This is a genomic window from Streptomyces sp. Ac-502, assembly GCF_045222935.1.
Taxonomy (GTDB): Bacteria; Actinomycetota; Actinomycetes; order Streptomycetales; family Streptomycetaceae; genus Streptomyces; species Streptomyces monomycini.
The window spans coordinates 228056-284279 of record NZ_JBHFFO010000001.1 but is presented as its reverse complement, the minus strand read 5'-3'; the positions used below and the strand labels follow the sequence as shown (position 1 = coordinate 284279).

54 protein-coding genes and 6 pseudogenes (2 of these 60 cut by a window edge) are annotated in these 56224 nt (G+C 71.3%); 28 read left to right on the top strand and 32 right to left on the bottom strand.

What is annotated here, in order from left to right:
- From ACEXOX_RS01410 to ACEXOX_RS01395, 4 genes are all read right to left on the bottom strand, one after another.
- Nucleotides 1–225: the start of a GNAT family N-acetyltransferase gene (locus ACEXOX_RS01410; RefSeq protein WP_406518587.1), read on the bottom strand. The gene continues 579 nt to the left of window position 1, outside the view; the window shows 225 of its 804 coding nt (coding positions 1–225); its start codon is at nt 223–225; its stop codon lies beyond the left edge, outside the window.
- A 99-nt stretch (nt 226–324) separates the two neighbouring features.
- A complete protein-coding gene (locus ACEXOX_RS01405; protein ID WP_406518586.1) occupies nt 325–1881 on the bottom strand; it encodes an amino acid permease in 1557 nt (518 codons plus the stop codon).
- A 3-nt stretch (nt 1882–1884) separates the two neighbouring features.
- Nucleotides 1885–2313 (bottom strand): hypothetical protein, encoded by a 429-nt coding sequence (locus ACEXOX_RS01400; RefSeq protein ID WP_406518584.1) that lies wholly within the window; start codon nt 2311–2313, stop codon nt 1885–1887.
- A 303-nt stretch (nt 2314–2616) separates the two neighbouring features.
- Complete coding sequence (locus tag ACEXOX_RS01395; RefSeq protein WP_406518583.1) at nt 2617–3447, bottom strand: acetoacetate decarboxylase; 831 nt, start codon at nt 3445–3447, stop codon at nt 2617–2619.
- A 71-nt stretch (nt 3448–3518) separates the two neighbouring features.
- Between ACEXOX_RS01395 and ACEXOX_RS01390 the strand changes: the two genes are divergently transcribed.
- Nucleotides 3519–4562, top strand: a complete 1044-nt coding sequence (locus ACEXOX_RS01390; protein ID WP_406518582.1) for a 3-hydroxyacyl-CoA dehydrogenase family protein — start codon at nt 3519–3521, stop codon at nt 4560–4562.
- Nucleotides 4456–4947 (top strand): annotated as a pseudogene (locus ACEXOX_RS01385) (TetR/AcrR family transcriptional regulator); the annotation flags it as partial. The gene ACEXOX_RS01390 and the pseudogene ACEXOX_RS01385, both read left to right, overlap by 107 nt.
- A gap of 183 nt (nt 4948–5130) precedes the next feature.
- Here ACEXOX_RS01385 and ACEXOX_RS01380 read toward each other — a convergent pair.
- The 3 genes from ACEXOX_RS01380 to ACEXOX_RS01370 all read right to left on the bottom strand — a co-directional run bounded on the left by ACEXOX_RS01380 (nt 5131) and on the right by ACEXOX_RS01370 (nt 6790).
- Nucleotides 5131–5520 (bottom strand): DUF4333 domain-containing protein, encoded by a 390-nt coding sequence (locus ACEXOX_RS01380; protein ID WP_406518581.1) that lies wholly within the window; start codon nt 5518–5520, stop codon nt 5131–5133.
- Between the two features lie 227 nt (nt 5521–5747).
- Entirely contained in the window at nt 5748–6386 is a 639-nt protein-coding gene (locus ACEXOX_RS01375; protein ID WP_406518580.1) for an META domain-containing protein, read from the bottom strand.
- Entirely contained in the window at nt 6350–6790 is a 441-nt protein-coding gene (locus ACEXOX_RS01370; RefSeq protein WP_406518578.1) for a hypothetical protein, read from the bottom strand. The genes ACEXOX_RS01375 and ACEXOX_RS01370 overlap by 37 nt, the downstream gene beginning before the upstream one ends.
- A 260-nt stretch (nt 6791–7050) precedes the next feature.
- On the opposite strand from ACEXOX_RS01370, the gene ACEXOX_RS01365 reads away from it, so the two are divergent.
- From ACEXOX_RS01365 to ACEXOX_RS01335, 7 genes are all read left to right on the top strand, one after another.
- Nucleotides 7051–8031: a GNAT family N-acetyltransferase gene (locus ACEXOX_RS01365; RefSeq protein ID WP_406518577.1), complete on the top strand. Its 981-nt coding sequence runs from the start codon at nt 7051–7053 to the stop codon at nt 8029–8031.
- A gap of 95 nt (nt 8032–8126) precedes the next feature.
- Nucleotides 8127–8462 carry a hypothetical protein gene (locus tag ACEXOX_RS01360; RefSeq protein WP_406518576.1) on the top strand — a complete coding sequence of 112 codons (336 nt, stop codon included), beginning with the start codon at nt 8127–8129 and terminating at the stop codon, nt 8460–8462.
- A gap of 176 nt (nt 8463–8638) precedes the next feature.
- Nucleotides 8639–9649, top strand: a complete 1011-nt coding sequence (locus ACEXOX_RS01355) for a metallophosphoesterase family protein (protein WP_406518575.1) — start codon at nt 8639–8641, stop codon at nt 9647–9649.
- Nucleotides 9650–9727: 78 nt separating this feature from the next.
- A complete protein-coding gene (locus ACEXOX_RS01350) occupies nt 9728–10438 on the top strand; it encodes a DJ-1/PfpI family protein (RefSeq protein ID WP_406518574.1) in 711 nt (236 codons plus the stop codon).
- Between the two features lie 163 nt (nt 10439–10601).
- Nucleotides 10602–11225: a hypothetical protein gene (locus ACEXOX_RS01345; RefSeq protein WP_406518573.1), complete on the top strand. Its 624-nt coding sequence runs from the start codon at nt 10602–10604 to the stop codon at nt 11223–11225.
- 137 nt (nt 11226–11362) lie between these two features.
- Nucleotides 11363–11836, top strand: coding sequence for a MarR family winged helix-turn-helix transcriptional regulator (locus tag ACEXOX_RS01340; RefSeq protein ID WP_406518572.1), 474 nt, complete (start codon nt 11363–11365; stop codon nt 11834–11836).
- A gap of 213 nt (nt 11837–12049) precedes the next feature.
- The gene (locus tag ACEXOX_RS01335; RefSeq protein ID WP_406518571.1) at nt 12050–13696 is read left to right on the top strand and encodes an MFS transporter; all 1647 of its coding nucleotides are present in this window, start codon (nt 12050–12052) and stop codon (nt 13694–13696) included.
- A gap of 94 nt (nt 13697–13790) precedes the next feature.
- Here the strand turns inward: ACEXOX_RS01335 and ACEXOX_RS01330 are convergent, their stop codons facing one another.
- Nucleotides 13791–14996 (bottom strand): erythromycin esterase family protein, encoded by a 1206-nt coding sequence (locus ACEXOX_RS01330; protein WP_406518570.1) that lies wholly within the window; start codon nt 14994–14996, stop codon nt 13791–13793.
- A 58-nt stretch (nt 14997–15054) separates the two neighbouring features.
- Here ACEXOX_RS01330 and ACEXOX_RS01325 point away from each other — a divergent pair.
- Nucleotides 15055–15821: pseudogene (locus ACEXOX_RS01325) on the top strand (TioE family transcriptional regulator).
- A gap of 138 nt (nt 15822–15959) precedes the next feature.
- On the opposite strand, the gene ACEXOX_RS01320 reads toward ACEXOX_RS01325, so the two are convergent.
- Both ACEXOX_RS01320 and ACEXOX_RS01315 read right to left on the bottom strand, forming a co-directional pair.
- On the bottom strand, nt 15960–17171 hold the full coding sequence (locus tag ACEXOX_RS01320; protein WP_406518569.1) for an FAD-dependent oxidoreductase: 1212 nt from the start codon (nt 17169–17171) through the stop codon (nt 15960–15962).
- Nucleotides 17172–17452: 281 nt separating this feature from the next.
- Nucleotides 17453–18391, bottom strand: coding sequence for an RNA polymerase sigma-70 factor (locus ACEXOX_RS01315; RefSeq protein ID WP_406526189.1), 939 nt, complete (start codon nt 18389–18391; stop codon nt 17453–17455).
- Nucleotides 18392–18572: 181 nt separating this feature from the next.
- Between ACEXOX_RS01315 and ACEXOX_RS01310 the strand changes: the two genes are divergently transcribed.
- Complete coding sequence (locus tag ACEXOX_RS01310; RefSeq protein WP_406518568.1) at nt 18573–19061, top strand: carboxymuconolactone decarboxylase family protein; 489 nt, start codon at nt 18573–18575, stop codon at nt 19059–19061.
- Nucleotides 19062–19134: 73 nt separating this feature from the next.
- On the opposite strand, the gene ACEXOX_RS01305 is transcribed toward ACEXOX_RS01310, so the two are convergent.
- Nucleotides 19135–19674, bottom strand: coding sequence for an STAS domain-containing protein (locus ACEXOX_RS01305; protein WP_406518567.1), 540 nt, complete (start codon nt 19672–19674; stop codon nt 19135–19137).
- 428 nt (nt 19675–20102) lie between these two features.
- Nucleotides 20103–20321: an STAS domain-containing protein gene (locus ACEXOX_RS01300; protein ID WP_406526188.1), complete on the bottom strand. Its 219-nt coding sequence runs from the start codon at nt 20319–20321 to the stop codon at nt 20103–20105.
- On the opposite strand from ACEXOX_RS01300, the gene ACEXOX_RS01295 reads away from it, so the two are divergent.
- Nucleotides 20262–20651 (top strand): hypothetical protein, encoded by a 390-nt coding sequence (locus tag ACEXOX_RS01295; protein ID WP_406518566.1) that lies wholly within the window; start codon nt 20262–20264, stop codon nt 20649–20651. The genes ACEXOX_RS01300 and ACEXOX_RS01295 overlap by 60 nt on opposite strands.
- Complete coding sequence (locus ACEXOX_RS01290) at nt 20648–20995, top strand: ArsR family transcriptional regulator (protein ID WP_406518565.1); 348 nt, start codon at nt 20648–20650, stop codon at nt 20993–20995. The genes ACEXOX_RS01295 and ACEXOX_RS01290 overlap by 4 nt, the downstream gene beginning before the upstream one ends.
- An 83-nt stretch (nt 20996–21078) precedes the next feature.
- Here the strand turns inward: ACEXOX_RS01290 and ACEXOX_RS01285 are convergent.
- Nucleotides 21079–21773: pseudogene (locus tag ACEXOX_RS01285) on the bottom strand (SDR family NAD(P)-dependent oxidoreductase).
- Nucleotides 21774–22158: 385 nt separating this feature from the next.
- Here ACEXOX_RS01285 and ACEXOX_RS01280 point away from each other — a divergent pair.
- On the top strand, nt 22159–23016 hold the full coding sequence (locus ACEXOX_RS01280; protein WP_406526187.1) for a LysR family transcriptional regulator: 858 nt from the start codon (nt 22159–22161) through the stop codon (nt 23014–23016).
- A gap of 38 nt (nt 23017–23054) precedes the next feature.
- On the opposite strand, the gene ACEXOX_RS01275 is transcribed toward ACEXOX_RS01280, so the two are convergent.
- The 4 genes from ACEXOX_RS01275 to ACEXOX_RS01260 all read right to left on the bottom strand — a co-directional run bounded on the left by ACEXOX_RS01275 (nt 23055) and on the right by ACEXOX_RS01260 (nt 27125).
- Nucleotides 23055–23609, bottom strand: a complete 555-nt coding sequence (locus ACEXOX_RS01275; protein ID WP_406518563.1) for a TetR/AcrR family transcriptional regulator — start codon at nt 23607–23609, stop codon at nt 23055–23057.
- A complete protein-coding gene (locus tag ACEXOX_RS01270; protein ID WP_406518562.1) occupies nt 23602–24462 on the bottom strand; it encodes an alpha/beta fold hydrolase in 861 nt (286 codons plus the stop codon). Before ACEXOX_RS01270 ends, ACEXOX_RS01275 begins: the two co-directional genes overlap by 8 nt.
- 118 nt (nt 24463–24580) lie before the next feature.
- Nucleotides 24581–25477: an SDR family oxidoreductase gene (locus tag ACEXOX_RS01265; RefSeq protein WP_406518561.1), complete on the bottom strand. Its 897-nt coding sequence runs from the start codon at nt 25475–25477 to the stop codon at nt 24581–24583.
- Nucleotides 25478–25634: 157 nt separating this feature from the next.
- Entirely contained in the window at nt 25635–27125 is a 1491-nt protein-coding gene (locus ACEXOX_RS01260) for an MFS transporter (RefSeq protein WP_406518560.1), read from the bottom strand.
- Nucleotides 27126–27303: 178 nt separating this feature from the next.
- Here ACEXOX_RS01260 and ACEXOX_RS01255 point away from each other — a divergent pair, with 178 nt between their 5' ends.
- Complete coding sequence (locus ACEXOX_RS01255; protein WP_406518559.1) at nt 27304–27882, top strand: TetR/AcrR family transcriptional regulator; 579 nt, start codon at nt 27304–27306, stop codon at nt 27880–27882.
- A 197-nt stretch (nt 27883–28079) separates the two neighbouring features.
- On the opposite strand, the pseudogene ACEXOX_RS01250 reads toward ACEXOX_RS01255, so the two are convergent.
- From ACEXOX_RS01250 to ACEXOX_RS01210, 9 genes and pseudogenes are all read right to left on the bottom strand, one after another.
- A pseudogene (locus tag ACEXOX_RS01250) lies at nt 28080–29341 on the bottom strand (mannosyltransferase family protein).
- Nucleotides 29342–29420: 79 nt separating this feature from the next.
- A complete protein-coding gene (locus ACEXOX_RS01245; RefSeq protein ID WP_406518558.1) occupies nt 29421–29855 on the bottom strand; it encodes a hypothetical protein in 435 nt (144 codons plus the stop codon).
- Complete coding sequence (locus ACEXOX_RS01240) at nt 29848–30372, bottom strand: SigE family RNA polymerase sigma factor (protein WP_406518557.1); 525 nt, start codon at nt 30370–30372, stop codon at nt 29848–29850. Before ACEXOX_RS01240 ends, ACEXOX_RS01245 begins: the two co-directional genes overlap by 8 nt.
- A 363-nt stretch (nt 30373–30735) precedes the next feature.
- Entirely contained in the window at nt 30736–32772 is a 2037-nt protein-coding gene (locus ACEXOX_RS01235; protein ID WP_406526186.1) for a thioester reductase domain-containing protein, read from the bottom strand.
- Between the two features lie 116 nt (nt 32773–32888).
- Nucleotides 32889–33850: pseudogene (locus ACEXOX_RS01230) on the bottom strand (AMP-binding protein); the annotation flags it as partial.
- 99 nt (nt 33851–33949) lie between these two features.
- Nucleotides 33950–34738 carry a zinc-binding dehydrogenase gene (locus tag ACEXOX_RS01225; protein ID WP_406518556.1) on the bottom strand — a complete coding sequence of 263 codons (789 nt, stop codon included), beginning with the start codon at nt 34736–34738 and terminating at the stop codon, nt 33950–33952.
- A 226-nt stretch (nt 34739–34964) separates the two neighbouring features.
- A complete protein-coding gene (locus ACEXOX_RS01220; RefSeq protein ID WP_406518555.1) occupies nt 34965–35765 on the bottom strand; it encodes a HisA/HisF-related TIM barrel protein in 801 nt (266 codons plus the stop codon).
- Complete coding sequence (locus tag ACEXOX_RS01215; protein WP_406518554.1) at nt 35762–37021, bottom strand: FAD-dependent oxidoreductase; 1260 nt, start codon at nt 37019–37021, stop codon at nt 35762–35764. Before ACEXOX_RS01215 ends, ACEXOX_RS01220 begins: the two co-directional genes overlap by 4 nt.
- A 43-nt stretch (nt 37022–37064) precedes the next feature.
- The gene (locus tag ACEXOX_RS01210; RefSeq protein ID WP_406518553.1) at nt 37065–37730 is read right to left on the bottom strand and encodes a hypothetical protein; all 666 of its coding nucleotides are present in this window, start codon (nt 37728–37730) and stop codon (nt 37065–37067) included.
- Nucleotides 37731–38674: 944 nt separating this feature from the next.
- Between ACEXOX_RS01210 and ACEXOX_RS01205 the strand changes: the two genes are divergently transcribed.
- The 5 genes from ACEXOX_RS01205 (at nt 38675) to ACEXOX_RS01185 (ending at nt 45013) form a co-directional block, all read left to right on the top strand.
- Nucleotides 38675–39181: a hypothetical protein gene (locus tag ACEXOX_RS01205; protein WP_406518552.1), complete on the top strand. Its 507-nt coding sequence runs from the start codon at nt 38675–38677 to the stop codon at nt 39179–39181.
- A 136-nt stretch (nt 39182–39317) separates the two neighbouring features.
- Entirely contained in the window at nt 39318–40622 is a 1305-nt protein-coding gene (locus ACEXOX_RS01200) for an aspartate aminotransferase family protein (protein WP_406518551.1), read from the top strand.
- 68 nt (nt 40623–40690) lie between these two features.
- Nucleotides 40691–41299 (top strand): condensation domain-containing protein, encoded by a 609-nt coding sequence (locus ACEXOX_RS01195; RefSeq protein ID WP_406518550.1) that lies wholly within the window; start codon nt 40691–40693, stop codon nt 41297–41299.
- Nucleotides 41300–41432: 133 nt separating this feature from the next.
- The gene (locus ACEXOX_RS01190) at nt 41433–44138 is read left to right on the top strand and encodes an AMP-binding protein (protein WP_406518549.1); all 2706 of its coding nucleotides are present in this window, start codon (nt 41433–41435) and stop codon (nt 44136–44138) included.
- The gene (locus tag ACEXOX_RS01185; RefSeq protein ID WP_406518548.1) at nt 44135–45013 is read left to right on the top strand and encodes a thioesterase II family protein; all 879 of its coding nucleotides are present in this window, start codon (nt 44135–44137) and stop codon (nt 45011–45013) included. The genes ACEXOX_RS01190 and ACEXOX_RS01185 overlap by 4 nt, the downstream gene beginning before the upstream one ends.
- A gap of 4 nt (nt 45014–45017) precedes the next feature.
- Here the strand turns inward: ACEXOX_RS01185 and ACEXOX_RS01180 are convergent, their stop codons facing one another.
- Nucleotides 45018–45434, bottom strand: coding sequence for a nuclear transport factor 2 family protein (locus tag ACEXOX_RS01180; RefSeq protein ID WP_406518547.1), 417 nt, complete (start codon nt 45432–45434; stop codon nt 45018–45020).
- Nucleotides 45435–45738: 304 nt separating this feature from the next.
- Between ACEXOX_RS01180 and ACEXOX_RS01175 the strand changes: the two are divergent.
- The 5 genes and pseudogenes from ACEXOX_RS01175 (at nt 45739) to ACEXOX_RS01155 (ending at nt 49887) form a co-directional block, all read left to right on the top strand.
- Nucleotides 45739–47258, top strand: a pseudogene (locus ACEXOX_RS01175) (chitinase).
- 398 nt (nt 47259–47656) lie between these two features.
- Nucleotides 47657–47959 carry a hypothetical protein gene (locus ACEXOX_RS01170; RefSeq protein WP_406518546.1) on the top strand — a complete coding sequence of 101 codons (303 nt, stop codon included), beginning with the start codon at nt 47657–47659 and terminating at the stop codon, nt 47957–47959.
- A 111-nt stretch (nt 47960–48070) separates the two neighbouring features.
- Nucleotides 48071–48268, top strand: coding sequence for an alpha/beta hydrolase (locus ACEXOX_RS01165; RefSeq protein ID WP_406518545.1), 198 nt, complete (start codon nt 48071–48073; stop codon nt 48266–48268).
- Nucleotides 48269–48463: 195 nt separating this feature from the next.
- Nucleotides 48464–49255 carry an MBL fold metallo-hydrolase gene (locus ACEXOX_RS01160; protein WP_406518544.1) on the top strand — a complete coding sequence of 264 codons (792 nt, stop codon included), beginning with the start codon at nt 48464–48466 and terminating at the stop codon, nt 49253–49255.
- Nucleotides 49256–49452: 197 nt separating this feature from the next.
- Nucleotides 49453–49887, top strand: coding sequence for a TetR family transcriptional regulator C-terminal domain-containing protein (locus ACEXOX_RS01155; RefSeq protein ID WP_406518542.1), 435 nt, complete (start codon nt 49453–49455; stop codon nt 49885–49887).
- Nucleotides 49888–49972: 85 nt separating this feature from the next.
- Here ACEXOX_RS01155 and ACEXOX_RS01150 read toward each other — a convergent pair whose 3' ends face one another.
- A complete protein-coding gene (locus ACEXOX_RS01150) occupies nt 49973–50260 on the bottom strand; it encodes a hypothetical protein (protein WP_406518541.1) in 288 nt (95 codons plus the stop codon).
- 310 nt (nt 50261–50570) lie between these two features.
- Complete coding sequence (locus ACEXOX_RS01145) at nt 50571–51254, bottom strand: TetR family transcriptional regulator (protein ID WP_406518540.1); 684 nt, start codon at nt 51252–51254, stop codon at nt 50571–50573.
- 121 nt (nt 51255–51375) lie between these two features.
- Here ACEXOX_RS01145 and ACEXOX_RS01140 point away from each other — a divergent pair, with 121 nt between their 5' ends.
- Nucleotides 51376–52608, top strand: coding sequence for an MFS transporter (locus tag ACEXOX_RS01140; protein WP_406518539.1), 1233 nt, complete (start codon nt 51376–51378; stop codon nt 52606–52608).
- Here the strand turns inward: ACEXOX_RS01140 and ACEXOX_RS01135 are convergent.
- Complete coding sequence (locus tag ACEXOX_RS01135; RefSeq protein WP_406518538.1) at nt 52598–53203, bottom strand: helix-turn-helix domain-containing protein; 606 nt, start codon at nt 53201–53203, stop codon at nt 52598–52600. The two genes, ACEXOX_RS01140 and ACEXOX_RS01135, sit on opposite strands and share 11 nt — an antisense overlap.
- A gap of 144 nt (nt 53204–53347) precedes the next feature.
- Between ACEXOX_RS01135 and ACEXOX_RS01130 the strand changes: the two genes are divergently transcribed.
- Both ACEXOX_RS01130 and ACEXOX_RS01125 read left to right on the top strand, forming a co-directional pair.
- Nucleotides 53348–54184 carry an EamA family transporter gene (locus ACEXOX_RS01130; protein ID WP_406518537.1) on the top strand — a complete coding sequence of 279 codons (837 nt, stop codon included), beginning with the start codon at nt 53348–53350 and terminating at the stop codon, nt 54182–54184.
- 87 nt (nt 54185–54271) lie between these two features.
- Complete coding sequence (locus ACEXOX_RS01125; protein WP_406518536.1) at nt 54272–54979, top strand: B3/4 domain-containing protein; 708 nt, start codon at nt 54272–54274, stop codon at nt 54977–54979.
- Between the two features lie 60 nt (nt 54980–55039).
- On the opposite strand, the gene ACEXOX_RS01120 is transcribed toward ACEXOX_RS01125, so the two are convergent.
- Nucleotides 55040–55789 (bottom strand): SDR family NAD(P)-dependent oxidoreductase, encoded by a 750-nt coding sequence (locus ACEXOX_RS01120; protein ID WP_406518535.1) that lies wholly within the window; start codon nt 55787–55789, stop codon nt 55040–55042.
- Between the two features lie 102 nt (nt 55790–55891).
- Nucleotides 55892–56224, bottom strand: partial view of a helix-turn-helix transcriptional regulator gene (locus ACEXOX_RS01115; protein ID WP_406518534.1) — the end only. Its footprint extends 468 nt past the window's final position; the window shows 333 of its 801 coding nt (coding positions 469–801); the start codon falls outside the window, past its right edge; the stop codon is at nt 55892–55894.

The following is a 56224-nucleotide window of genomic DNA, read 5'->3' as shown; positions in this document are numbered from 1 at the left end:
GATGTCCGCTGCCTGGCCCAGACGCTGCCCGAGGGTTCCCGCGTCCGCGCCCACCTCGGTCAGGGTGACGCAGTTCCAGAACGCGAACCGGCAGTCCGCCCAGCGGACGGCGATGCCCGGAAGATCACGTACGTCCGCGCCCGCGTCGCGGTCGAGGACCATGGCACGCCAGACCACGGTGAGCTGGCGCGCCGATTCGACGGACTCCGCGAGATTCCCGGTCACCGTACCCCCTGCGTCGTTGTCTTCGTGCCGGCCCCTGAGCAGGTGGTGGACGACTCCGGGTGCCTGTCGGTGAAGGGGGACTCTACTGGCGATGCGATGTCACGGGGGCTCGATGGCGGCAGATGATCGGCCACTGTCCTGAAACTGGTTGTTTCCGGCGGGGGAGTCGGAGCGAGGTACGTGGTAGGACCGGCGCCCGACGCGCCACCACAGGGCGGCCATGCCGAGGGCCACTGCCACGGCGACCGGGGTGTAGTTGAAGCTCGTGCCGGTGACCGGGCTGGTCTGCGGCAGCAGGAACAGCACCGTCACCGCGGCGGCCCACACCACGGCCACCCAGCCGATCGGCCGGCTCCAGCGGCCCAAGTGCCAGGGCCCCGGGGTGAACCGGTCGCGGTGGCGCAGCCGTAGCAGCACCGGAATGGCGTACGCCGGGGTGAAGCCCACGACGGAGATCGCGGTCACCGCCGAGAACGCCGTGGTGGAATACAAGGACGGCAGCGCGAGCACGAAGGCGGCACCGACCGCGAGCCGGACGGCATGGGCCGGGACGGCGGTGCGGCGGCTGACCCGCTGCCAGTACGTCGAACCTGGCAGGGCGCCGTCCCGGGCGAAGGCGTAGATCATGCGGCTGGCGGAGGCGGTCACGGCGTAACCGCACAGGAACTGCGCCACGATGATCACCAACAGCAGCGCCTTGGCCACGGCCACGCCCAGGGCGTCCAGGAAGATCTGGGCGACCGGTACGCCGGTCGGCCCGGCCAGCGTGGTGGCGTAGTCCTGAACGGCGAACAGCAACGCGGCCAGCAGGATGCCGCCGGCGAGCCAGGACACCGCCACCGAACGGACGATCCCGCGGGCCGCGGCGACCGAGGCCCGGCTGGTCTCCTCACTCAGATGGGCCGAGGTGTCGTACCCGGCCAGGGCGAAGGCCGGGAGCAGCATGCCCAGCAGGACCACGTAGACCGGGGAACTCCAGCCGGTGTTGTCGGTGAACTCGGAGAACACGAAGCCGGCGGACCGGTGGTGGGCAGGCAGAACAGTCAGAGCACCGATGATGACCACGGCCCCCACCAGGTGCCACCAGGCGCTCAGGGACGTCAGGACATTCATCAGCCGGGTGCCGAAAAGGTTGAGGATCGCGTGCAGCGCGAGAATGACCGCGTACAGGGCCAGCAGGGAACCCGGGGCGGGCGTGTAACCGAATTGCAGGTTGGCCCAGGCGGCGGTGAAGGTCGCGATGCCGTAGTCCTGGGCGGCGATTCCGCCGAGCAGCCCCAGCAGGTTGAGCCAGCCGGTGTACCAGCTCCACCGCTCGCCGCCGAGCTGGCGCGCCATGTAGTACAGGCCGCCGCTGGTGGGGTAGCGGGAGGTGATCTCCGCCAGGGCCGCCGCCAGGCACAGCACCAGCGGTCCGACGGCGAGCCACCCCCACATGATCACCGCGGGGCCGCCGGAGTTCAGGCCGTAGCCGAACAGCAGCAAGGTCCCCGACATGATCGAAATGACCGACAGCGAGGCGGAAAAATTGCCGAACGCGCCCAGGCGGCGCTGCAACTGCGGGGTGTAGCCCAGCGATTGCAGCGTGCGCGCGTCCGCCCCGCTGTCGTGCGGCGGCCCCGGCCGGCGGCGCCGTGCAGGTACGGAAGCACGCATCGATCAGACCCCCGAGAGCCGACGGGCATGGAACTTGCCGCCTCCGTCGAACAGCGCGGTGGTGCCGCGGCCGTCGACGGAGAGGGAATTCGTGAAGAACGGGAAGGTATGGCGCGCGGGAGGGGGCTTGGAGGGGGCGGGGGCCGCTGACGCGCTGTGTTCCGTCGGCGGCGCGGTGACCAGTTCGGTGGGTCCGGTCCTGCGGTCCCGGACGAAGATGTCGTACAGGCGGTTGGTGTCGCCCGGCACCAGATTGGACGCCATGGGGGCGAAGAGGGCGTACCGGCCGTCCGCGCTCACCCCGCGGGTTTGCGACCAGTTGTCGGGCTGGGCGCCGTCCGGACCGAGGTCCACCTGGACGACGCCGTCCTGTTGAGACGCAGGCGCGGCCTGAGCCGGTGACATCAGCCCTGTCAGCAGGACATCGGCCACGAGCGCGCAGCCCCCGCGCGCCCGCCGCCGTCTTCTCGTGCCGCCGTGCGTCCGTCCCACATGCGTCCGTCCCACATGCGTCCGTCCCACATGCGTCCGTCTCACAGGCATCCGTCCGACGAGCATCGGTCCTCCCCTGGAGTGGGCGTGGCCGGGCCGGTGTCTCCCTGAGCCCCGCCCGGCCGGTGAGGGTGAGCCAACCGGCGGGAGCCCTGCCCGGTCAACGACACCGGCCGGTCGCGGGTGGGAACGCGCCAACGGCCCGAGGTGAAGTGCCGATGGTCCGCCGTGAGCGGCGGGCGGTCAGGCGGCGAGGTAGTCGTGGACCGGCTCGGCGGGGGCGAGGGTGAGGTCGGTCAGGATGTGGCTGGCGCCGACGACCTCGCGTACGGGCAGGTCGGCCAGGGGTGCCATGACGTGCTCGAAGAGCTGGAGGCGGGCCGGGCCGTGCCAGGCCTCCTTCACGGTGATGTCGGTGATCCGCATACGGACCAGGTCGCAGACGCGGGGCCGGAAGTCGTAGCCGGGGACCGTTTTGACGGCGAAGGTGGGCACGGTGATCTGGCCGCGGGCCTCCTCCGGGTCGAGCGGCTGCCACTTGTAGGCCATGGTGGCGGTGGCGACGCGCTCGCTGCCGTAGTCGAGGGTGCCGACGAGGGCGCCGCGCTCGTGGCGCAGTGCGGGCTCGCCCGCGACCTTCGGATAGGCGCTCAGTTCGCGGCCTGCGGCGGTGGCGCCGAAGGAGTCCAGGTACATGGCGTGCAGGTACTCGCCCTGCTCCGCTCCGTGACGTACCGGGATGACCTGACCGCACTCCGTGTACGGGCCGTAGCCGTCCACCTCGCCCATGCGCATGACCTCGAAGCGGACCAGCGGCTCGGTGATCTCCAGCGGTTCCGGGACCACGGCGCGCAAGGCCTCCGGGTCGGTGCGGTAGACGACGTTGAAGTACTCGCGGTCGATGAAGCGGGTGGGGCGCGGGGGGTAGAGCGGGACGGTCAGGGGGTGGTCACTGCTGCGGTCACCTGGTCGGAACGCACGGGTTGCTCCTTTGCGAGGGGTGCGACGGGCACCTCTACAGTTGCATACACGGTGTATCGGATACACACTGTATCGAGAAGTTGGGTGATGCATCCAGTGATGCGTCCACCCGCGTTCCGGCCCCCCCGCCTCCCCCGCGGCGGGGCCATGAGACAGGAGCAGTCATGAGCTTCACCCTCCCCGCCCGCCACCAGGACCGGCCGGTCGCCGTCATCGGCGCGGGCACGCTCGGCCGCCGTATCGCCTTGATGTTCGCCACCCGAGGCGGCCTGGTCCGCATCTACGACCCCGCCGCCGAAGCGGGCGAAGCGGCCTGCGCCTACGTGGCCCGCGAGCTGCCCGAAGTGGTGAAGACGATCGACGGCGGCCGCCCCGGCACCGTCGAGGCCGTGACCGATCTGACACCCGCCCTCGCGGACGCCTGGCTGGTCGTCGAGGCCGTACCGGAGCGCCTGGACCTGAAGCGGCGCCTCTTCGCGGACCTGGACGCGCTCGCCGAGCCGGACGCCGTCCTGGCCAGCAATTCCTCGTCCTACGCGACGAGCCACCTCGTCGACAGCGTGCGCACGCCCGAGCGCCTGCTGAACCTGCACTTCTACATGCCGCCCCGGCAGAACGCCGCCGACGTGATGTCCTGCGGCCACACCGACCCCGGCGTCGTCGAACTGCTGCTGAAGGTGCTGCCCGATTACGGCATCCACCCGTTCGAGGCCCGCCGGGAGAGCACCGGCTTCATCTTCAACCGCGTCTGGGCCGCCATGAAGCGGGAAAGCCTCGCCGTGGTCGCCGAAGGCGTCTCCACCCCGGCGGACATCGACCGGATGTGGCAGGTCAACACGGGCGCCTCGGCCGGTCCGTTCCGCCTGATGGACGCCATCGGCCTGGACGTCGTCCTGGACATCGAGAACCACTACGCCGCCGAACGCCCCGGGCTGCCCGAAGGGCCCGCGCGCTGCTGCGGGAGTACGTGGACGCGAACCGTCTCGGCGTCAAGACCGGCGCCGGCTTCTACGACGACTACCAGCGGCAGGGCTGACGGCAGGCCCGGAGCGGGCGGGCACGTACCCTTCGGGAGGAACCATCACCTCCAGGGAGCGGTACGTGCCCAAGTCACCCACCAAACGCCGGCCGGCCACGGTCGCCGCACTCACCGACAGCGCGCTCGCGCTCTTCGCCGAGCGCGGCTTCCACGCCACGTCGATCAGTGACATCGTCCAGCGGGCCGGGCTGACCCGCGGCGCCTTCTACTCGAACTTCCGGGACAAGGAAGAACTCTTCCTGGCCCTGTACGACACGCACACCGACCGGCTCCTGTCCCAACTGCGGGACCAGGTCGAGACGTTCACGGACGACGCCGACCCGGTGGCGCGCGTCTTCGACCTCCTGGCCACGCACGACGCGCAGGAGCGCTCCTGGTTCCTGGTCTCCATGGAATTCACCCTGCACGCGGCGCGCCATCCGGACATCGCGCGCGCCCTGGCCGAACACGAGGAGCGCCTCAACACCGGCCTGGCCGAGATCCTGGACCGCTGTCTCACAGCCTCCGGACACACCGCCGACGTCTCCTCCACCGCCCTCGCCCGCCTGGTCGTGGCGCTCTACGAGGGCCTCACCGCCATGCGCGTCACCCACACGACCACCGACGCCGACCCGGCCCCCTGGCCCGCCGCGCCCTGCCCCACCTCGTCCGGGCGCTCGGGACACCGCGGGAGTGACGGGCGCGGTTCGCCACTCCCGCGGTCCGCGACGAAGGGGGCGTGTCCGACCGGCACCCCGTCACTTGTTCTTCGCCGCTCCGCCCTCGGCCCCCTGGGTGTCGCCCTCCGCGCCCTTGTCCACTATGGCGAAGTCGACCGTCACCTGGTCGTCCCGTACTTCGGTCACCGAGAGCGTCATCGACTTCGGCTGCCCCTTGTAGACCGCGGTGCACCGGACGCTCTCCGCCACCTTCGCCCGCAGCCCGCTCGGGCAGCTCACCGAATCCGGCTCGTCGCCGCGGAAGGGGTGGCCCTTGGCGTTCTCCTCCACGTCCGCGCGCGAGACCACGTGCCCCGCCCCGCCGGCGGTGAGGACCGCCCCGCCGTTGTTCGTGTTCAAGCTCAGGGCGATGCCGCCACCTGCCGCCAGTACGACGATCACGGCCAGGGCGATGATGATGCGCTTCATGCGTCGTTCCTCGAATCTCGTTCCGGCCGGTTCCTCCCGGCTGTCCTTCTTCACCCGTTCACCTTCGCCCGCCCCGTCCTCCCTGCCTCGTGCCGGTGGGGTGCGGGTGCGCGGTGCGGAGTTCACGGGGGCACCGGGTGGCGGCGTGCATCGCGTTCTCCCGTTGCTCTGTTCTCTCGTCGCGCTCCCGGACGAAAGCCAGCTTCGAAGAGCACGTTGGCGTTCCGCTAACGGACGGCTAATGCGGCGTAGCAGCGCACTCCCGCGGTGCATTCGGTTCCGGTCCGCAGGCCGCCGACCGTTGCCCTATCGGCGGGGAGTGCCTGGAAGTCGAATCCGGTCTCCATCGCGGGGAACGCCAGGTCGTCGGTCAAGGACAAATGGGGAATTCCCGGTTCCGCCCAGTAGGTGTATTGGAGCGACTTCCGCAACGTCGCCAGTACGTTCGCTTCCTCCTCCATGATTTTCTCGTCGCAGCTGCGGTGCGAGGAGAGAGTCACGTCGTGGAAGAAGACGTGCAGGCCGGAGAACGTGGCCCGGGCGGTGAAGTCGTTGCAGCCGAGTGCGCCGCTCACCTTGCCGTCCTCATGGAAATCGAAGTACATCCGGTCGCCGGCGGCGAAGGCCGGCCCTTGGCTGTCGTAGGCCGTGGCGTTGCTCAGTTTCCACCTGGTCGTGAAGAAGGCGTCGCTCCTGGCCTGTACGAGTGTGATGTCGTCACCCTGCTGGTTCTTGAGGTGCAGCAGTGTCTCGCCTTGCATGGCGGTACGCTCCGAGGACAGCGAGAGATCGCCGCGGAGGACTTCCTGCACCTTCTTCTCGAAGCGCGTCAGATTGGCCCGGTCGGACGCCCCCGCGGAGCGCATGGTCCGGGCCCGGCCGACGGAGCGGCCGGCGACGCGGCGGGAGCGGGACGGGGAGCCAGCTTCCGGCCCAGGGTGAGCCGGGTGGCCGACACCTCGGCCTTCAGGCGGAACGGCGTACATCCGTAGTCACCCGAGGCGGTGCCGTCGCCGTGCAGCGCGATCCACGCACGTGCCTCGGGCGGCAGGTTCTCCTCCTGGCCGCCGATCCTGACCTCGCGGACCTTCCAGACGCCTTCCGCCAGCCGCCCGCCCGCGCCGGCCGGTCGCCGCTCCGCGGAGATCGCGGGCGCCGACAGGTCTCCCGGCGCGCCGTCACCGTCCGCGCCGGTGCCGCGGCCGGACCCGCCGCCGCACGCGGAGAGGGTGAGGAGCGCTGCCAGTGTGGCGGCAGAGACGAGAGTCAATCTTCGAGGCACCTTCATACATGGCGAGACGCTTGGCCGAGATGCCAGGTTCCGGGCCCTCGGGTGCGCCCGGCTGGCCGGGCCGATCGAAGGGAAGTAACCCTCGATGGCTCCGGGATCGTTGATGACGAGGAGGCCGGCGGTGGGGCGCCTTGGCTCGTTCGTGCGCTTCCTGGCGGAGCTTTCCGCCCTGGCGCGAGCGCCGGGCGCCAACGCGTTAATGCGTGGCGGCCGTTCGCCCGCCGTCGGAGAATCGGCACATGACCTCGCCCCGCACTCCGCCGCCCGGCCTGACCGTACGCCCGGCGACGCTCGACGACGCGGCGGCGGTGTGCGTGCTGCTCAACGAGATCGACCTGCTGGAGATCGGCCGTGCCGACACCGACCTGAGCGAGGTGCAGGCGGACCTCAAGCATCCCGAAGCGGACCTGGAACACGACTCCTGGCTGATGTACGAGGCCGGGCGGCTGATCGCGTACGGCCTGCTGTGGGACGAGTCCGGCGGCGAGCGCATCGACATGGACCACTACGTCCTGCCCGGCAGGCTGCCGGGCGCCCTGCACCTGTACGACCTGATGGAGGCGCGGGCCGTACAGCGAGCGGCCGCCAACGGGGTGACGCGAGCGGTGGTCCACCTGCACCTCAACACCGCGCCCACCATGGACCTCGACGCGCTCCGCCGACGAGGCTGGCGCACGGTGCGCCGCTACAACGTACTGAGCCGGGCCCTGTCCACCGCCACCGACCGGCGGCCCGCCCCGCCGCCCGGCGTGACCTTGCGCCCCTGCCGTACCGAGGCCGACCGCCGTAGCGCCCACGCGCTGCTCCAGGAGACGTTCGCCGGCCACTTCGACTTCCAGCCCCGGACGTACGAACAGTGGCTGGACGACATCGACGCCGACCGCGCGGACTGGTCACTGATATGGATCGCGCACGTCGACCGCCTCGGCGACGCCGCAGTGCTGCGCACCCACGACGCCCGTGCCTCGATGGCCTGGATCCCCCACCTCGGCGTCCTGGAGAGCGCCCGCGGCAAAGGGCTCGGCAGTCATCTCCTCCGGCACGCCTTCGGCCACTACGCGGAGCTGGGCCGAGACCGCATAGGCCTCGGCGTCGACACCGACAACAGCAGCGGTGCGCTCGCCCTCTACGAACGGCACGGCATGGTGCTCGCCTTCGCCGTCGACACCTGGGAGCTGATCCGTCCCGTCCGCACGGGCCCTGTCCGGGCCGACGGCTGAGCTGGGGTACGGGTGAGGAACTGCGCCGAGCTACGGTGCAGGTGAGGAACCGCGATCAAGCGTCTGGCGTCGCCACCAGTATGCGAAGAAGAAGTGTGGATGCCGCCGGAGCGGGCTGCCTGCTGGCCTTTCTGGGGGCCTGCGTGGGATTCGGGGTATGGCTGTCCGGGGCCCGTGCCGGCCTCGGGGGCGGGTTCGAGGGTGAGCGGGAGTGGAGCCTGCTGTATGCCGAGCTGCCGGTGATGGTCCTCGGCGTACCGGCGCTCACGCTCGCGAGCTGGGCGTCTGTCCGGGCCGTCATGGGTGGGCGAGGTGGCCGTCGGGTCCGGTCGGCGGTGTCGGCGGGGACGGCGGTGGTCGCACTCGTGGTGCTGGGGTTGGCCTGCCTGGCCTGGTGGGCGCTCCGTGACGCCGGTCGTACGCCGATCTGACCAGAGGTTGGGGCCGAACCAGGGTGCGGCGTGAGCCTTGCCGCTCAAGAGCGGACACAAGTTCATGCCCCGCACACGTACAGGCCCGATGCCCGTAGGCCGGAGTGCACCCCGCACCGTGATCTTCACCAACGACAGGGGGACACCCCGTACAACTCGCGCATACGGAGCCGCACATGGACCGCAGAGCCCTTCTCGCCGCAGGCGGTGGCACCGCGCTGGCGGCCGCCACCAGCGTGCCTCAGGCCTTCGCCACCCCGCTCACGGGCTCCGGCCTGGGGGCTGCCGTACGGTTCAACGTCATCAGCGACATCCAAGGGGACCTGCGCGACTTCGGCCGGGCCCTGGACGACATGGCGGCCGTCAACCCCCACAGCGTCGGCCTCGCCGTCGCGGGCGACATCACGCCGCGCGGTTACGACGCCGAGTATGCGCAGGTCAGCGCCGAGCTGGCACGCCACTCGCACCCGCGCGAGGTCGCCTGGGCGATCGGCAACCACGAGTTCTACGTACCGAAGTGGCGCGACCCCGGCACCCTCTCCCAGGACACCTGGCCCAACCACACCACCGAGGACTCCCTCTTCCGCAGCTTCCACCGCTTCGCCCGGCGCGGCACGGTCCACGCGGAAACCACCTTCGGCGGCGTTCCCGTGCTGACCCTCGGCACCGAGCGGTACGCGCATTACCACGACCCGAAGCTCTGGGACGAGGTCTGGATCAGCGACGCGCAGTTCACGTGGCTGGAGGACCGTCTGTGGCACTGGTCGCGCCGCCGCAAGCCCGTCATGGTGATCACCCACCACCCCCTGCCCGACACGGTCTCCGGCACCCGCAACAAGCTCTACGCGAGCGACTACCTCCAGGCGGACCGTCTCCTGGGCCTGCTCGGCCGCCATCCGAACGTCTTCCTGTTCAGCGGCCACACCCACTGGGACCTGGAGCTCTCCGACTGGGTGGTGCGCCGGGTCGTGCCCGGTACGGCCAACCTGAGCGGGTTCACGGTGGTCAACACGGGTGCCATCCAGACCGGTTACCGGGACGACGGCAAGGGCGGAGAGGTCTCCGTCGGCGGGACCTTCAACCAGGGACTCCAGGTCGAGGTGCGCCGCGACGCGGTCGTCATCAAGGCCCGTGACTTCGCCCGCCGGGCCTGGCTGAAGGAGATCACGGTGCCGCTGGCACGTTGAGCGGGCGCCGACGCGGCCCGTTCCCAACTTACAGCCGAGCTGTTAGCCTGCCTGTAAGTTCTTCGAGGAGGGTCGGCCATGACATTCGAACGTCGTGCTCTTGAGATCGCCATCCTGGTGTGCCCCGGCTACATGCCGGTCGACATCATCGGGTTCCACACCGCCTTCGGCCTGCGTCCGGACGTGAATCTGCACCTCGTCTGGAAGAACCTGGACGAGGTCGCCGGTATGCCGCACTTCCCCACCCGGGCGACGACCACCTTCGAGGACTGTCCCGCGGACCTCGACGTCCTGTACGCCGGTGCCGTGCCGGCGGAGATCTTCGAGGACGAGGAGGTGCTCGCCTTCCTCGCGGACCGGGGGAGCCGGGCAACCTGGGTGGCCGGAGTGTGCGCCGGGTCGCTGCTGCTGGGTGCGGCGGGCCTGCTGCTCGGGTACCGCGCGACGACCAACTTTCAGCTGCACGACCACCTCGCGCACTACGGTGCCGTACCGGCCCGCGGCAATGTCGTGGAGGACCGCAACCGGATCACCGCCGGCCCGGCGACCGGAAGCTTCGAGATCGGGCTGCGGCTCATACAGGCCTTCTTCGGTGACGACGCCGCGCGGAAGTCCGAACTCATGATGGAGTACGCGCCCCGGCCCCTGTTCGGCGTGGGCACCCCGGAGCAGGCCGGTCCGGAACTGACCGAGCAGCTCCTCGCCACGAGCGCCGACATGGGCGCCGGCTTCGCGCAGGTCGCCGAGCGGGCGGCCCGGCGACTCGGCGTCCACGCCCGAACGGCATAGCTGACGGTACGGCCGGGAGGCGCGGCGTGGCCGAGGGGATTCGGTGCCGCCGCGCTTTCCGGTTGCGCATCGAAGGGTGCAGTCCGTCCGTTTCGCTGCCCCCGGGGCGCCCGGTACGGCAAGGTCGTACCACCATCGCGGCCGTACGGCAGGGCGGGCCGGGATGGACGAGGGCAAGGAGCGCGCGGTGGAAGAGAGCTGGACGGCCGACGAGTACGGGGCGTCGCACGAGGGGACGGTCAAGGCCCTCCTGGAGGACGGCAGCACCGCCGAGCCGGTGTACTTCGACATGGGCTCCGGGGGCTACGTACCGAGCACCAGCCACTGGAGCGTCTACGACGGCCGGAGTGCGAGAACACCACGCGCGTCCGCGTTCCGCGCCGCGTGCGCGTGCGGTTGGACGGGTGCCCGTCACGTCCTCGACTGGGACCAGGCCGGCGACCAGCCGCTGCACGCGGCCGCCGCCGCGGACGCGGACCGGTGCATGACGGACTGGGACCGGCACATCATGGAGGTGGGTGAGGCGACCGTCCCGGTGCCCGAGCGGATCGCCGAGCTGCTGGAGAAGCTGGAGGCGGAGGTCGAGCGGTACACCGAGGAGTCCCCGGCGGGGGCCGTCAAGATCGCCCGCCGTATGGAGATCTCGGCGGCCGGGCTGGGGTACTGGGCGGCCCGCAAGGCCCGTGGCGCGATGTCCCAGGAGGAGGTGGCCGCGGCCCTCGGCCTGAACGCCCGCCAGGCGGCGAGTCTGCTGGCCCGCTTCGGCCGGTGGAGTCCGTACGCCTGACCCTGGGGCGGGCTGCGGGCTGCGGGCTGCGGGCTGCGGGTGCGGCCTGCGGGGGTGTTCGCCGTTCCGTCCGGGTCTTGGAACCGGCACGGGAGTGCGGTTTGACTTAGGTATGAGGCCATACCTAAAGTGTCCGCATGACCGTCTCCCGTGCGTCCGGCCAGGACACCCACCGCATCGCCTCCGGGCTCGCGGCCGTCCTGCCCGCACTGCACCGGGCTCTCGACCGGCGGATCGTCCAGGACCTCCCGTTCCCCAGGCTTCCCGAGAGCCAGATCGCGCTGCTGCGGCACGTCGCCGAACACGACGGCGTCACCGTGCGCGCGGCAGCCGACGCGCTGCTCGTCAAGCCCAACAACGTGAGCGCCCTGGTCACCCAGCTGGCCGCCCAGGGGCTCCTGGAGCGCAGGCAGGACGCGGCCGACAAACGGGTGGCGCACCTGCACCTGACGGCCAAGGCCCGGCGCCAGGTCGCCGAGGTCGACAATCTGGTGGACGGCTACCTCGTCGAGGCGCTGCACGCCCTCACCGACGCGGATCTCGACGCCATCGGGTCCGCTCTCGGCGCTCTCCAGGGACTGGCGCAGCGGATCCATCCTGCTGCGGACTGACGAACCGGACTGACACCCCGGGCCGTCGGTCCGGGCCGATACCCGCAATGCCGACCGGAATTGACGGCCCGTCGGCGGCCGACGGCTGTGCCGTGGCCCCCGCCGTGCCGTGTTCCACACCCCGGCAGCGTCCCGCAGTCACCCGTAGCCGCGCACTCCTGTAGCGCCACGCCCCTCCTCATACATCTCCCTTCGAAGAAGCAAGGCATCGCCATGTCCTCCTCCGTCATGGGCCACTCACCCATGCCCACCCACGCTCCGCCCGCGCCGCCGGAACCGGCCCGGGGGCGCCGCGGTCACCCCTGGCTGACGCTCGTCGCGGTCGCCTTCGGCCTGTTCATGGTCGGTCTGGACGGTTCGGTCGTCTCGATCGCGAATCCGGAGATCGGCCGGGACCTGCACGCCTCCACCGCCGACCTGCAATGGGTCACCAACTCCTACCTGCTGGCCCTGGCCGCCACGTTGATCCTCGGCGGCAAGCTCGGTGACCGGTTCGGCCGGCGTACCTTCTACCTGATCGGTGTCGCCGGTTTCGCCCTGGCGTCCGTCGCCATCGGCCTGTCCGGCTCGATCGAGGGCGTCATCGCCTTCCGCGCGGTGCAGGGCTTCTTCGGCGCGCTGCTGATGCCCAACACACTGGGGCTGCTGCGCGCGGTCTTCCCGCCGAAGAAGTTCGGTATGGCGGTGGGTATCTGGGCGATGGTGTCGTCCGTGTCCACGGCACTCGGCCCGATCGTCGGCGGCCTGCTCGTCGAGCACGTCACCTGGGAGTCCGTCTTCTACATCAACGCCCCCATCGGCGTCGTGGCCCTGGTGTTCAGCGTGCTGGTCCTGCCGCAGAGCAAGAGCCCGGCCGGCCGGCACCGCTTCGACATCCCGGGCGTCATCCTCCTCGCGCTCGGCCTGCTCCTCGTCGTCTTCGGCGTCGTCAAGGGGGAGTCGTGGGGATGGGGCGCCGGTTCGACCCTCGGCGTGCTCGCGGCGGGCATCGTCGTGCTGCTGGCGTTCGGCTGGTACGAGACGCGCCTCGGGCGTCCGTCCCCGGCCTCCCGGACCGGTTCGGCCGCGGAGCAGCGGGGGCACCCCATCCTGCCGATGCGGCTGTTCCGCAGCCCGGCACTGACCATCGGTACGGTCATCACCGCCGTCAACTTCTTCGTCCTGCTCGGCGTGATCTTCTTCGTCATGCTCTACCTGCAGAACGTACGCGGCTTCACGCCCGTCGAAGCCGGTGTACGCACCCTGCCGCTCAGCCTGGCCTCCGTGGTCGCCTCGCCGCTGGGGGCGAAGCTCACCGAGCGGTTCGGCGCCCGGCTGTCCATGCCGCTGGGCATGGCGCTGCAAGCGGGTGCCTCCTTCGGCGTCCTCGGCTGGGGTGTGCACTCCTCGTACGCCGCCATGTGGCCGCCGTTCATCGCGCTCGGCCTCGGCGTGGGCATGGTGATGGCCGCCTCCTCCGACGCGATCGTCGGCAACGCGCCGGTCAGTGACGCGGGAGTGGCCGGCGGGCTGCAGGCCACCGCGCTCCAGGTCGGCGGCGCGCTGGGCACCTCCGTACTGATGTCCCTGATCAGCAGCAGGGTCGGCGCCACCCTGACGGACGAGCTGACCTCGGCCGGTGTTCCCGCCCCCGTGGCCGCGCGGATGCACGAGGCCAAGGACGCGGTCGCGATGGGTGTGTCGCCGGTCGGCGACGGCATGCCGCACCAGCTGAAGTCCGCGGTCGTCGAGGGGAGCGGCCAGGCATTCATCAACGGTGTGCACACCGCGGCCCTCGTCACCGGGGTGCTGTGCGTGATCGGCGCGGTGCTGGCCGCGGTCGGCGTCCGACGCGATCCGCAGGCGCCCGCCGGGCACTGAGAACAGCGGACCGGCCCGGACGGGGCGCGCCTGTGCAGGACGGGCGCCCCGGCCGGGCCGTTGTGGCGTTGGGGGAGCGGGCGACGGCCGCTCGCTATGTCTGCGGGACGTTCTTGACGAACACGAGCCCGTCGCTGTCCGCCAAGTGGGCCGGATCGAGCGGGGCGTAACCGAACCAGGGAGAGACGCGGGCCACGAGCGGCGTGTCACCGAGGGCGGTGGCCAGCCGGTGAGCGTCGACGACGTAGCGGTCCTCCGGGAGCGCGTACAGGAGTCCTTCGACGGTGTCCGCCGGTGGGGCGTCCACCTCGCGGTGCCGCATCGTGCCGAGGGCCGTGGCCAGGACGGCGTACTCCTCGCCCAGACGGGCGCTCACGATCGCGCCGGCGCTCCACCACTCCAGCAGGGGGTGGTCCCACATGCGCAGGGAACTCTTGTACCGCTGGAGGTGGGCGTTGTGTGCGTGGACCAGGGTCGGGCCCCGGTCGGCGAGGGTGAGGAGGTTGTCGGCCATCATCTGGTCCCGTATGCCCAACAGGTGGGTCATACGGCTCGGTGACGTGTCGGCCATCCAGAAGTGGTAGCGGAGCAGGCCGGTGGCGGTGCGCCCGTACAGGCACGCCCGGTCCCAGGCGTCCCGTGAGGTGGCCGCGATCAGGTGGGGCGTGTGGGCGTGCAGCAGTGCCTGCAGATCGTCGGCGAGCAGCCGCAGTTCCCTGGCCTCGGCCGACCGCCCCACGGACTGCGACGGGTCCGTCATCACGGCGGGATCGGTCCACTGTTCGTCGGTGCCGAGCAGTTGGTCGAGTGTTTCCGGAGTACAGGGGAGCAGGTCCGGGGCCACCCAGGTGGCGAGGTAGCGGTGGAGGGCGGTGAGGACCTGCCGGGGGCTCGCGGCGTTGGTGATCTCCAGGGGGCCGTCGAAACCGGCGAAGCGCAGCTGCCCGGACGCCGGCCGGCCGTCGTTGTACGCCCGTGCCCACCGTACGAGTTCACGGTTGGCCGCGGACGCGCCGAACCCGTGGCTGAAGCCCCGTTCCATGACGTCGTCGAGCGTGCCGGTGCCCGCGGTGAGGTAATCGTCCACGATCAGGCCGGCCAGGCAGTCGCTCTCGATCGCGATGGCGCGGTACCCCTCCTGCTCGACGAGTCGCTGGAACAGTTCGTTGCGCAGGTCGAGCAGGGTGTCCTCCCCGTGGGTGGGCTCGCCCAGGGCGAGCAGTCGCGGCCGGGCCGGGAGCAGCCGCATGACGGCGGCGGCTTCGACGGCATGGACGGTGTCCTTGATGTCGGATGCCATGCCTTCAACGGTATCGTTGAACCTTCGGTTGAAGCTTTTGCTGTCTGAGGGCGGGGAAATGGGTAAGAACCTTCAAAACGAGGGACGGCTCAGGCCGATCGACCTGGCGCGCGGGCACGGCCTGTCCACGCAGGCCGTCAGGAACTACGAGGAGGACGGAATCCTCCCGGCCGCTGACCGGACACCGCACGGCTACCGCACCTACACCCCCTGCACGCACTTGCCCTCCGGGCTTTCCTCGCCCTGATGCCCGGCCACGGCCACCAGGTGGCGGCGTCGATCCTGCGGGCGGTGAACCAGGGTGAAGCCGATGAGGCGTTCCGTCTCATCGACGCGAGCCACGCCCAGCTCCTCGAAGACCGGCGCACCCTCCAGGCCGTCGAGAGCGCCATCCGTGACCTGACGCGGCACCCGGTGTCCGAGGCCGACGCGGCGCCCGGGGCGGACACCGTGTCCGCACCCGACGCGGCCTCGGAGACCGGCGGCACATTCATCGGGCCGCTGGCGGGAAAGCTCGGCATCCGGCCCGCGACGCTCCGCAAATGGGAGAACGCCGGACTGGTACGCCCGCGCCGCGACCCGCTGACCGGCTACCGCGTCTACGACGCCTCCGACGTACGGGACGCCCGCCTGGTCCACCAGCTCAGGCGGGGCGGCTACCTGCTGGAACAGATCGCCCCGCTGATCGAACAGGTGCGGGCGGCAGGCGGGCTGGAGCCGCTGGAAGGCGCCTTGCGTGACTGGCGGGGGCGCCTGTCCGCCCGTGCCCGCGCGATGCTGACCGGCGCCGCGGAGTTGGAGGCGTACCTCCGCGAACGTGGTTGAACGCCCGGAGCCGACGGCCGGGTCGCGGACCGATGGGGCTGCTCGGTCTGCTCGTACCGTTCGGACTGCTCCGGTTGCTCGTACTGTCCGGACCGCTCGGGTTGTTCGTACCGTTCGGACTGCTCGGGCTGCTGTCCGCTACGGCCGCGGTGCGGAACGGGCCGCCGCCGACGCCCCGGGGCCGTCTTCGCCGGAGACCGTTCGCAGGTCGGTGTCCCAGTCCAGCTGGGCGATCAAGGTGTCGTCGCCAGGGCGCTGCGGTGACGGTGCCGATCCGGTGCGCGGGGGCGTGCGGGTACCGCGCGAAATCTGCCCGCTGACGGTGATGTTGTGCTCGACGCGAGGGCGGCGGCACGTCTCGTAAAGGGCGAACGCGCTCGCCGGGTCGGGCGCGTCGCGCAGGGATTTGGCCAGGATCACGGCGTCCTCCAAGGCCATGGAGGCGCCTTGGCCCGTGGCCGGCGACGCGGCGTGCGCGGCATCACCGATGATCAGCGTCCGCCCGGAGTGCCAGGGAGTGCCGGGCGGGATCTCGGTGGCGTTCGTGGCCATGATGCCGTCCGTGGACGCGGCGACGATGTCCGCGGCGGGCGTGGCGTCCGCGCGCAGCAGGGCGACGAGGCGCTCGCGCCGGCGTACGGGGTCGAGGTCCGCGCGGTCTTCGGCGGAACCGGCCTCGGAGGCGACCCGGGCGAACCAGTACGTCTCCCGGTCCGGCGAGACCGCGTAACCGAACGACGCTTTGCTGCCCCGCACCATGGTGATGTGACCGGTCTCTTCCGTCACCGGGGCACTGCGGGTGTAGCCGTAGAACACGCGCTGCCCCGCATGGACGGGTTCCGCGCCAGGGGCGATCGACCGCCGGAGGGTCGAACGCACCCCGTCCGCGCCGACGAGCAGATCACCGGTGGCGACGCTGCCGTCCGCGAACCGCGCGGACACCTGGTGCGGCCCGTTCTCGAAGGACACCAGCCGCGCGCCGTGCACGATGTCGATGCCCCGGCGGACGGCCTCGGCTTGCAGGGCGGCGTTCAACTCGCCGCGGCGCAGGCACCGGTACCGCAGGCGAGCGTCGTCGGCCTCGCCCATCGGAGCGTGCGCCACCTCGCTGCCCCGGTCGTCGAGCAGACGCAGGGAACGCAGCGGAAAGCCGATCGAGGTGACCGCGTCCGAGGCACCGAGCTGCGCCAACGCGCGCATGCCGTTGCTGGCCAGGGTCAGGAAGGCCCCGATGTCCTCCGCCGTTTCGGGGTGCGCCTCGTGCACGACGACGTCGAATCCCGCCTTGCGCAGCCCCAACGCGGCTGCTGTGCCGGCGATGCCGCCACCGATGACCAGTATGCGTTCCACGATCCACTCCGCTCTTCTGTGCGGGTTCCATTCTGCGGCCAGTCCACATGCGGTCCGCGTCCGGCTCATCCGCCGGAGCGGGGTGGCGGGCGCGGTACCCGACGGCCCGCGCCCGCCACCGTACGAACCGTACGAGAGGGCGCCGCAGCCCCGTACGACCGGACTGTCCACGTCGGTCCGCACGAGCTTGAGGGTCTTCTGCTGGTCACCACCGACCGCGTCGGCGAGGTCGACGGTTCCAGGGCCCCTGAGCTGGGCACATGGTGGTGTCCACGCCGGCCTCAGCGGCGCAGGACGGTCTCCCGCCCCATGTGCGACAGCTTCTCGGGGTTGCGGACGGCGTAGAGCCCGGTGATGAGCCCGTTTTCGAGGTGGGCCGTCAGGACGGTGTCCAGCTCGCCGTCGAGGTGGATGACCAGCGCCGGGCCGGCATTGATCTGGGCGGGCCGCAGCGATATCGCCGCGGTCTTGCGCATCCCGCCGACCAGCAGGCGGGACACCTTGTCGACTCCGACGATCGGCCGCAGGACGGCTTGCTTGACCCCGCCGCCGTCGCCGAGGAGGACGACATCCGGTGCGAGGATGTCGACCAGGGTCTGCAGATCGCCCGTCTCCACCGCTCGCCGGAACGCGTCGAGTGCGTCACGTGTCTCGGTCGGGGAAACGGTCCCGCGCGGCCGGCGCGCCGCGACGTGCGCCCGTGCCCGGTGCGCGATCTGGCGGACCGCGGCCGGGCTCTTGTCGACGGCGTCGGCGATCTCGTCGTACCCGAGGTCGAAGACCTCACGCAGCACGAACACCGCCCGTTCGGTCGGCGAGAGTGTCTCCAGCACCAGCAGCATCGCCGTCGAGACGCTGTCGGCCAGCTCGACGTCCTCGGCCACGTCGGGTGTGGTGAGCAGGGGTTCGGGCAGCCAGGAGCCGACGTAGGACTCCTTGCGGCGGCCGAGCGTACGCAGCCGGCCCAGCGCCTGGCGGGTGGTGATCCGGACCAGGTACGCGCGTTGCTCCCGTACCGTGGCGAGATCGACGCCCACCCACCGCAACCAGGTCTCTTGCAGGACGTCCTCCGCGTCGGCGGCCGAACCGAGCAACTCGTAGGCCACGGTGAACAGCAGGTTGCGATGGGTGATGAACACCTCGGTGGCGGGGTCCGTACGTCCGCCGTCGGCGAGCCGCCCTGCCCCGTCCTCTGCGTGCTCGCTGGACTCACTCTTCACCGGGTTCACGGGCTGCTCCTGCCTTCTCGCTTCCGACCGTGCTACGCGCACAAGACGCCGCACACCGCCGCTCTGTGACATCCACGAGCGGTGGTGTACGTCACACGGCCGCCCTGTCACAGGGAGCGGGGCACCGGCGTCTTGTGGTCGTTCAGCGCACACCACGAGTGAGGACGACATCATGAACGGCACCCGTTTCAACCTGTTCGAGAACGAGTTCGGCGCCAAGTTCGCCAAGCGGTTCGCCAACGCCGGCCTGTTCGTCCAGCAGTCGTCGCTGCCGAAGTCGACGCAGGAACTGATGGCGCTGCGCGCCAGCCAGATCAACGGCTGCGGCTGGTGCATCGACATGCACACCAAGGACGCCGCGGCCAACGGTGAGACCGCGGTCCGGCTCAACCTGGTCGTCGCCTGGCGCGAGTCCACCGTGTTCACCGACGCCGAGCGGGCCGCGCTGGCGTTCACCGAGGAAGGCACCCGGCTCGCCGACGCCCACCAGGGCGTCTCCGACGCGACCTGGGCCCAGGTGCGCGAGCACTACGACGACGACCAGACCGCGGCGCTGATCGCCGTGGTCGCCCTGATCAACGCGGCCAACCGGCTCGCTGTGATCACCCACCAGCAGGGAGGCACGTACGAGCCCGGCATGCTGGCTGCCGCGGTCAACTGACCGGCGAGCGGGGGCGGGGGGGCCGCCCCGGGCCGCGCCCGTCCGGCCCCCTCGGTGGGGCCGGAGCCCCGGGTCAGGCCGTCGAAGGGGCGGCTGGTCCGGGCCCCTTCGGCTCCCAGCACCGCAGATCACCGCACGAGCCCCGCCAGAACGTCCGGTGTGGGCGGGGCTCGGCAGGGCGCGGAAACTGCTTCTCCGCGGCGTGGTGCGCTGTCGAGCGGGAGCACGACGACGTGCCGGGGCAGGGGGTCAGCCGCGGTCCCACCCCGGTACGGACCAGAGCCTGCTCAACCGTTTCGCTGGCCACCGTCAGTTCCAGGCTCCCCTGAGCGGCATGCACGGCGCCGCGTATGCCCAGGAGGGTGTAGAGGCTGGCGTTGTCGCACCACGTGATGCCGGACAGGTCGAGCCGTAGCCGGCGGTGACCGGACTTCAGGTGGGCGACCGTGGCGTCGCACAGCAGGCGTACCGTACGCACGTCGAGTTCGCCGACGACCCCCAGTTCGGTGGCGCCGCCGGCCTCGCGGCGGGTGCGGACGGTCAGCCGGAGATCGGGTGGCTCGACCAGCGGGAGCCGGAGAAGAGCGGCCATGAGGGGCGGGCTGCTGCGCATCGGTCCCTCCAGAAGGCCGTCGGGCGGGCCCAAGGCACGGCCCTGCGAACGCCGACCAGACTTCCCGGCACACCCTGCGCCCTCCGGCGCATTGAGGTCACGGTAGCGGCCGCGGCCCCGACGCGGAAGCTGAGCCGCCGAAAGGGCCTCGGGAGGCGCAGCGGCCGGACTTCAGTGCGGCCGGGGCCCGGCCCAAACCGTCCGGACCGGGCCCCGGCCGCCCCACTCGGCAACGGTCGGTCTCACCGCGGGTACGTGAACTCGTCGGCCGGACCGGTCCGCGAGGTGGCTGCGCCGACCGTCACGGTGACGTCCACGGCGCCCTTGTCGTCGAAGAGCCGGTGCGGTGCCGTCACCGTGATCCGGGACGGGGCTGCACACTGTCCACGGTCGCCGCGACATCCTTGCATAGCGCCCCTCGGCGCCCCTCAGCGCTTCTCGGTGGCGTTGAACAGGCGTCGGGTGCCGGTCAGGTCCAGGAGCTGGGTCATGGCGCGGTTGCTGGTGCGGATGGTGACGGTCTTGTTCTGCTGCTGCGCCCGGCTGCGCAGGCGCAGCAGCGTGCCGAGCCCCGCGCAGTCGCAGAAGTGCACGGCGTCGAGGTGCAGATCGAGGCCGTGGACGGAGTGGCCGAGGGCCGCGTGCAGGCCCGGTTCGGCGTGCCGGCCGGTGTCCAGGTCGAGGTCTCCCCGGATCGCGACGCGTGTGCGGTCGCCGTCCGCGGTGACCTCCAGGGCCAGGAGACACGGTTCGGAGACCGCACATGCCGCGGCGGCGCGGCGGATGGCGCGGTCGGTGTCCTGCTGGATGAAGGGGGTGCGCAGCGCGCAGGCTCCGGCATGGCCTTCCTCTTCCTCGTCGGCTCACCTGCCTCCGCGTCCAGGCTCACCCCTCCGGCCATACACGTCAACCGATACATGAAGGATTTTACGTGCATCTGTATGCGTGAATCGTCCGTCGGTAGAATCAACGCATGACCGACGTGCCCGAGCCGCACAGCGGGTGGACGTTCGTGACCAGCCACGCGCGGGTGCTGGCTGCCATCGCCGACGATCACCATGCCCGTATCCGTGACACCGCAGCCCGTTGCCGGCTGACCGAACGCGCCGTTCAGAAGATCATCTCCGACCTGGAGAGCGACGGTTACCTCTCGCACGTCCGGGAGGGGCGCTCCAACAACTACCGGATCGAGCCCGGCAAGATCCTGCGCCACCCGGCCGAAGCCGGCCTGACGGTGGCGTCGCTGCTCTCGCTGCTCGTCCAGGACGAGGTGGACCGCGTGGCGCCGCCCGACGAGCGCCGCCGGCCCGGCGCGAGCTGACTTCGGGTCACGCGCGGGCCGGTGCGGCGCCGACGCAGGGCCAATGCCGCTCGCCGGCCTCTTCACGGTGCTCGGTGCGGCGGCTACCAGGGCACGGTCCGCCCCTGGTGGTCGACGAAGTGGAGGCCGGGCTTCCCCGGTGGTTCTCGATCGTCTCCGCCACCCCGGGGACGCTCTCCTCCACGCTGAGTTCGGCTTCCATGCCGCCGAGTTCGGTGCGCACCCAGCCCGGGTCCATCAGGAGCAGGGTGCGCGGGTCCCCGGCGTAGCGGGCGGCGTGGCAGCGCATCAGCTGGTTCAGCGCGGACTTGCTCGCCCGGTACAGGTCCTGGCCGCCGTCGGTGTTCAGCGTGATGCTTCCCTGGTCGGAGGACATGACGCCGATGGTCCCGGTCGGCACGACCAGTGGGCGCAGGGACTCCACGACCCGCATCGGGCCGAGCGCGTTGGTGACCATGACCTCGGTGAACATCTCCGTCGGCACCTCGCCGATCGGGAGGTCGCCGCGGGTGATGGCGGCGTTGACGAAGAGCAGGTCGAGGGGGCGCCCGGCCAGCCGGTCGCGCAGTGCCACTATCTGGTCAGGGTCGGTCATTTCCAGCGACTCGACGGTCAGCCGCCCCTCGGACGTCTCGGCCAGTTCGTGCAGGCCGGTGCGCCGGCTGCCGCGCACCGTACCGATGACGTGCCGGCCGCGGCGGAGGAACTCGGCAGCGAGCCCGAGGCCGAGCGTCCGGGAGGCGCCGACGATGAGAGCGGTCTTGTGGGTGTCGGTCATGAGAATCCTGTCGTGGGTCGGCGTGTGAGTGTGCTGCGGACGGGTTGTGCGTGTCGTGACGGGGGATCGTCGTACCGCGGCCGTCGTCGGACGGCATCGTCTGCCGACGGCCGCTCGCCTCGGGGAGCGACTGTGGCAGCGGGCACGGTGCTGACGGCCGTGTCCGGCCCGGGTGGATGCGGAGCGGCCGGCCTTCAGGCCGGGCGCATCGAAGTCCCCACGTCCGCACGGCGATCGGCGGTGGCGGTCTCCAGCGGGGTGCGCGGGACCTGGCTGCCGACGCCGCCCACCGCGACGGTGGCGACGATCATGACTCAATTCTCCGAGCGGTGCGTTCGGACGTCCAATACTCTTGCGACCACATTGATACCGTTACGGCATGGATCTGGACCTGGATCTGCGAAAGCTCCGCTATTTCGTCGCGGTGGCCGAGCATCAGCACTTCGGCAGGGCGGCGCAGGCGCTGTTCATCGCGCAGCCGGTCCTCAGCCGGCAGATCCGCGCGTTCGAGCAGGAGCTGGGATGCCAGTTGCTCACGCGCACCACACGCAGTGTCGAACTGACCTCCGCCGGACGGCAGCTGTACGACGAGGCGCGCGCCATCACCACGGTGGTGACCGCGGCGCTGCGGCGTGTGCACGAGGCCGTGCGGGGCGAGCAGCGGCTGATCGTCGCCTTCTCGCCCGGTCTGCACGTGTCGGAGGCGATCCGGACGTTCACGGCGAGCCGTCCGGAGGTCGAGATCGATGTGTTCCCGCTGCGCTGGTGGGAGCAGGACGCGCCGCTCCGCGACGGCCGGGCGCACGTCGGATACCTCCGGCGCCCCTTCGACGACGCGGGGCTGCGCACCGTCCCCGTCGGACAGGAGACCAAGGTCGCGTGCCTGCCCGTGACCCATCCGCTGGCGGCCCGGCCCACCCTCACCTCGGCCGATCTCGCCGGTGAACCGATTCTCGACGTCAGGACCCGGCGGACGTCCTCACTGGAGGAGAAGTTCGAGCTCATCGCCTCCGGGCAGGGCATCGCGCTCGTCCCGCTCAGCGTCGCGGGCTCGTACTCCCGCCCTGACCTCGTCTACCTGCACGTCACCGACTCCTTGCCGGTCGGCACCTGCCTGGCCGTACCGGAGAGCGGCTGCACGGACCTCGTACGGGACTTCCTGGACATCGCCACCGCGACCTTGCGCAGGCCCTCCGGCGATACGGAGACGGAGCGCCCGCGCAGGGGCATGGCAGGGGAGTGATGCCGGGTCGGCGCAGCGGCCGGTCGGCGGCCCGCTGATCACTGCGGCGCCCGCAGTCCCGTGACCATCATGCGGATCAGCAGCTCGTAGCTGTCGTCCAGGCTCTCGGGCAGACCGAACGCGTCCTGGGCCTCCAGGACCGCGAAGCCGTGGACGGCCGCACGCAGACATCGGGCCGCGTGGATCGCGGCGGAGTCCGCCATCCCGTAGGCGCGGAGGGTGGCGGTGATGATGTCGACCAGGCGCGTCCCGGCCTCGGCTGTCCGCGGGTCGGGGCTCTGGAGCAAGGCCGAGTAACGGTGGGGGTGTTGCCGTACATAGCGCCGCCACGCCGTCATGAACGCGCGGATCGCCTCGTCGGCGGAGCGGCCGAGCACGGCTTGCCCGGCCTGGTCCGCGAGGTCGTTCAAGATGCGGGCCGAGACGAGTGCCCGCAGTTCGGCGAGGTGACGCACGTGCTTGTACAGGGAGGGCGTGGTGACGCCCGCCCGCCCGGACACCGCCGACAGGGTCAGGGCCTCGGGGCCGCCCTCGTCCAGGATTTGCATCGCGAGATCGACCACCGCACTGGTGGACAGCGCCGACCTAGCCACGCGCGCCACCCTTGACGAACTTCAGTACGGCCGCGGCCACTTCGGCGGGAAACTGGACGTGCGCGTAGTGCCCCGCCCCCTCGATCAGTTCGAGACGGCCGAGTCCGGCAGGCAGTTCCGCCACGATGCCTTCGCCCTCCGTACCGGGATCGGGCCAGTCGGGATCGAGCGTGCCCATGAGGACGAGAGCCGGGCAGCGGACGTCGGCGAGCCGGGCGCCGGCATCGGTCGGTGCGGACCTGCCCAGCTTGCCGACGACGGCCATCCGGCCCGGCCGGCGCAAGTCCGCTTCGACGGCGGCGAGATAGTCCCCGAAACCGGCGGGCCGGGGGCCCGGGCAGGCATGGTCGAGGTACCGCAGCCACAACGGGACGCTGCGCAGGAGGGCGGCGCCCATGAGCAGGGTCGCGCCGGTGCGGTAGCGGGCGTTGCCGACCAGGTCGCCCATGCTGACCTGCTGCGCGCGGGTGAACGGGCCGATCTCGACGACGGCCCGGACCAGCTCCGGCGCCTCGGCCGCCGCGATGGTTGCGGCGCCCCCGCTGAAGGAGTGGCCGACGATGACGGCGGGGCCGCCCAGGTGTCTGATCAAGGCGAGGATGTCCCCGGCCACATCGGTACGGGTGTACGACGCCCAGCCGGTGCTGGACTCCCCGTGGCCGCGCAGGTCCATCCTCGCGACACGGAAGCCGGCCGCCGAGAGCCGGGCGGCCACCTCGCGGTAGGCCGTCCGGTTCTCGCCCATGCCGTGCGCCAGGACGATCAGCGGGCCCTTGCCGGTCACGTCGTACGCCAGGAGGTGGCCGTCGACCGTCAGGGTTTCCGTCGTGCGCTCTTTCCGGTTAATGCTCATAGCCAGAAAGCTAACAGCATTAACCAACGGTGTCAGCATTTCCGGCCGGTGAAGTGAGGCCGGGGCAGGTGCGGTCGGCCGGGACGCGACCCGACCGCACCTACCTGAGGGCGCCGTCTCAGGCAGTGACGTAGGCGCCGGCTTCGATGTCTTCGACCAGGGTCGGCCCGGTGGGGAACCAGGACAGCATGGCGCGGGTCAGCTCACTGGACGCGGTCATGGTCCTGGCGAAGAAGCCGCCGACGAATCCGAAGTGCGCGTCGGCGTCCGCCGGGTCGATCGAGACGACCGGGAGACCGAGGCTCCGGCCGATGGCTTCGGCGATCGCCTTGGTGGTCACCGCCTCCTCGGCGACGGCGTGCAGCCGCGCCCCGGCCGGGGCCTGCTCCATGCCGAGACGGATGAGCCGGGCGGCGTCGCCGCGGTGCACCGCCGACCAGGCCGTGGAGCCGTCACCGACGTAGCCGGAGACGCCCTGCTCGCGGGCGGCCGCCGTGAGGAAGTTGACGAAACCCCAGTCACCGGTGCCGTGGACGCTCGGCGAGAACCTGGCGATCACGGTCCGTACGCCGTGGGAAACGTAGTCGAGGGCCAGGTTTTCGCTGCCGCCCCGGTTCGAGCCCGGGCCGACGGCCGGGGAGACGTCGGTCTCGGTGGCCGGCCGGCCCTGGACGAGGCCGGAGAGGGGAGCGGCGACGACGAACGGGCGGTCGGTGCCCGCCAGCGTCTCGGCGAGTATGTGCACCGAGGCGCGCTCGGAGCGGTCGGTCTCGGCCGGGTTGCCCCAGTCGTGCTTGTTGGCCATGTGAATGACCGCGTCGGCCTGTGCGGCACCGCGGCGCAGGGACTCCAGGTCGTCCAGGTCGCCGCGGAGGACGCCGACGCCCTTGGCCGTCAGGGCCTGTTCGGCCTGGTCCGACCGGGCGAGTCCGACGACCTGGTGTCCGGCGGCGGTCAGCTCGTCCACGATGGCGGAGCCGATCCAGCCGGTTGATCCAGTCACGAAAGCACGCATGTGCGTGGCCTCCTGCTTCCTGTGAGTTGTGTCCGTACGGGATGTCCGTGGGAGAAGGAGTGTCTGTCGGGGATGTCTGTACGAGGAGGGGGTGTCTGTGTGGGAAGGGGGCGTCTGTGTGGGAAGGGGCTGTCTGCCGGGGCTCGCGGCCGTCCGCCTACCGGGCTGCGGTGCTTCGGCGGGCGCGCGCCGCCCCCGCGACGACGAGCGCTCCCGCGAGCAGTGTCAGAAGTCCGGCCGCGCGCAGGGCAGTGTCGGCTCCGTCGGTGAACGCCTCGGTGATGGCGCTGTGGTGGGCCGGCTCCAGCGCCAGGGCCTCCGCCACGGTGCGCGGAACCGGTGTGTGCCGGCTCAGGCTTTCCGACAGGTGGCCGGTGAACCCCGCGGTCAGGATGGTGCCGACGACGGCGACTCCCAGCGCGCTGCCCAGTTCCCGGGTCGCGGACTGCAGTCCACCGGCGATTCCGGCCTGTTCCACGGGGAGCCCAGCGGCGATCTCCGCCGTCAGGCACGGCCCGGCGAGCATGATGCCGAGGCCGATGACGAACAGGGCCACGGCGTAGGCCGGGTAGGGCATGGCCGTGGCGAAGGACAGCCCGAACAGGCCGGTGCTGGTGAGGAGGAAGGCTGCCGCGAGGGTCGCGGGCAGGCCGACGCGCTGGATGAGGCCGGGAACGTAACGGGTGCCGACCAGGAGCGGCACGGTCAGCGGGATGATGCCGAGGCCTGCTTGCAGGACGGAGAACCCGCGACCGTACTGGAGCAGTGAGGCGTTGACGTAGAAGAGGCCGAAGTTCCCGAAGAACAGGACGGTCATGCCGATGGCGGCGCTGCTCAGCAGGGGGTTGCGGAACAGGCGGGGGTCGAGCATGGGGTGGGGTGTGCGCAGTTCCACCAGCACCCAGACGAGACCGAGGACGAGGCTGCAGGCGAGCGCGACGAGGACGACAGCGCTGCCCCAGCCCTGTTCGGGTCCTTCGATGATGCCGGTCAGCAGAGCGACGACGGCGGCCACGAACAGCACCGCACCGGGCAGATCGAGGCTGCGGGCGTGCCGTGCGCCGGCCGGCGCGCAGGTCGACACCCACAGCAGGCAGCAGACCGCGACCACGGCCACCGCGACGAACAGCATGCGCCAGGAAGCGACGCTCAGCAGCGCACCGCCGCCGACGTTGCCGACGACACCGCCGATGCCGGTCGCCGCCGCCCACACCGCCAGCGCGTGGCCGCGCCGCTGTGGTGCGGTGGCGTGGATGAGGATGCCGACACAGTTGGGCAGCACGCACGCCGCGCCTAGGCCGGTGACGGCCCGTCCGGTCAGCATGACGGGCACGTTCGGCGCCACGGCCGAGAGGACGGCTCCGGCCGCGAAGATGCCTAGCCCGGTCAGGAGCGTGCCCTTGCGGCCGAACGTGTCGCCGGCGGCGCCGGCGGGGATGACCAGGCAGGCGAAGACGACGACGTAGGCGTCGACGATCCACAGCAGCTCGGCCGACGTCGGGTGCAGCGAGCCGGCCGCGAGCTTCGGTACGGCCAGGTTGATCGCGGCGACGAAGCCGACGACCAGGGCGGTGCACACACTCATGCCGGCGAGCACCAGGCCGGGCCGCTGTGCCTGGCTCATGGGGCGTTCCAGCGTGCAGGTCATGGTTCCCATTCCTTTTCACGTGCTCCTCGACGGCGCGGCGGATCCCGGGGCCCGGGAAGAGAGCGGCTTCGGGCGGCTCACCGCACGCCGGACAGCAGCGGGCGGCGCCACTTACGAGACACCGTGCCTCGTAAACGTAGCACGGAAACGAGGCACGGTGACTCGTTACAGTGGAGGCATGGTGGAGGAACACGGCCGCAGTGGGCGGCCTCGCAGTGAACGCGCCCGGGCGGCCGTCCTGCACGCGGTCGACGACCTGCTCGTCGAGGTCGGATACGCGGCGCTGACCATGAAGGGCATCGCGGAGCGCGCCGGCGTGGGACGGCAGACCGTGTACCGGTGGTGGTCGAACAAGGCGGAGATCCTCTACGAGGCCAGCGCCATCGACGCGCGGCAGGAACTCTCGGTGCCCCTGAGCGGCGATCCGGCACGGGACCTCACGGCCTACCTGGACGCGCTCGTGGGTTTCCTCGCGCACTCCCACGCCGGAGCCGCTTACCGGGCGCTCATCGGGGAAGCCCAGCACGACACGGCCGTCGCGGCGCTGCTCGCCTCCCGGGACGACATCCTCGGCGAGAGCGCCGCGCGGGTCGTGGAACCGGCGCTCGGCGCGAGCGGCAGCGAACTGACCGTCGAGCAGGCGACGGCACTTCTCGTCGGCCCGCCCTTCTTCCACATCCTGTCCGGGCGCGGCGCGGAGACCCTCGACACCCGTCAGCTGGCCAAGGAATTCACGCGCGTCCTCGCGGTCCGCTGACACCGGGCGGCTCGTGGCCCGTCACGCCGCAAGCTCGCACCCGTGCGCCGGGGCGCAGTCCGGGGCCGGTGGCAGGACGGGGCGCCGCCCTCCGGGCCACAGGCGTCCTCCGGGCCACCGGCAGACATACGCACGAGCCCCCGGCCGGTGCTCGAGTGCAGTGGCCGGGGGCTCGTGCCGGGTCCGTACGGGTCCGGTCAACCGGCCCAGCGTCCGGTGAGGAACGTCAGGGCGAACACCGTGCTGACGGGAGCGGCCAGGCACAGGTACGCGGTCTTGAACCGGGGGCTGCGCAGGCTCCAGGCCGCCAGGGTGATCCACAGGGGCCACCACAGGAGGGCGGCGCGGGGGATCGAGACGTACCAGTACGAGGTGCCCAGGGCGCACAGGCTGAGGGCGACGTAGACGGTCTCGGGCCAGCGGCGCCGGCGCGCCAGGACGACGAGCAGGACCACGCCGGCCACCATGACGACGAGCTCGGCCTGGAACATGAAGGCGTAGCCGGTGCTCTGGGCGTGGTCGAAGGCGTTGTTCCAGGTGTTGGTCCAGGCTTCCCAGGGCGTGTGGAACACGCGGTACCAGCCGCGTTCCTGGGCGTGCTTCCAGGCCATCCAGTCACCGGTGTGGCCCCGGAGGTACCAGCTGAAGAGCAGGAGGGGCAGCGCGGGGAGCGCCAGCCAGGGGATCGGGCGCCACGTGCGGGTGCTGCGGAGGGTGAGCAGATAGTGGGTGGCCAGGGCCGCGGCGAGGAAGAGGCCGCTGACGCGTACGGCGGTGGCCGCGGCGGTCAGCGTCATGGCCAGGGGCCAGTTGTGACGTTGGGCCGCGAGCCAGGCAGGCAGGGCCAGGGCCAGGAAGAGGGCCTCGGTGTAACCGACGGCCAGGAAGACGGCGCACGGGGATATCAGGAAGAACAGGACGGTGCGCCGGCCCGCCTCCACGTCGTACAGGTGGTGCCGGGTGATGCGGGCCAGGGCCAGGACGGCGACGGCCCCGGAGACGAAGGAGATCGTCAGCCCGGCCAGCCCCCAGTCCGGCACGATGACGTGGACCGCGCGCAGGACGAGGGGAAGCCGGGGAAGAAGGCCTCCCGGTTGTCCCAGTCGGCCTGCCACGGCCCGGCCTGCCCGGGGAAGTAGCCCTGCTGGGCGATGTGCTGGAAGTGGCCCCAGTCCCAGTGCTGGAACGGGGCCAGGAGCGAGCCGGGATCGTGGGTGGCCGGGTCGGAGGGGAACAGCCACCGGGCGCAGTAGGCCGTCAGCCAGATCCCCACGCGCGTCGACAGATACAGCCACAGGACGTCCCGGTCCGCGGCGCCGATGCGCCAGGTCGCAGGGCCGCGCTTGCCCCAGCGCGCACGGCCGGTCCGTACGGCGGGGCCGGGCGGACGCGGAAGGCGCCTGGGCGGTGTGGCCGGCGGTCGGGAGTGCTCGCGCGCGTCAGTGGACGAAGGGGGCATAAACGTTTCCTTGAGGGTGTGGACAGGCAGGCCTGAACGCCCGGTGGCGCTCCGCCGGGTTCCGGAACGGGGGGCCGGATCAGGGCGGTTGGGTGGCGGTCCCCTGAGAGGCGCCCGGGGGCGGTGCGGTCGCCGTGGCGTCCGGCGGCGCGGCGGGGGTGGTTGTGGGGTCCGGTGGCGAGGAGGTGTTGACCGTGGTCTCCGGGGAGGAAGAGGACGTGGAACCGGGGGACGTGGACACTGGGGCCGGCTGCCGGTCCGGAGACGGCCGGGCGGGCGGGGGCGTGCCGGCCGGGCCCACGGGGGCCGGTGTACGGGAGAGCAGCGCGGCAGTGGTGGCGGCGCCGCCACCCAAGGCCAGGCACACCACGCTCACCACCGCGGCGACCCGTCGCCGGCGCGCCCGCCGCCCGCGCGCGGCGATCTCGCCCGCCGGCGCGGTGACGGTGCCGTCCCGTCCGGCGTCGGCCGCTTCCTGGAACAGGGACCGCAGCGGGTCCTGGGGCTCAGGCACCGGGCGCCTCCTCGATGTGCGGGTCGTGCAGACGGTCAGCGAGGGCCTTGCGGCCGCGGCTCAGATGGGTCTTGACGGTGCTCGCCGACAGTCCCGTCTCGCCCGTGATCTGCTCGACGGACAGATCGCACAGGTAGTGCAGGGTGAGCGTGCGACGCTGCTGGGCAGGGAGTTCACGCAGCGCCCCGACCAGCGCGACCTGCGCCGGCCCAGGCCCCTCGACATGGGGCGGGGCGCCGCTGCGCTTCCACGCGTCGGCGCTGCGGCGCAGCCGTCGCCACCGGCTGACCGCCAGCCGCCAGGCGACCGTACGGATCCATGCCTCCGGCTGCCCGCTCCGGTCGAGCTGCCGACGCCGGCTCCAGCCCTTGACGAACGCCTCCTGCACCACGTCCTGCGCCTCGTGCAGGTCGCCGAGCATCACGTACAGCTGTCCCGTGAGCCGCGCGACCGTCTGGGCGTAGAACTCTTCGAACTCCTCGACGGTCAACAGCCACTCCCGGATCTCTCGCTTCACCTGCCATACGCCCCGCAGGCACCGTTCGGTCGACACACGGGACGAGAAAATGACGTGACGCTCGTCACGGAACCGATCGACGCGGCACGCCTCACTGCCCACCGGACCGGCGGTACGGGCGGCCGCCGACGACACCTCGCCCCGGCGACACGGAGGGTCGCCGGGGCGAGAACGGCATGGTGCCTGACTGCGCGGTTCTTGGCCGGACGGCCTTCGACCGCAGCCGGCCTTCGGTCCGGCCCATCCGGGTGTCTGTCCGCTCCAGTCTCGCATGTGAGCATGTCAGCCTGCGGGTGGGCCCGGCGGCCTCGCTGGCCCTGGCCGGCGGCGGAGCTCAGGGCCCGTCGGCGGGTGTCCGCTGTTTCACTTCTTCCGTCGCGGCGGTTCGAGGAAGCCGCTGTCGCGGAAGTACCCCAGGTAGAGATCGATCAGGCCGGCGTCCACCGGTGGGCAGCCGATGCCGCTGTCGTCCACGGCCCGGGCGGTGTTGGTGCGGTCGAGCGCGGGGACGGCGCCCGTGAGGTAGAGATCCCTGACCGCGTGTTCCGGATTCTCGGAGAGGTCGGGGGACATCGGGAGGTAGGGGGCCATGGGGTGGTCGGGGTGGCGGGCCGCCAGGGCGCCGATGCGGCGGAACCAGGTGTCATGCCTCAGGGTCTCCACCGGATACCCCATGGCGCGTAGCCGGCTGGTCAGGAGCGGCAGCCGCGCGGGACGGGGGTTGGTCAGGTGGTAGGTACGGCCGTCCGGCTTCTCGTGGGTGAGGATGTGGACGACGGCCTGGGCCGTGTAGTCGACCGGTACAAAATTCAGCGGCAGGGGCAGGTCCGGGGCGGTGCCGGTCTCGGCGATGGTGCGGAACAGTGCGCACATCAGGGTGTCGGTGTTCCAGACCCCGCGCCGGCGGGTGCCGGTGATCTCGTGGGGGCGGTGCACGGTGATCGGCAGTCCGCGTTCGGCGGCCTGGGCCAGGAGGCGTTCGGCGACCCACTTGGTCTCCGGGTAGCCCTGGGAGATCTGGTCGGGGTGGGCGAGGGGCGCGTCCTCGCCGAGGTGCCGTACGCCCGCGGCGCCGGACCCGGCGAGAACGGCGACGGTGGAGATGTGGTGGACCGGTTTGAGGTGGTGGGCGGCGGCCAGTTCGAGGACGGTACGGGTGCCGGTGACGTTGGCCGGTGCCAGGGCCTCGTACGGGTAGGCGAAGTTGACCTGGGCCCCGGCGTGCACGACGAGGTCCGTCTCGCGGGCCAGTTCGTCCCAGGCCGTGGGGGTGAGGCCGAAGTGGGGAGCCTCCAGGCTGCCGGGTACGGGAACGAGTTGGCCGTCGCAGCAGGAGGGGTCGAGGCCGTACAGGCGCATCCGCGCGGCGAGACGCGCGTGGGCGGTGCCCCGGTCGTCGGCGCGGGTCAGGCAGTGCACCCGCCGCACTCCGGCGTCGACGAGCTGGTCGATCAGGTGGACGCCGAGGAAGCCGGTTCCGCCGGTCAGCAGGACCGAGCGGGGCGGGGTGGCCGTCGCGGCGGGCCGGGCGTCGAAGCGCAGCCGGTCGTCGAGGCGGGACTCCGCGGCGAAATCCACGGCGGCCTCCGTCCCGTCGTCGTCGCGCAGCGCCGCGGCGCGGGCGGCGAAGGTGGACAGGGAAGGGCCGTCCAGCAGCTGCCTGATGAGCGCGCGGCCGGACCCCGGGGGCAGGCCCAGGCGGTCCCGTACGGCGGTGACGACCTGGGTGGCGTGCAGCGACGTACCGCCCAGCGCGAAGAATCCGTCCTCGCGTCCGACCTGGTCCAGGCCCAGCAAACGCGTCCAGACGCCGGCGACGGCTTCCTCGGCGGTGCCGCGGGGCGGCGCGCCACCGGTGCGCGGCCGGCCCTCCTGGTGGGCGACCAGTTCCAGGAACCGGTCGCGGTCGATCTTTCCGCTCGGCTTGAGGGGAATCTCCGTGACGGTGGCGATCCGGGTGGGGACCATGTACGGGGGCAGCCGGTCGCGGGCGTAGGCGGTGAGCCGCCGGGACAGTCCCTCGATCCGTACGTCCGGGGCGGGCACGGCCGCCGCGGCCAGGCGTTGGCCGGGCCCGTCGCTCAGGACGTCCACGGCCGCCTCGCGGACCTCGTGATGGCGGGCCAGCGTCAGTTCGATCTCGTCCAGTTCCACCCGGTAGCCGCGGATCTTGACCTGGCGGTCGCGGCGCCCGCGGTACTCCAGGACGCCGTCGCGGCGCTGGCGGGCGACGTCGCCGGTGCGGTAGAGCCGGGCGTCCGGGTCACCGCCGAACCGGTCGGGCACGAACACCTCGGCGGTCCGATCGGCGTCGCCCAGGTAGCCGCAGGCGATACCGTCGCCGCCGACCCACAGCTCCCCGTCCTCGCAGGCGGCGGCCAGGCGGTCGTCCTCCCGCACGACGTAGGCGGTGGCGTTGGCGATCGGCCGGCCGATCGGCACGGTCTCGGCGTGCGGGGCCAGGTCCTCGACGCGGTGGGCGGTGACGAGGAGGACGCCTCGGTCGGCCCGTAGCCGTTGATCAGCAGTTCGGGGCGGCCGTGGCGCAGGACGGCGCGCACCGCGGAGGGGTTGAGCGCGTCGCCTCCGGCGATCAGGGCGCGCAACGTGCCGAACATGCGGGGGTTGTCCTCCGCATGCTGGTGGAACAGGCCCGCGCTGAGCCACAGCACACTGATGTGCCGCTCCCGCAGTACCGGTTCCAGCGCGTCGGCGGACAGCAGGGTCTCGGGTTCGGGCAGGATCAGACAGGCACCGTTCAGCAGCGGGCCGAACAGCTCCAGACAGGAGATGTCGAAGGTCAGCGCCGTGGTGGCCAGCAGCCGGTCGGTGGGTTCCAGTTGGAGCCAGTCGGTGTTCTTCACCAGACGGACCGGCCCGCGGTGCGGGCAGACGACGCCCTTGGGCGTTCCGGTGGAGCCGGATGTGTAGATCACGTACGCCGGGTCGGTGGCGCGCCGGTCCCGGCCCCAGCGGTCGCCGGAGTCCGGCAGCGGGTGGCCGCTCAGGTCGTCCGTGGTGATCTGCGTGCAGTGATCGTGCACCGGTTTCGCAGCGGTGCCCGGCGCGGTGACGCAGTGCCGTACTCCGGCGCCGGTCAGCACCGTCTCCAGCCGGTCGGCGGGGTCGCCGGGGTCCAGGGGAGGTAGGCGCAGCCGGCTTCCAGTACGGCGAGGATCGCGACGACGGCCTCCGGTGAGCGGCGCAGCAGGACGGCCACGGTGTCGCCGTCCTGTACGTCTCGGGAGCGCAGGTGGGCGGCGGCGCGGCGGACCAGTTCGTACAGCTCTCGGTAGCTCCGGCAGCCGCCGTTCCACTCCACGGCCGTTCGATCGGGGTGCGTGCGGGCTTGTTCGGCGAAGAGTTGGGGAACGGTGGCGTCGCGGGGGTAGTCGGTAGTGGTGTCGTTCCAGGCGCGGACCGTGTCGGGGACGGGATCGGGGGCGGTGCCGGGGGTGTGGTCGAGGTCGCGGCTCATGGCTCGTCCAGTACGGGAGGGAAGGGATGTGGGGGCGAGGGGCCGGGAGAAGTGCGGGGACGCGCAGGAGGAAGCGAAGGACGTGGGGGCGAGGGCCGGTCAGCTGGTCAGTACGGCTTTGCCCGTACGGCCGGGGCGCAGCGCGTGGCGTACGGCGCGGGCCGCGTCGGCCAGGTCGTAGGGTTCGACCGCGGGGACGGTGAGGCGGCCGTCGAGCAACTGCCCGGTGACCTGGCGCATCAGCCGGTCGGTGCGGTGGGCGGCCCACCGGCCGAGGCGTTCGGGCAGCCAGAAGCCGGTCATCGCGATGTCACGGAAGATCAGTTCCTCCGGCGCGACGGTGAGGGGCTCACCGGACAGCAGGCCGTAACTGATGAACTGCCCGCCATCGCGCAGGGATCGCAGCGCGAGCGTTCCGGTGCGACCGCCCACGGCGTCCAGCGCGGCGGCGATGCCGCGCCCCTCGGCGAGGGCCGCCAACTGCTCCGCGAGCCGTTCCTCCCCCTGGACGAGGACCGCTTCGGCGCCCGCTTCCATCAGCGCCGTACGGTGACGTTTGTCGCGCACCACACACAGACAGCGCAGCCCCCGCCCGACGGCGAGCTGGAGCACCATCCGGCCGACGGCGGACGCGGCGGCGGTGAGCAGGAGCAGCTCGCCTTCTTCCAGGCCGAGGTCGTCGAGGAGGAGGTGCGCGGTGACCGGGTTGACCGTGAGCTGGCAGGCCGCCTCGTCGGAGAGTTCCGCGGGGACGGGCAGGATGTCGTCCGCGTCCGTGACGAGGTACTCGGCCCAGGTGCCCAGCGCCGACACCGCCACCCGCGTCCCCGTCGCGTACGGCACGCCGGGGCCCGCGGCGTCGACGACACCGGCGCCCTCGAATCCCACGGGGGACGCCGAGCCGTCACCGTCCGGCCGCAGCCCGGGGAGAAGGCCGCGGGCCGCCCGTAACGCCCCTGCACCAGGAGCAGGTCGGAGGGGTTGACGGGACTGACCCGCATCCGAACCCGGACCTCGCCCGGCCCCGGTTCGGGCACCGGACGGCGGCGCAGGAGCAGCACCTCGGCGGGGTCGCCGTACCGGCCGAAGACCAGCTGGCGCATGGTCGCGGCGCTCATGTGCCGGCCGCGCGGAACGAGGAGTGGGCCAACAGGTGGTCGCGGATCTCTGCCATGCTGTGCTGCCCCTGGTGCAGCATGTTGTTGACCAGGACATACGTCGTGTCGCCCGCGTCGAGGGCTTCGTGCAGGTGGTCCAGGCTGCCGCAGCCGCCCGAGGCGATCACGGGCAGGCCCGAGGCAGCGGCGACGGCGTGGCACAGGTCGAGGTCGAAGCCCTGGCCGGTGCCCTCGCGGTCGATGCTGTTGGCGAGGACGGCTCCGACGTCCAGGCCTGCCAGTTGCCTGGCCACGTCGACGGCGCCGGTGCCGGCGTCCTGCTCGCCGTCGTGGGTGTAGGCACCCCACCGGCCGGGCGCGGTCCGGCGGCAGTTGATGACGCCCATCAGCCGTTCGGCCCCGAACTCCCGGACGGCTGCCTGGACGGTCTCCGGCTTCTCGATCAGGCCGGTGCTCACGGACAGCACATCCGCGCCGGCTTCGAAGAGGCCGCCGGTGTGCAGGAGGGAGGGCAGCTGCCCGTGCCCCACGGACACCAGCAGGCTGACGCCGGTCTGTTTGAGTTCGCGCAGCAGCGCCGGGAGGTAGTCGACGGCGTCCCACGGGTCGAAGACGTCCAGGAACACCTTACGGGCCTGGCCTTCGGCGTACGCCGCGACGACGGACGCGACGTCGCCGGGGTCGTCGAGACCGCCGATACTGCTCGGCTCGGTGGTGCGCTCGGCGGCCACGTCCACGCAGGGGATCACGAGGTCGGCGACATGGGCGCGCTGGTCACGGAAGACGGGCTGGTTCACGGGGTTTCCTTTCCGGTGGTGCGCAACAGGTGCGCCGGGCGGGGACTGCGGGGCGCCAGCAGGCGGGCCACTCCGGCCGCGGACGCCAGGACGCTGTCCAGGTCGTCGGACCGGGTGGCGACATGGCCGGCGAAGTACACGCCGCCGTCACCTTGCAGGGACAGCAGCTCGGCTTGGGCGGAGAGCATCTCCGGGGCCGGTTGCAGCGTCCGGAAGGCCGTGGCGGCCAGGACGGAGCGGGGGAGCGTGTCGCGGTGCGTGAGCTGGCTGACGAACAGGTCGCCTTCCGGGCGCCGCTGCCATGCGGTGGTCTCCGCCCACGGGCCGTGCACGGTGACGGTCGACGGTGACCAGTGCTCCCGCCCGGCGGGCAGGTAGCAGGGGTCGCCGTGCACGCCGTAGACCAGATCGTTGTACGTGTACGTGGTCAGCAGCGCCCGGACCCGGCCGGCGCCCCCGAGGGAGCCGAGCACGCGCCGCGCCGCTTCGGCGGGCAGGGCCAGCACCACGGCGTCCACCGTGTGCCGGGCACCGTGCGCGTCGATCATCTCCATGCGGCCCCCGGTACGACGGACCCGCCTCAAGGGGGTCCCGGGCACCAACTGGACCGACCGGCACTGGCGGGCCAACTGCCAGGCCAACGCCTGCATTCCGCCGCGCAGCCGGTACGTACGGGCATCGGCACCGTCACCGGGGTCGGCGTAGAACATGCCCACGGCGCGGGCCGACAGGCGCCGGGCGTCCTGGAGCGTGCAGCCGAACACCGAGGCGGGCAGGGCGTACACCCCCGCGTCCTTGACATGCCGCGGCAGCTCCCAGGGCTCCACCATCGCCTCCAGCGGGACGGTCCAGGCGAGCTCGTCCCGCTGCCAGGCGGCGGCGTGCGCGGCCAGCAGCTCGGCCGCCTCCCCCGTCGCTTCCTCGGTGGCATGGCACGGCGCGGGCGGCCCGCTGTCGGTCGGCCTGGTCACGCGGGTGCCCTCGCGGATGACGGTGCGACCGGCGGGCATCTCGGCCCACTGCGCGCCGTCCAGGCCGAGGGCCTCGGCCAGGCGAGCGGTCACGCCGTCTCCGGGCACCTCCTGTACGCCGAGGTCCAGGGCGGTGGGTACCCCGGCGGCGTCGGGCAGGTGGACCGACCGCAGGTTGCCCCCGACGTCTTTGCGTGCTTCGAGCACCAGCGTGTCGTGGACACCGTCCAACAGCCAGGCGGTGGCCAGTCCAGCGGCTCCTGCTCCGGCGATGCCGACCCGCATACTGCCTCCTCGGTTCTCGGGTGGGGCCGGTTGGCCCGGTTCCTCAGGCGGACCCGGCGGCGGCACGCCAGAAGTCGCCGATGGACTCCTCCAGCAGCCGGGCGCAGAACACGGCGTCGTGCGGGTCGTCACCCCGGTCGAGCCCGTCCTGCACCACGTCCAGGGCCAGTTGTTCCAGGTCCTGCGGCGCCTCGTCCTCGTAGTAGGTGAGGAAGGATTGCGGGGCTTCGAAGCCGGACCGCCTGATGTGCCGGACCAGTTCGGCGCAGCCTGAGAAGTACACGTGCAGGTCGGTGGCGGAGGCCAGCGCGAAGGCTGCCTGGCTGCCCTGTGCCGCCAGCCAGCTCAGGGTGCCGTTGAACGTGTAGCTGCCGGGTTCCGTCGGCCGGTTGCCGCCGTACAGGTCATCGAGGCCGAGTTCTTGCGCACAGGCCTGGAGTTTGGGCTGGGCGTCGTGGACCAGCCGGGCGAGCCGGATGCACAGGTCCGCCGCCGGGCGGCGCGGGAACCGGGCCAGCGTCGTTCCGTACGCGCCGAGTTCGGCGAGGTGGCACTGGGCTTCCGTGCTGACCAGGCGGCGCAACGCGTCGGCGGACAGGCGTCCGTCGGCGGCGGCGTCGAGCAGGGCGTTGCCCACCGGATCCTTCTCGCGTCGTGCGGTGAGTTCGTCGACGAGATTCCGGGACGTGACGGAGGACGATTCGACCATGGCCGGTAATTTCCCTTCGTGACATCGAATGTTTCGCGCCGTGCGATGTCATGGCGCGCGAAGATCGGAGCTTTTGTGAGGATGACGGCCGTCGGCGCCGAAGAATAGCCGGGCGCCGGGGTCATGGCCCTTCGTTCTGTCCAGGGCTAAGGGTGGCGTACCCCTGGAAACCATGAACACGGCGTGCGCCGGCCTCTTGTCCGCAAAAAGACGGAACAGCGTGCACGGAGAAGTTTTCCGTGCGCAGAGGCTTCCCCGTCTTTCCTGCGCTGTGCGGCACGAGGCTGCTGATGCCGAAAACGAGTCAGTGCGCCGATCCGGTACCGGGCATGACCGCCGGACGGCGAAAGTCGTCTCTGGCGTCGCCGGGCGGGGCGGAATATCGGCCAATTCTGGTCCGTGGTAACTGCCACCGGTGTATGGCGGCTGAAAGATGCCCCGCGCGGCGCTCGGCGTACGGGCGAAGAACTGAGCCCGCCGGGTGCCGGGAGGAACGGGTTTCCCCTGAGGGGGCGGCGCGGAATGGCCAGCTTTCAGGTGTGTGAGAAACGCAGGGCATGGAAGCCCCTCCGTCCCGCCTGGACAACTGCCGAAACGGCTGAAGATGATGGCGGAGCAGAGCCGGAGTCTCCTCTTCCCACTTCTCCGGATCGCTCGCACCGTCCGCGGTCTTCGGGCAGCGACGGCAGTGGCGCCAAGAAATCGCGTGCCGTGTTCGGCGTGGCGAACAACGCCGCGGCGCGCGGTCGGCCGTGCCTTTCTCCCTGTCGACGCCGTCGTCCGGTGGGCCGGAAACCGTGCCGCACCGGGCGAAGAGGGAGACGTCTGCTCAAAAACGAGGTGCACGCCCGGCGGACACGCTCCGCCGCTGCCGCGACACGGGCGTTCGTCGCACGCGGGCGGAGAACGAAGCACGGCTGCACCCTTCTCAGAAAGGAGACCTCATGTCCGTCCGTATCGACGCGGCGGTCCCGGTCCCGGACCAGCACGGCCAGTTCTGGCTGCTGTACGGCGGCAAGTACGTAAGGATCCATCTCGCCGGCGGCGAGCCGCACGAGGACTCGGTGGTGAGCGGACCGGGGACGTTCGAGGAGTGGCCGAGCCTGGCGGGCTTCGACCGTGTCGACGCCGTGGTGCCGGTGCCGGACCAGCACAGCCAGTTCTGGTTCCTGTCCGGCGACCGCTACGTCCGCATCCGGCTGGCCGACGGTGAGCCGCACGAGGACACCGTCGTCCGCGGGCCCGGCTCGCTGGACGAGTGGCCGAGCCTGGCCGGCTTCGACCGTATCGACGCCGTGGTGCCGGTCCCCGACCAGTACGGCCAGTTCTGGTTCCTCTCCGGCGACCGCTACGTCCGCATCCGGCTGGCCGACGGTGAGCCGCACGAGGACACCGTCGTCCGCGGGCCCGGCTCGCTGGACGAGTGGCCGAGCCTGGCCAAGCTCCAGTAGCCCGACGGCGGTTCCACGCCGCCAGGTCCGCCGAGGGCAGGGGACGGCGCTCCCGCCGGGGCCCGCGTCCCCTGCCCGCGGCCGGCCCTGCGGTGCACCGACCACAGCCGCGGAACAGAGCCAGTGGAGGAGACCCGTGACACACGACGGAGCCCGGAACGGAAGCCTGCTCGGCCGCCACAAGAAGATCATGCCCCCATGGATGCCGCTCTTCTACGAAGAGCCCCTGGAGATCGTGCGCGGGGACGGCTGCATGGTCACCGACTCCCGCAACAAGACGTACATGGAGTTCTACTCCGGCATCGCGACGAACACCGTGGGCTACGGCGTCCCCGGCATCGAAGAGGCGGTCCTGGAAAGGCTGCGCACCGGCGTCGTGCACACCTCGACCTTCTTCCTGATCCGGGAACAGGTGGAACTGGCGGAGCGCATCGCCGACGCGTCCGGCATCCCCGACCCCGTGGTGTTCTTCACCTCCTCGGGAACCGAGGCCGTGGAGACCGCGCTGCTGTTGGCGACCGAGTACCGCGGCAGCCACCAGGTCATCGCGCTGCGCTACGGCTACCACGGCCGGTCCTTCGGCTCCCTGGCCGTGACCGGCGACCGGTCCTGGCAGGGCCGGGGCCTGTCGCCCCTGCGGGTCGCGTACGCGCACGGGGGTGAGCGCCGCCGCGGCGCCCTGGCGGGCCTGGGGGACGAGGACTACGTCCGGGCGTGCGCCAGGGACCTGGAGGAGACCATCGCGACCTGTACCCCCGAACGCACGGCGGCCATGATCGTCGAACCGGTGCAGGGCATCGCGGGCGCCGTCCCGTCGGCCCCCGGCCAACTGGCCGCCTACCAGGAGGTGCTGCGACGGTATGACATCCCGCTGATCGTCGACGAGATCCAGACGGGATGGGGGCGCACGGGCCGGTACTGGGGCCACCAGTGGCACGATGTCGCACCCGACGTCCTGGTCTTCGCCAAGGGCGTCGGCAACGGCTTCGCCATGGGAGGCCTGGTGGGCCGCCGCGACATCATGTCCGCTCTCGCCGCCCCCTCCATCTCCTCCTTCGGCGGCAACCCGCTGTCGCTGACCGCCGCCCTGGCCACGCTCGACCACATCGACGCCTACGACCTGCCCGCACGCGCCGGACGGGTGGGTGCTCTGCTGCTGGACGGCCTGCGCAAGTCCCTGGCGGACGAACCATGGGTGTGCGAGGTACGCGGGCAAGGCCTGCTGCTGGCGGTGGAGTACACACGCCCCGGCACTCTCGAACCGGCCCCGGAGATGGCCGCGCAGGTACAAGAAGAGTGCCGGGTGCTGGCGCTGTTGGTCGGTGTGGGCGGCACCTTCGGCAACTGCCTGCGCATCATGCCGCCGCTGACCATCTCGGACGAGCAGGCGGTCCAGGCCACGCAGATCATCACAGCCGCGACCCGCGAAGCCCGCGGCTGACCTGGCACGATCCCCCTGGAAACCCACCGCGGTACGCGAGCAACCATCACGAAAGGAGAAGGCCGACCATGGCAACCGGCAACAGGAACAGCGCGCCGCGGGGAAGAGAGGAACACGGCCCGGGGACGGTCCGGAAGGTTCCGCTGACTTCCGTCCAGTCCGCCTACCGCCTCGGCCGCGAGGACACGGCACCGCTGGGCGGCGCTGCCTGCCACATGTACTTCGAGTTCGACGGTACGGGGGTGGACCCGGCACGGCTGCGGGACGCCGTCACCCGCCTCCAGGAGCGGCACCCGCCGTTGCGTACCGCCTTCCCCGGCGACGACGAGACCGCCACCCTTCTCGACACCCCCACCACCTGCTTCCTCGTCCAGGACCTCACTGCCGCGCGCGCCGAGAAACAGGCACAGACACTGGCCGCCACCCGTGAACAGATGTCGGGCCAGCGGCTGGACGTGGCACGCGGACAGGTGCTCGACGTACGGCTGACATTGCTTTCCCGTACCGACAGCCGCTTGCACATCGACGTGGACCTGCTGGCCGCGGACCCGCCCAGCATCGGAGCCCTGCTGGCCGACCTCGCGCGGCTCTACCGCGGAGACGCCCCACCGGCGCCGCGCGACGAAGTCTCCCCCGGCAACGCCAGAAAACCCACGCCCCGCCGGCCGTGGACCTGAGCGTGTGGCGGCAGCGGCTGGACGGGCGCAGCCTGGCTCCCCCGCGCTGCCCCTGACCGCCGACCCGCAGACGGTGACCGGCGCACGCTTCAGCCGGCGTGTGCTGACTGTCCCGGCCCCGCGATGGCGGCGGATGAGTGCCAAAGCGCGCGCCGAAGGCCTCGAACCGGACTCCGTACTCCTGGCCGCCTTCGCGCACACCTTGAGTCGCTTCAGCACCAACGACGACTTCATCGTCAGCCTGCCGGAGTTCCCGCCCCCGGCGTCCCGCTCCGGTGCCGCGCCCATGGTCGGCGACTTCACCCGCCTGCGACCGGCCAGTATCGACCTCTCCGGGGCCGCCACGCTCCGCGAGCTGGTGCACACCGTCGACCAGGAACGGCGCACGGCCCGCCGGCCGCAGTTCGCCGCCGGGCCCGCCGGGCTCGGGGAACTGGCCCGCGCACGCGGCGAAGGCCTTCCGCCCACCGGAGCCGTCTACACCAACCTGCTGGACGTGGACCTGATTCCGGCGTGCTTCGAGCGCTGCTTCGGCCCACTCGTATGGATGATCACCCAGACCCCGCAGGTATGGCTGGACTGTCTGGCCGTCAAACACTTCGGCGGTGTCTGCCTCGCCTGGGACCTGGCCGACGGCCTCTTCCCGGACGGGCTCCCGGCGGCGATGACCGAACTGGGCGGCGACCTGCTGACCGCCCTGTGCGACCAGGACTGGAGCCGGCCGCCCCCGGCCCACCTGCCGGCCACCCAGCAGCAGTCCCGCAACCTGGCCACCGCCACCTACCGGGCGGAGAGCGGCCACCTGCTGCACCAGCGCTTCTTCGAACTGGCCACCGACGACCCCGGACGTCCCGCACTGCTCTGCGCCGAGGGCACCGTCACCCGTGGTGCCCTCGCCGACGACGCCCTGCGCATGGCCGCCCTGCTGCGGCACCGCGGCCTCCGCCCCGGCGAGCCCGTCGCCGTCTCGCTGAAGACCGTTCCCGACCAGATCCGCGCGGCGCTCGCCGTCCTCGCCGCAGGAGGCTGCTACGTTCCCATCGGCACCGATCAGCCCGAGCAACGCCGTACGGACATGCTGCGTATCGCCGGGGTGCGCAAGGAGATCACCGACGCGGCGGGCCTGCCGTCGTCCGGCTCGCGGCGGTTTGTCGGTCCGGAGCTTGCTGTTGATTCGCAGCCTCGCGTCGATGCGCAGTCTCGCGTTGATGCACGGCTTCCCGTCGATCCGCGGATCCCCGCCGATCCCCGGCCTCCCCTCGGCCAACTGCCTTCTGCCGACCGGCTGCGCCCTGCCGATCGGTTGCCCGCGGCCGATCAGCCACCCGCGGCCGATCAGCCACCCGCGGCCGATCAGCCACCCTCTGCCGATCAGCCACCCTCTGTCGATCAGCTGACCTGGCAAGAGGCCCGTGCGACCACGCCGCTGCGCCGCCCCGTGACCACCGGCGTCTCCGCCCTCGCCTACCTCATCTTCACCTCCGGGTCCACCGGCGGCCCCAAGGGCGTCGAGGTCACCCACCGCTCGGCGGTCAACACCGTCGACGACATCAACCACCGCTGGTCCGTCGGCCACCACGACTGCGGCATCGCCATCTCCGCACTCGACTTCGACCTCTCCGTCTACGAGATCTTCGGCCCGCTGACGGCCGGCGGAGCCGTCGTCGTACCCGCCCCCGGGGAGGCCCGCGACCCACAGGCGTGGCTGCGTCTGGTCCGCGACCACCGCGTCACGGTCTGGGACTCGGTGCCGGTCCTGCTGGACGCGCTGATCACCGCCGCGGAAGGCGGCCCGCCGCCGGACACGCTGCGGCTGGTGCTCACCGGCGGTGACTGGATCGGCACCGACCTGCCCGCGCGCCTGCGCGCCCTGGTACCCGGCTGCCGCTTCGTCGCCTGCGGGGGCGCCACCGAAGGCAGCGTCTACTCCAACTACTTCGAAGCGGACGGTGCCGAGGACGGCTGGCCTTCCCTTCCTTACGGACGCCCGCTCGGCAACCAGCGGTACCGCGTCGTGGACGGTCAGGGGCGCGACTGCCCGGACTGGGTGACCGGCGAACTGTGGATCGGCGGCGTGGGAGTGGCCCGCGGCTACCGGGGCGCTCCCACGCAGACCGCCCGGCACTTCGTCCACCACGCCGGGTCCCGCTGGTACCGCACCGGGGACCTCGGACGTTACCGGCCGGGAGCCGTCCTGGAGTTCCTGGGCCGCACCGACCACCAGGTCAAGATCAACGGCTATCGCATCGAACTCGGCGAGATCGAATCCGTCCTCGCCTCCCACCACCAGGTCGCCCGCGCCGTCGCCGTCGTCACCGGACAGGGCCCGGCCCGCCGCCTGATCGCCTACCTCCTGCCCGCCGCGGACACCCTCGACCAGGCGTCCGTACGCGAACACGCCCGCACCCGGCTGCCCGCCTACGCCCGGCCCGAGCACTACCTCCTGCTGGACGAACTCCCGCTCAGCGACAACGGCAAGGTGGACCGCGGACGCCTCGCCGCCTGGGGCGCCCCGCAACCCGCCCCCGTACCGGACGAGCCACCGCGCGGCGCGAGTGAACAGGCCGTCGCGGAGGAGTGGTCGGCCGTCCTCGGCCGCGAGGTCTCCTCCCGGCACGAGCGCTTCGTCGACCTGGGCGGCGACAGCCTGCGCGCCATGCGGCTCGCCTCCGCCCTCCGCGCCCGCTTCGGCCGGCGCGTCCCGCTGCGCACTCTCCTGGACGCCTCCACCGTGGCCGCGATGGCGGAGCTGGTACACGGGCCGTCGCAGCAGGGGCCGCCGTCGCAGCCGTCGCGGCTGGGACGGACGGCACCGGACGACGGGGCGGCGGGCGGATGACCAACACGCACATCACCGGCGCCCCCGCACCGGGCCCGGCAGGCCGGTGGCTCAGGAACCTCACCGCTCCGGACCACAGGGCGGGCGAGCCCGCCGTCCGGCTCCTGTGCTTCCCTCATGCGGCGGGCGGCGCCAGCGCCTTCCGCCCTTGGCGGGACCTGCTGCCACCCGAGTGCGAACTGTGGGCGGTCCAGTACCCCGGCCACGAGGACCGGATCGGCGAACGGCCCGCGACCGACCTCACCCGTATGGCACGGCAGGCCGCCATCGCGGCGCAGTGGCTGGCGGACCGCCCGTACCTCGTCTTCGGCCACAGCATGGGAGCCCTGCTCGCCTACGAGACCTGCCGCCGGCTCGACCGCCTCGGCGTCACGGCACCGGACCACCTCTTCGTCTCCGGCAGCCCGCCGCCTCACCGGGTCGTCGCTGCTCCGGCGGATGCAGACGACGTGCCGCACTGGATGCACGGGTACGAGCAAGGGGCCGGAGCCGGGACCGCTCCAGCCGACGAGCAGCACGAAGAACAGCACGAAGAACAGCACGAAGAACAGCACGAAGAACAGCTCGGAGAACGGCACGAGGAACGGCACGAGGAACGGCACGAAGAACAGTACGACGACCTGGCGGCCAAGACCCTGGAAGCCGACCTGCGCATGCTCGCCCGCTACCGCCCGGGCCCCGCCTGGCGGTCCCCCTCGCCCGTCACCGTGATCCGCGCCGCACACGACCCGGACCTCGACGCGGCGGACGCCGCGGCATGGCAGGACTACGCGGCGGACGACGTCACCCTGGCCACGGTGCCCGGCGACCACTACGCTTGTTTCACCCGACCCCACGACACCGTGCGCCTGATCGCCGGGGCGGTACGCCGTTGAACCGTCACCCGGGGGACAGTCGCTGCAGGATGTCGTTGACCGCCGCGGAGTCGATGTACGCGTTCACCTCGACGATGGTCTCGTCCTCGAACCGGCACACCCAGACGTAGAACGGGTCGTAGGGGATGCCGTCCTTCGCCGTGGCGACCCCGTCCATCTCCACCACGGTCACCGCCCCGCCCCCGTACAGCCCCCGGATACGGAAGCACAGCCCGCCGTCGAACAGCGGCCGCACCTTGCCGATCGTGGCGGGGACGAACTCCTCCCGCCCCCGGTAGGACCCGGCCAGCGGGTGCTTGCCGAACAGCCGCCACCGTACGTCGTCGGCGAGCCGCCCGAAGAACTCGTCGACCGTGTCCACATGCTCCAGCAGCGCGAACAACTCACGCCGAGCCGTGCCGGGTTGGTCCGAACCGGTCATGATCACTCCTCGCCGTGCACGGAGGCGACGGCGTTCGCTCCGCCGCCCGACGGATACGCGGAATGCCGCCCGGGCCCCGACCGCCCGCCGCGGTGGGAGCGCACCGGACCAGCTTCACTATGGAGCCTCACGGCGCGGAAGAACAGATGCTCCCGGGGGCGCACCGGCAGTCGTCGATCGCGATTGGTCTAGTCCTAGTCTGATCCAGACCATTGACATGTTCCTGCTCTCGGGAGGACTTTCTTCTCCGTCCCGTGTACCGCACGGGACGAGCTGGACCCCTCATCGGCCGGACGGAACAGATATGAGACGCAAGCACCCCTTACGCGCGGCCCTCGCCGCAGCGGTCACCGCCGCCATCGCCCTCGGCTTCGCCGGTACGGGCACCGGCACCGCGGCGGCGACTCCCTCCCGACCCAGGTCTTCGCCCCCTACTTCGAATCGTGGACCGGCCAGAGCCCCGCCGCGATGTCCGCGGAGTCGGGCGCCAAGCACCTGACGATGGCGTTCATCCAGACGGCCACGAAGGGCTCCTGCACGCCCCTGTGGAACGGCAGTACCAGCATGCCGATCTCCCCGGCCACCTTCGGCGACGACATCAAGACCCTGCAGACCAGGGGCGGTGACGCCATCCCCTCGTTCGGCGGGTACACCGCCGACACCACCGGCACCGAGATCGCCGACAGCTGCACCGACGTCCAGCAGATCGCCGCCGCGTACCAGAAGGTCGTCACGACCTACGACGTCAGCCGGCTCGACATGGACATCGAAGTCGACGCGCTCGACAACACCGCGGGCATCGACCGGCGCAACAAGGCGATCAAACTCGTACAGGACTGGGCGGCGGCCGACGGCCGGAAGCTCGACATCTCCTACACCCTGCCGACGACCACCCGCGGCCCGGCGGCCAACGCCGTCGCCCTGCTGAAGAACGCGGTGCAGAACGGCACCCGGGTCGACGTGGTCAACCTGATGACGTTCGACTACTACGACAACGCCGCCCACGACATGGCGCGCGACACCGAGACCGCCGCCCAAGGCCTGCACGACCAGCTCGCGCGGCTCTACCCGGACAAGAGCGACGCCCAGCTCTGGAGCATGATCGGCGTCACCGAGATGCCCGGCGTCGACGACTTCGGCCCGGCCGAGACCTTCACCCTGGCCAACGCCCGGCAGGTCTACGACTGGGCCAGGGCCAAGAAGATCAACACCCTGTCGTTCTGGGCCCTGCAACGCGACAACGGGGGCTGCCCCGGCGGCCCGGCCTCGGACAACTGCTCCGGCATCGAGCAGCAGACCTGGGACTTCACCCGGATCTTCGCGCCCTTCACCAGCGGCTCGACCACCCCGCAGAACGACTTCTCGGTGACCGCGGCACCCACCGCGGGATCGGTGACCGCCGGTGGCACGGCCACCACCACGGTGCGCACCGCGGTGACCGCCGGCGCGGCCCAGAAAGTGGACCTGAAGGTCAGCGGCGCCCCCGCGGGCGTCACCGCCTCCCTCAGCCCCGACTCCGTCACGGCGGGCGGCTCGTCCACCCTGACCCTCACCACGACCGCCACGACGCCGTCCGGCACCCACCGCATCACGGTCACCGGCACCGGCCCCTCCGGCAGCCACGCGGTGACCTACGCCCTCACCGTCACCGGAGGCAGCGGCGGCCAGTGCACGGCGGCCCCCTGGGTCACCGGAACGGTCTACACCGCCGGCCAGCAGGTCGCGCACCGCGGACACACCTGGAAGGCCAAGTGGTGGACGACGGGTGAAGAGCCCGGCACCACCGGTGAGTGGGGCGTCTGGCAGGACCTCGGCTCCTGCTGACAGGCTTCGCGCGAAGCGCCGTTCCCGGGTGACCGGTGCCCAGAACGGCGCTTCGTGATCAATGGGCGGACCGGGTGAGGACTCGCCACGGCCTTGAGCTTGTTGCTCAGCCGCTCGATGATGATCCCCTCCTCGAAGAAGTCGGCGTCGGCTGGCGGCCCGTCCGCGACTGCTGCGGAGCCCAGGCCCGGCCCTTTTACGTCCTGGGGCCCCGACCGCGCCTGAGCGGCCCCCGACCAGCCCCTGAATAGCCCCCTAAATGCCACTGGCAGGGGCTCCACATGGTCGACAGCGCGTGATGGTGCTGGAGAGCGTCATGGACCGCAGCGTGCGGACCACCGTGACTTCTTGCAGGACCAGGCGGCCACGGCAGAGAATTCCTTCCAGGAGTTCGTGAAGTGGTGCGACGGTGCCGCAACCGCGCGCTGCACGGCCGCGACGTCCGCGCTGTCTGGCAGGGCCTGTTGGCCCGGGCCGGGCGCGGCGAGCTGGCAGACCTTGGGAAGCCAGGCACCTCGCTGTCGTCCTCCGACCTGGTCAACAAGATCGCGTTCCGGAAGTTCTACGGGCCCGACCACGCGGGCCTGGCCACGGCGATCGCGGCGATGGAGGCGAGCGGGCCGCTGCCCGCCCGCCCACCTCGATGGCGCCGCTGCCACCGGCGGCGCCTGACCTGCCCCACCTGCTGCCGCTCCACATGACAGCGGCGTGCCTGGGCGTGCCGACTGCCAACCCGTAGCACCGCCTGGACGTACGCGGCACCCCACCGATCATGTTGTCCAACGCGCTGCACGTTCCCGCCACCGGTCTCGGTGACCCGGCAGCTCGGCCACAGCGGCGTGCTCCTCACCTACGAGGGCCACGGCCACGGCAGCGCCACCAGCGGCCCGTGCATGGAGGACGCCGTGGACAGCTACCTCACCGACCTGGCAGCCCCACCACGGGGCACCAGCTCCCGGCCGTACCGTCCTGACAACTCGCGGCACCACCCGCGTGGTCCGGCCCGATGAGCCCGCACCCGCAGCCGGCGCGCTCACCTGCCGCCCTCTCCCAAGCCCTCTGCCTCTACCGGCGAACTCCCCACCCGCCAACCCTAGAACGGTCATTCTGCTACGGTAAGAATCACCGTTCTAAGTACACTGGTTCTAGTGGGTCTGCCCGGCATGCCGGTGCAGGTCGTCGAACCGTGAAGTGAAGGAGGCGCTGTGCGCTTGCGACGTTTGGGATGGGCCGGTGTTGAGCTCGAACACGCTGGTCGGGCCCTGGTCATCGATCTCATCGAGGACGCCTCGCCGCTGTACTCGGACGAGGAGTTCCCCGCGGCCTCCCGCCCGGGGGAGACGGTGGCGGCATTGGTGACACATCTGCATTCCGACCATGCCGACCCGGTGGCGATCCGCAAGGCACTCGCGCCCGGCGCTCCCGTGTACCGTCCCGAGCCGGTCACCGGACCGGACGACGACCTCAAGTGGACCTGTGCGGCCGAGGGTTCGTTTCGTGCGCACGGCGTCGCGACCGAGGTCGTGCGGCCGTGGGAGGAGCGCAGTGTCGGCCCGTTCCGCATCGGCACGGGGCCTTCCCTCGACGGGCTGGGGGATCCGCAGCTCTCCTGGGTCGTCGAATGTGACGGGCTGCGCGTCTTCCACGGCGGAGACACCATCTTCCACGGCCACTGGTGGTCCATCGCGCGCCGGTTCGGCCCGGTGGACATCGCCTTCGTCCCCATCAACGGAGCGGTGGTCGAACTCCCGCACCTCCAGCCGCCGAGCCCCTTCAACGCCGTCATGCTGCCGGAGGAGGCCGCGGTCGCGGCGCACATCCTGGGCGCCCGCATCGCGGTTCCCATTCACTACGGCACGCTGCACAAGCCGCCGATCTACGTCGAGGCACCGCATGCGGTCGAGCGTTTCGAGAAGCGCGCGAGGGACCTCGGCGTCACGCCTCTGGTCATACCGCACGGTGAGTGGTTCACCCCGCCGATCGCACCCGTACAATAGAACCTAGGTTCTAAGGTGAGGAGGCCCGGGGTTGACGGCGGTGGACAGTGACGAGGGGCGGACGCGCGTACTGGAGGCCGCTGAAGAGCTCTACTACGAGTACGGCATCCACGCGGTGCGGATGACCCAGGTCCGGGACCACGCCGGAGCAGTCGCTCGCGCGGCTGTACAAGCTCTACCCCTCCAAGCACCATCTCGTGGCCGCCTACCTGCGGGCGCACGGGCAGCGACTGCGCACGCGGCTGGCCAGGTCCGTCGAACAGGCCGCCCCGGCCCCGGCCGGCTCACGGACCCGCCTGCTCGCGGCGTTCGACCACATGCAGGAAACCATCACCGCGCCAGGTTTCCGCGGATGCGCCTTCGTCAACGCCTGGGCCGAACTCGGCGGTCCCGGCCAGGAGCACCACCCGCTCGTGGCCGAAGCCGTCCAGGAACACAAGACCCTGCTCCGCGACTACCTGACCGGTCTCGCCGAGGACTACACCGACGCGCGCGGCGTCGGCGAACAGATCCACATCCTGATCGAGGGCGCCATGGTGGCGTCCGCACTCCTCGGAGCGGACGCCGCCCGCCCGGCCCGTGACGGTGCCTGTGCCGTACTCACCGCGGCCGACAGCCCGCGCGAGAGGTGAGGTACAGCGCCCCGCCTGCAAGCCCGCCGCCCGGCCATCAGGCCGGTGCGACGGGGAGGTTGGCGGGGCGCTTTCCCGGTGGTGCTCAGCGCACCAGTACGACGGAGTTGATCGGCGTCATGTTGTACGGCGCGGACTCGCCCACCCCGCGCATCACGGCGGAGCAGGCACCGCCGCCGTTGTACCCGTAGCAGAACTTGAATCCGGCGCCGCCCGTCTGGTTGTTGACGATCACCCGGTCGCCGGTGACGTTCGACAGGTTGTGGGCGCCGTAGCTGTAGAAGATGTTCTTGTTCAGGATGGTGCCGTTCGTCTCGCGGATACAGACCGCTCCGGACGGACAGGGCGTCGCCGCACTGGCGCTGGGAGCCATGGACAGCCCGAGAGCTCCCACGGCGAGAGTCAGGCTCGCGGCGGTTACGGCAAACTTGCGCAATGTTCCCCCTAGATCATGATGCCCCGGTCGGGTCACCTCGCGGATGAAAGTAACCCGTGCCAACGGGAGACACCAGAGTGTCCGGACAAGTTGCAGGTGCCTCCCTTTGTGCCCTGGGGTCGAGGGGGCTCGTGGAGGACGGCCTCGGGCGTCGCCGGTACCGCCGTCGGCGCGGGTGACGATCGCCCTCCGGGGGCAGGGGAGAGGGGCTGCCCATCAACTTTCGAGGATGCCGAGTGGCGTTCGCTCAGCGCGGACGCGCGGGCAGCGCGAGGCTTTCCGGGACGGCCGCGCAGGCGTCCCGCAGTGCGTCGGCGAGCCCTTCCTGGCCGGATTCCGAAGGGTCGGCGACCCAGCTCTCCAAGGCCCGGCGGAAGGCCGCCGCCAGTAGGTCGACAGCCAGGCATTGCCGCAGGTCGTACGGATCCGATTGCCTGGGCATGTCGAATCTGCGCTGCATGACGGTGACGATGGCCGCACTGGTCCGTTCGCAGAAGGCCAGGTGGTGCGCCTCCATCGACGGTGTGCGCGCCGTCAGCCTGCGGCTGAGCCGCAGACGCTCGGCCCAGCCGTCCGCGTCCATTCGGCCGAGCGCCGCGACCAGCACGCCCGCCAGCAAGTCGAAGGCCGGGCCGCCGGTGGGATCCGCGATGTCCAGTTCTTCCATGTACACGGCCCACAGGTCATGAATGGGCGCCAGTGCCACATCTTCCTTGCTGCTGAAGGTGCGGAAGAACGTGCGCTTCGAGACATCGACGGCATCGCACAGCGCATCCAGTGTGACGCCGTCGAAGCCGCGCTCCGTGAACAGTTCCAGCGCCGTGTCGACGAGAGCCTGACGTGTTCGCAGCTTCTTGCGTTCCCGCAGCGGCAGTTGCTCACCGGTCGGGTGGTCACGGGTCACGGCGGCACTGCTCTTGGGGTCCTTCATGAGCGGAAGTGTAGCTCGGCGGCCAATGCCTCTTGATGGCTTACGCCACTCAGTGGCACTATCGCTGCCCGAGCGATGGCGCGGCGAGCGCGGTCGCCGTACACAGAGAGGCACAACTGCCATGCGAGCGTCGGCCCAGCACAGTTCGGGGTGGCTCATCGGCCTGCTGTTGACGACCTTTGTCATCGGTACCGATGACTTCGTCATTGCCGGGGTCCTTCCGGCGATCTCCGCCGACCTGGAGGTGAGCGAGGGGGCCGCAGGGCAGTTGGTGACGGTGTTCTCGATCACCTACGCAATTGCCTGTCCGATCCTCGCGGTGGCCACCGGGCGGGTGCCGCGCAAGGTACTTATCGTGGGCGGACTCGCGGTGTTCGCGGTGGTCAACTTCGGCACGGCGCTGGCGTCCTCCTTCGGGACGCTGATGGCCCTTCGGGTGGCGGCCGCTCTGGTGGCCGCCACGCTCTCACCGGCGGCCTTCGCGGTCGCGGGCCGACTGGCCCCGTCGGAACGCACCGGCAGAGCGATCGGCACCGTGGCCTCGGGGCTGACCGTGTCGCTGGTGGTCGGCGTGCCCTTCGGTTCGTGGCTGAGTGGCGTGGCGGGGTGGGAAGCCACCTTCGTCGCGGTGGGGACGTTCACGTGTCCGGCAGCCGTGCTGACGGCGCTGGCACTGCCCCGAATCCCGCGAACTCAGGTGGCCGGGGTGGCCGAGCGGCTGCGTCTGCTGCGCCGGCCTCCGGTGCTGCTGTGTGTACTGGGCACGATGCTCGCGGCCTGCGGCGGGTTGATGCCCTACGTCTACATGGCCCCCATCACCCACGATCTCGCCGGCGTCGGCGGCCGGTACGTGGGCATCTTCATCGCGATCGTGGGGGTCTCTGGCGCAGTGGGCACCGTACTGGGCGGACGGCTGACGGACCGATGGGGCGTGGACCGCACCCTGCTGGCCGCGTTCGGCGGCGTGGCGGCAGCCGCGTTGGTACTGCTGGTGGTCGGCGGCCTCGGACAGGGGGTGGCACCGGTATGGCTGGTCTGCCTCGTGTTGGTGCTGTGGGGTGTGCCAGGATGGGCCAACAACCCCCCGATGAACGCCCGCGCCATGCACATGGGCGGCGACGCCGCCACCGAGGCGGTGGCGCTGAACACCAGCGGACTCTACGCGGGAATCTCGCTGGCCGGCGCCATCGGCGGCGGCGCGGTCAACGCCTCCGGCGGCATCGGAGTCCTGGTGGCCGCTTGCGTCGCCGGTCTGATCACCATCGCGGTGATGGCGCTGTCCGTACGCCGCTACCCCTCTCCCCGGCGCGCGTCCGAGGCTGACAGCAGCCCCGAGAAGGCCGTCATGCCCTGACCCCGCCACGCCCAGGGCTCACGGCGGACCCCGGCGGCAGGTGGACGGTCATGATCAGGTGGCAGGTCTCGTCGCCCGTGCCGCGGTAGGTGTGGGGTTTGTCGCCGTCGAAGGTGGCGGTCCGGCCGGCTTCGACGGTGTGCTCGGTGCCGTCGAGGATCAGGATCATCCGGCCTGCGGTGACGCTGACGGTTTCCACGACTCCGGTCTGGTGGGGGTGGCTGGGGTATTCCTCGCCCGGCTCCAGCCGCCAGCGCCAGATCTCGGTGGGGGCCGGGCCCGAGGTCGTCAGCATGAGCCGGGCCTCGCTGCCCCGCTCGCCGGTCCACAGTGGTGCCACGGCATCGGCGTCCACGATGCGTACGCGGCCTTCGGGTGAGCCCTGCATCAGGGCGGAGACCGAGATGCCGAGGGTGTCGGCCAGCCGGACCAGGGTGGAGAAGTTGGGGTTGCCCTGGGCTCTCTCCAGCCCCACCAACGCACCCTTGCTGACCTGGGCGCGCCGGCTCAGTTCCTCCAGGGACAGGCCCGCACGGGCGCGGGCCGCCTTGACGTTCTGTGCGAGCGCCCGCAGGGCTGCGGCCGTCTCGGCCATCTGATCACCTTCCATGACTGGTAGCTGGCGGCTGGCGCCGGCCAGCGGTCCAATCGAATGCACCGTGCGGTCGTTCGGTTGACGACACCCGGTCATTCCGTTGTACGGTTTAGTCGTTCCGCTGAATCGTAAGGGATTGTCGCTGTGATCGCTCTTCTGCTGGCCCTCGGTAGCTCTCTCGCCTATGGCTGCGCCGACTTCCTCGGCGGGCTCGGCGCCCGTAAGGCGCACGTGCTGCGCACCGTGATGATCGCGGCGCCGGCCAGCCTCGCGGTCGAACTGCTGCTGTGGCCGGTGCTCGGCGCCACGTTCAGCACCGCGGCCCTGGGCTGGGGCGCCGCGTCCGGCGTCGCCTCGGCTGCCGCGTTCGCGCTGCTCTACAAGACCCTGGCGATCGGGCCGATGAACGTGCTCTCGCCCGTGACCGCACTGATGTCCGCCGCTCTGCCCGTCGGCGTGGGTCTGCTCCAAGGTGAGCACCTGGCCACCGCGGGGCTGATCGGCCTGCCCCTCGCGCTGGTGGCGGTGGTGCTGGTCAGCGCCGGACACGGCGTGGGGGCGGCGCGCCCCTCCCGTACGGCGTTGCTGCTGGCCTTCGGCGCGGGCGCCGCCATCGCCCTCCAGCTCGTCTTCCTGCACCAGGCGCCGTCCGACAGCGGCGTGGCCCCGCTGATCATCGGCCGTACGGTCTCCTCGGCCGTCACCCTGAGCGCCGCCGCACTGATGCGCCGCAAGCTCGGGCCCGAGCGGCCCGCCTACGCGGTGTCGGCCGCCGCGGGTGTACTGGACTCCCTGGCGAACCTGATGTTCCTGCTCGCCGCACGGAGCGGCGACCTGACCGTCGTCGCCGTGATCACCGCCCTCTACCCGGCCGGTACGGTCCTGCTCGCCCGCGGCGTCCTCGCCGAACGCATCCACCGCGGCCAGCTCGTCGGTCTGGGCACCGCCGCCGTCGCCGTCAGCCTCCTCGCCCTGACCTGAGCGGTCGGCCGTGCGCATCCACGGCCCGCGGCCCGCCGACTGTCGCAGACGTCCCGCCCCCGCACACGCACACAGAAAATGGACCCCATGCCTGACATCCGCATCGCCCCCGCCGTCGCCGACGCCTTCCCCGACACCCTCATCGCCCTGGTCACCGTCACGGGACTGCGCGGCCGCGAGCCCTGGCCGGACACCGCTGCCGCTCTGGACGGCCTGGAGCAGCAGCTCGCCGACGGCACCTGGCAGCCCGCCGACGAGAGCGACCCCCGGATCGAGGCGTGGCACACCGCCTACCGGTCCTTCGGCACCAACCCCCGCCGTATCCGCCCCAGCGTCGACGCGCTCGGCCGCCGCTTCGCCAAGAAGGGCGCCCTGCCGCGTATCAACCCGGCCGTCGACTCCTACAACTGCGTATCCGTACGGCACGGCCTGCCCGCCGGCGCCTTCGACCTGGAACACGTCACCGGCGACATCACCATCCGCCACGCGGACGGCACCGAGGAGTTCACCCCGCTCGGTGAGCCCGGCACCGTCGAGAACCCCAAGCCCGGCGAGATCATCTACGCGGACACCACCGGCGTCCTGACCCGCCACTGGAACCACCGCGACGCCCATCGCACCCGCGTCACCGAGGACTCCGCCCACGTCGTCTTCGCCCTCGAAACCCTCCAGGCCGCCCGCGACGGCCACCTCCTCAAGGCCGCCGCGGACGAACTGCGGAACCTGCTCACCCCGCACGCCGAACAGACCGCGATCCACTACCTCGACCCGGTACATCCGCGGACAGCTGTCTGAGCTCCGCCCGCCTGTCAGCCGTGCCTGGCGCCGGCTCGCGTAGCGGATACCGCCTGCGGGTCAGAACTGGTTCTCGCCGCCATCCACATACAGGTTGGCTCCGAGGATGAAGCTGCTCTGCTCGGAAGCGAGAAACGCCACCACGTTGGCGACCTCGTCCGCACGCCCGATCCGGCCGAGTGGCACAGCCGCGGCGAACTGTGCCTTGGCGACGGGCGTGCCCGCCGTAGCGGCCACGCCGTCGAGTCCGGGGGTGTCGATGGTGCCCGGCGAGATCGCGTTGACCCGGACGCCGCGGTCCTTCAGCTCGTTGGCCCAGGTGCGGGCGAAGGACCGGATCGCCGCCTTGGAGGCCGCGTACGTGCCGAACGCCGCGACGCCGTCATCGGCCCGCACCGAGGCGTTCAGGATCACCGAGGCGCCGTGGTTGAGCAGCGGCAACGCCTTCTGCACGGTGAACAGGGTGCCCCGTACGTTGACACCGAAGGTCGTGTCGAAGTGCTCCTCGGTGGTCTGCTCCAGTGTCGCGAACGAGGCGCTCGCCGCGTTCGCGAAGAGCACGTCCAGGCCTTGGCCCCGCGCGCGGACCGCGTCGTAGAGACGGTCCAGATCGGCCAGGTTCGCCATGTCGCCCGCCACGGCGGTGGCCCGTGCCGGGCCGATGATCTCCACGGCCGCGTCCAGCTCGGTCTTGCGCCGGCCGGTGACGAACACGTGCGCACCTTCGGCCGCCAGTCGTACGGCACTGGCCAGACCGATCCCGGTGCTGCCGCCGGTGACGACGGCAGTCTTGCCCGCCAGATGTCCCACAGGAATGACCTCCGCGAGGTGACAAAGTTCAGTACCGATCAGTACTGAATGAGAACGTAGCACATCTGTACCGCCCGATACGGAAAATTGCGGCTGCCGCCCTCAGGCCGTCGGCTCCCCGCCCTCGGTATAGATCACCAGCGTCAGTTCCGGCTGCTCGGCCAGGTGAAATGCCGTGTAGACGAACTCGACCGCCTCGCCGCCCTTGCGCCGCAGCCGTTTCCGTCCGCCGCGCCGGACCTGGACGTCGTACTGCGCCCACCAGGCACGCGCCTGCGGGCTGGCCGTGTTCAGCTCGTCGATCAGCTCCGTGAACCGGGGGTCGCCCGGGTGGCGCCCGGCCAGTGTCCGCAGCCGGGCGAGCAGACCGCGGGCCTCCGGCTCCCAGTCGACCATGACGTCCCGGGCCACCGGGTCGAGGAACGTCCAGCGGAC

Coding starts and splice junctions, on each gene's coding strand:
- ACEXOX_RS01405 (WP_406518586.1), bottom strand. CDS start 1,881: ATGCGTGCTTCCGTACCTGCACGGCGCCGCCGGCCGGGGCCGCCGCAC.
- ACEXOX_RS01395 (WP_406518583.1), bottom strand. CDS start 3,447: ATGCATCACCCAACTTCTCGATACAGTGTGTATCCGATACACCGTGTA.
- ACEXOX_RS01390 (WP_406518582.1), top strand. CDS start 3,519: ATGAGCTTCACCCTCCCCGCCCGCCACCAGGACCGGCCGGTCGCCGTC.
- ACEXOX_RS01380 (WP_406518581.1), bottom strand. CDS start 5,520: ATGAAGCGCATCATCATCGCCCTGGCCGTGATCGTCGTACTGGCGGCA.
- ACEXOX_RS01375 (WP_406518580.1), bottom strand. CDS start 6,386: ATGCGCTCCGCGGGGGCGTCCGACCGGGCCAATCTGACGCGCTTCGAG.
- ACEXOX_RS01365 (WP_406518577.1), top strand. CDS start 7,051: ATGACCTCGCCCCGCACTCCGCCGCCCGGCCTGACCGTACGCCCGGCG.
- ACEXOX_RS01355 (WP_406518575.1), top strand. CDS start 8,639: ATGGACCGCAGAGCCCTTCTCGCCGCAGGCGGTGGCACCGCGCTGGCG.
- ACEXOX_RS01350 (WP_406518574.1), top strand. CDS start 9,728: ATGACATTCGAACGTCGTGCTCTTGAGATCGCCATCCTGGTGTGCCCC.
- ACEXOX_RS01345 (WP_406518573.1), top strand. CDS start 10,602: ATGGACGAGGGCAAGGAGCGCGCGGTGGAAGAGAGCTGGACGGCCGAC.
- ACEXOX_RS01340 (WP_406518572.1), top strand. CDS start 11,363: ATGACCGTCTCCCGTGCGTCCGGCCAGGACACCCACCGCATCGCCTCC.
- ACEXOX_RS01335 (WP_406518571.1), top strand. CDS start 12,050: ATGTCCTCCTCCGTCATGGGCCACTCACCCATGCCCACCCACGCTCCG.
- ACEXOX_RS01330 (WP_406518570.1), bottom strand. CDS start 14,996: ATGGCATCCGACATCAAGGACACCGTCCATGCCGTCGAAGCCGCCGCC.
- ACEXOX_RS01310 (WP_406518568.1), top strand. CDS start 18,573: ATGAACGGCACCCGTTTCAACCTGTTCGAGAACGAGTTCGGCGCCAAG.
- ACEXOX_RS01305 (WP_406518567.1), bottom strand. CDS start 19,674: ATGCGCAGCAGCCCGCCCCTCATGGCCGCTCTTCTCCGGCTCCCGCTG.
- ACEXOX_RS01290 (WP_406518565.1), top strand. CDS start 20,648: ATGACCGACGTGCCCGAGCCGCACAGCGGGTGGACGTTCGTGACCAGC.
- ACEXOX_RS01270 (WP_406518562.1), bottom strand. CDS start 24,462: ATGAGCATTAACCGGAAAGAGCGCACGACGGAAACCCTGACGGTCGAC.
- ACEXOX_RS01265 (WP_406518561.1), bottom strand. CDS start 25,477: ATGCGTGCTTTCGTGACTGGATCAACCGGCTGGATCGGCTCCGCCATC.
- ACEXOX_RS01260 (WP_406518560.1), bottom strand. CDS start 27,125: ATGACCTGCACGCTGGAACGCCCCATGAGCCAGGCACAGCGGCCCGGC.
- ACEXOX_RS01255 (WP_406518559.1), top strand. CDS start 27,304: ATGGTGGAGGAACACGGCCGCAGTGGGCGGCCTCGCAGTGAACGCGCC.
- ACEXOX_RS01215 (WP_406518554.1), bottom strand. CDS start 37,021: ATGCGGGTCGGCATCGCCGGAGCAGGAGCCGCTGGACTGGCCACCGCC.
- ACEXOX_RS01210 (WP_406518553.1), bottom strand. CDS start 37,730: ATGGTCGAATCGTCCTCCGTCACGTCCCGGAATCTCGTCGACGAACTC.
- ACEXOX_RS01205 (WP_406518552.1), top strand. CDS start 38,675: ATGTCCGTCCGTATCGACGCGGCGGTCCCGGTCCCGGACCAGCACGGC.
- ACEXOX_RS01195 (WP_406518550.1), top strand. CDS start 40,691: ATGGCAACCGGCAACAGGAACAGCGCGCCGCGGGGAAGAGAGGAACAC.
- ACEXOX_RS01190 (WP_406518549.1), top strand. CDS start 41,433: ATGAGTGCCAAAGCGCGCGCCGAAGGCCTCGAACCGGACTCCGTACTC.
- ACEXOX_RS01185 (WP_406518548.1), top strand. CDS start 44,135: ATGACCAACACGCACATCACCGGCGCCCCCGCACCGGGCCCGGCAGGC.
- ACEXOX_RS01180 (WP_406518547.1), bottom strand. CDS start 45,434: ATGACCGGTTCGGACCAACCCGGCACGGCTCGGCGTGAGTTGTTCGCG.
- ACEXOX_RS01150 (WP_406518541.1), bottom strand. CDS start 50,260: ATGGCTCCCAGCGCCAGTGCGGCGACGCCCTGTCCGTCCGGAGCGGTC.
- ACEXOX_RS01145 (WP_406518540.1), bottom strand. CDS start 51,254: ATGAAGGACCCCAAGAGCAGTGCCGCCGTGACCCGTGACCACCCGACC.
- ACEXOX_RS01140 (WP_406518539.1), top strand. CDS start 51,376: ATGCGAGCGTCGGCCCAGCACAGTTCGGGGTGGCTCATCGGCCTGCTG.
- ACEXOX_RS01135 (WP_406518538.1), bottom strand. CDS start 53,203: ATGGCCGAGACGGCCGCAGCCCTGCGGGCGCTCGCACAGAACGTCAAG.
- ACEXOX_RS01125 (WP_406518536.1), top strand. CDS start 54,272: ATGCCTGACATCCGCATCGCCCCCGCCGTCGCCGACGCCTTCCCCGAC.